A 55,954-nucleotide genomic window follows, 5' to 3' on the forward strand; every position below is an offset into this window, starting at 1 on the left:
AACGACAAGTTCGGCATCCGCCTGACCGACATCGTCACGCCGTCCGAGCGCATGCGTCGGGTGAGCAGGAGTTAACCCCCCGCGTCGCCTTCGGCGCCTCCCCCCTTGAGAAGGGGGGCGACACCAGAGGCCCGGCAGAGCCGGTTCCTCGGTGTCCCTGGATGAAGGCACTTTTCTCCGGGCACGTCACTTCTATCGGTTCTCTTTACTTTTTCTTGATCCATGCTGCAAAACGCGCTCCCTGCTGTGGGTCTGCTGGTCCTGATGGTGCTGCTGGCCTGGGCGCTGCAGCGCTGGAAGAAGCACCTGCCCGGCGCGGCCACCCCCGCCGGCCCGACGCTCAAGGTGCTCAACGCCGTCGTCGTCGGCCCGCAGCAGCGGCTGCTGTCGGTGCAGGTGGGCGAAGGCCCTTACGCGCAGTGCCTGGTGCTGGGCGTCACGCCCGGCAGCATCCAGGCGCTGCACCGCATGCCCATGCCCACCCCTCTGGCCGATGCCGGCACACCCGCCCCCACCGCCGGGGCCAGCGGCTTCGGCGCGCGGCTGGCGCAACAACTCACCGCCCACAAGGGCCAAGGCCCCCATGCGCCGCTCTGAGCTTCTTTCCCGTCCGGCCGTGCGCCTGGCGCTGTTCGCCGGCCTGGCGCTGCTGGCCGGCACCGCCCTGGCCCAGGTGGTCACACCGGCGGCGCCCGCAGCGCTCACGCCCACCGCCGTGACGCCGCCGCCCGGCTCACTGCCCCTGGTCATCGGCCAGGGCGCGGGCGGCAACAGCTATTCGGTGCCCATCCAGACCCTGCTGTTCTTCACCGCGCTGAGCTTCCTGCCCGCGGTGCTGCTGCTCATGACGGGCTTCACCCGCATCGTCATCGTGCTCTCGCTGCTGCGCCAGGCGCTGGGCACGCAGTCCGCCCCGCCCAACCAGGTGGTGGTCGGCCTCTCGCTGTTCCTCACCCTGTTCGTCATGGGCCCGACACTGGACAAGGTCTACAACGACGCCTACGCCCCCTACACCGCCAACCAGATCAGCTTCGAGCAGGCGCTGGACAAAGGCCAGCTGCCCATGCGCGAGTTCATGCTCAAGCAGACGCGCCAGAGCGACTTTGAACTGTTCGCCAAACTGGCCCGGCTGCCGGCCGAGGTCAAGGCACAGGACGCGCCGTTCCGCGTCATCGTGCCGGCCTTCGTCACCAGCGAGCTCAAGACCGCGTTCCAGATCGGCTTCATGATCTTCATCCCCTTCCTGGTGATCGACATGGTCGTCGCCAGCGTGCTCATGTCGCTGGGCATGATGATGCTGTCGCCGGTGCTGGTGGCCCTGCCGTTCAAGCTGATGCTGTTCGTGCTGGCCGATGGCTGGAACCTGTTGCTGGGCTCTCTCGCAGCCAGCTTCGCAACATGACAACCCCCACGCTCCACCGCTGCGCGGGTCGCTGCCCCCCGTGGGGGCTGGGCCGCCTTGGGAGCGGCCCGGCGGCGGCCCGTTTTCTCTCCGACAAGGACTTCTGACACATGGACCCGCAAGCCGCCCTCACCATGGGGCAGAACGCCCTCTACATGCTGCTCATGATCTCGGCGCCGGTGCTGATCACCGTGCTGGTCGTGGGTCTGGTGGTCAGTGTGTTCCAGGCCATCACGCAGATCCACGAAGCCACCCTGTCCTTCGTGCCCAAGCTGGTGGCGGCCATCGCGGTGTTCACCATCGCCGGGCCGTGGATGCTGACCACGCTGGTGGAGTTCATCCGCAGCACGCTGCTGGCGATCCCCAACCAAGCCATCTAGATGCGCCCCCCGCGCCGCAGGAATGGTTCACCCCTGCCGCGCTGCGCGCGTCCCCCTCAAGGGGGCGGCGCTGGCGGCCCGGCAAAGCCGGTTCCGCGGCGCCCTGGACAGACTCCCCTTCGCTTGATCTTCTGTAGTTCTCAACCATGATCACCTTCAGTGAAGCGCAGCTCATGGCCTGGGTCTCGCCGGTGTTCTGGCCGTTCCTGCGCATCCTGGCGGTGTTCGGCAGCGCGCCGATCTTTTCCGCGCGCTCGGTGCCGGTGCGCAGCAAGGTGGCGCTGGCGTTTCTCATCGCGGTCTGCGCCCAGGCCGGCCTGCCCGAACAGGAGGTCATCGCCCTGACCGATGCGCGCGCCTTTGGCATGGTGCTGCAGCAGGTGGTGGTGGGCGCGGCCATCGGCCTGGCGGTGCGCATCGTCTTCGCGTCGGTGGAGCTGGCCGGTGAGGTCGTCGGCCTGCAGATGGGCCTGAACTTCGCTGGCTTCTTCGACCCCAGCACCAACACCCAGACCAGCGCCGTCGGCCGCTTCTTCGGCAACACCACCATGCTGCTGTTCGTGGTCATCAACGGCCACCTCATGCTGCTGCAGGCCGTCATCGCCAGCTTCGAGACCTTCCCGGTCGGCGGCGGCGCGTTCGACGCCATCGCGCAGATGCGCATCCACGAACTGGGCGCCGTGGTGTTCCGCTACGGCCTGTGGATCGCCCTGCCCATGATCGGCATGCTGCTGTTCATCAACATCGTGCTGGGGTTCGTCTCACGCATCGCGCCGCAGATGAACGCCTTTGCCATCGGCTTCCCGATCACCCTGTCGGCCGGCCTGGTCGGCATCGCCGCCACCCTGCCCATGCTGGAAACCCCGGTGGTCGCCCTGCTGAAGATCGCCACCGACCTGTTCACCGGCTGAGGCCGGCCCGCTCTGGCCGGCGGGTCTTAAGGGGTGCCACACAGCATCAGTTCGCGCCGGACCGGCTCGTCCAGCATGCGCCGGTCGTTGAACTGCGCCACGAGCATCAGGCACAGTTTGCAGCCAGAGAACAAAACCAGCGGCACCTTGGACAGGTCCACCAGGAAGCGCTGGTCCTCCACTTCCTGCCGAAACACCCGGACGCCATCCCTGGCGCCCGAGCGCCTGTCGCGATCGCCCGAGAAGGCCAGCGCCATGCTGTTGAGCACGGCCACGGGCGTGGACAGGCGCCAGAGGATCAGCGCTTCCAGCCCCGCATAGCTGATGTTGGCAAGTTCGGTTTCCATGCGGGTCCTGCGCTCATCGTCGTGGATGCGCAGGTAGTTGAAGGTGCGGTCCGGATTGATCCCGATGAAGAAGTGCCGGTAGTCGGTCAGCTGGTCAAAGGCCACCTGATCGTCGGGCCCATAGCCTTGAGGCGTCCACGGGTATTTGAAGCGAACGTCGAAGTAGGTGGGCATCAACACGGGATCTGCAAAAGGGAAAAGTGGGCCGCCGTGCAGCAGGCCTCGGCCCGTGCAGCGCATGCGAAAGGCCGGCAATTATCACATCTTGCGAATATGTTGCTTTTAAGCTTTTTATGTTGTGTTTATTGATTTGAACTGACAAATGCCATTTTTTATGTTTTAAAGTTCCGCCCCGGCCGGTCGATAGACCCCCCACACGCCGCCTCTAAGAAGAACATCCGTCCTCAACACGGGAGCAGCGCACTAACCAGGTGCATCTTGTGAACGTACGCATCCTCCTGATCGAAGACTCGACGGCCCAACGCCTCTACATCCGGTCTTTTTTCGTCAACCGTGACGATCTCACCTTCGAAGTCGTTGAGGCCAAGGACGGCGCGCAGGGCCTGGCACTGGCGTCCAGCACACAGCCCGACGCCATCCTGTGTGACATCAACATGCCGGTCATGGACGGCTTCGAGTTCATCGCCCGCCTGCGCCAGAACCCGGACCTGTCCACCATTCCGGTGATCATGATCACGTCCTTGTCCAACCGCGACGCGATGCGCCGCGCCATGGGCAACGGCGCCGATGACTACCTGACCAAGCCCTTCACCTCCAAGGAACTGGTGGAAGCCCTGCTGGGTCAGCTGCAGAAACGCCAGCGCCAGGCACAGCAAACCAAGGCCAGCCTGGACAGCTTGCGCCAGTCGGTGCTCAGCAGCCTGCCGCACGAGCTGCACACGCCGCTGACGTCCATCGTCAGCGGCTCCGAGCTGCTGCTGCACCGCGGCGAACGCATGACCCCGGAGCGGCGCCAGGAGGTGGTGGAGATGATCCACCGGGGCGGAAAACGGCTGATGCGCACCATCGGCCGCTACCTGGAACTGATCGAAATCCGCTCCCGCTCGCGCGTCCCCAAGATGGACTTCATCTCCATCGAGCAGACCTGGGTGGAGACGGTGCTCAAGGACCCGCTGGGGCACAACATCATCGGCGGCGCCATCACGGGCGAACCGCAGGACTCCGGCGACTACCTGGCCAGCATGGAGATCCACCTGGAGCCGGCCGTGCTCATGATGAACCAGAAGGACCTGATCCGGATCATCTACGAGCTGCTGGCCAACGCGCTGAAGTTCCAGCGCCCGGGCAGCAAAGTCCGCGTGCTCGGCACCGACGACGGCCAGTCTTACTGGCTGCAAATCGAGAACGAGGGCTCTGAAATGCCGGCCAGCTTCTCCAGCCTGCTGGGCGAGTTCATGCAGTTCTCGCGCGACACCCAGGAGCAACAGGGCATCGGTTTTGGCCTGTCCATCGCCGGAGCCTTGCTGGGCCAGAACAACGGCTCCATGAAATGGATCGGTACCGACGGCTACCCCAACGCGGTCAAGCTGCGCCTGCCCAAGACGCAGTCCATGCTCGAACGCTGAACCGACGTCCCAAAGGCACCAAAGATCCCCTATGCGTTTTGTCCTGAACTCGCTGTCCCGCTCGGTGATCAGCCTCGGCTTGATCGGCATTCTGGCGGCCGCGGCGGTCGGCGGATCGGCCCAATGGTCGGCACTCAAGATGCGCGACCGCGCCAACGAGGTCTTCGTGGCGAAGGACGTGGTCGCCGACATCCTGCCGCCGCCGATGTACCTCATCGAAATGCGCCTGCTGCTGTCACAGGCGGTGGAGGGCACGCTGCCGGCGGCCGAGGTCGCGCCGGCTTTTGAAGCGCTCAGCCAGGCGTACCAGGCGCGCGTGGCGCACTGGACGGAACATCCGCCCTACGGACTGGAGGCGCAACTGCTGGGCGAGCAGCACACGCAGGGCTTGGCCTTCATCCAGAAGGCCCGCGAACAGATCATCGATCCGATCGCACAAGGGCAGCCGGAGCGTGCTGCGCAAGCTTTGCCGCAAGTCCACCAGCAGTACCTGCTGCACCGGGCCGGCGTGGACAAGACCGTGGTCGAGGGCAACCGGTTTGCCGAAAATGCGACCGAACGCATGGACGCGGAACAACGCCAGTCCATGGGGTGGGCACTGGGGATCGTGCTGGGCGCCCTGGCCATACTGGCCCTGTGTTCGCGCGTCATTCTGCAGAGCATCTACCGGTCGGTCCTGGCGTGCACCACCATCGCCCATGAGATCGCGACCGGGCACCTCGACGGCCACCCGGCGGCGAACGCAGGTCGCACCGACGTGATCGGCCGCTTGCAAGCCGCACTGGATGACATGCGGGCGCAGCTGCAGGGCCTGATTCTTCAGGTCCGCCAGGGCGCCGAGGGCGTGGTCGCGGCCAGCGGCCAGATCAGCGTCGGCAACCTGGACCTCAGCCAGCGAACCGAGTCTCAGGCATCCTCGCTGGAGGAGACGGCGGCCGCCATGGACCAGTTGACGCAAACCGTGCGGCTGAACCTGCAACGGGCCGAAGGGGCCCGTGAGACCGCGAACGCGGCAGCCCGAGAGGCCCAGTCGGGCGGCTCGGCGGTGGACGAACTGGTCAGCGCCATGGCCCGCGTGGACCAGTCCTCGCGCCAGATCGCCGACATCCTCAAGATCATTGACGCCATTGCGTTCCAGACCAACATCCTGGCCCTGAACGCTGCAGTGGAAGCGGCAAGAGCAGGCGAGTCAGGGCGGGGATTCGCCGTGGTCGCCGCTGAGGTGCGCAACCTGGCGGGCCGCAGCCGGGATGCGGCGCACGAGATCCGGGATCTGATCGAGCACAGCCAGGTGACCGTGCGCGAGAGCAACGAACAGGTGCGCGACGCGCAAGCCAAGATCGGGACCGTGGTCGGCTCGGTGACCCGGCTGCGCGATGACATGGTGCAGATCGAGACTGCGTCCCGGGAGCAAAGCGCCGGGATCGTCCAGGTCGGGACGGCGATCGGCCAGCTCGACCTGGCGACCCAGCAGAACGCTGCGCTGGTCGAGGAAACCGCTTCGGCCTCCAGCAGCCTGTCGGAGCAGGCCCGCGTGCTGCTGGACAGCGTCAGCCGCTTCCACCTGCCGCCGTCCGCATCACGCCCCCGCTCCAACATGGCAACCACGCGCGCGCTCGTTGCCCTGTAAGAACGCCCCCTCCCCGAAGCTCAGCACCACACCCACCGCCACGCCATGCGTCTGAACCAGCCGGTCACCCAACACGAGTTCCTCCTGCCCGACGGCGCCACCCTGGTTTCCACCACCGACCTCAGCAGCCACATCACCTACTGCAATTCCGCTTTCATGGCGGTGAGCGGTTTTGCCCGCGAAGAGCTGATCGGGCAGCCGCACAACATGATCCGGCACCCGGACATGCCGGCCGAAGCGTTCCGGGACATGTGGGACACGCTGCAGAGCGGCGCGCCCTGGTCGGCGGTGGTGAAGAACCGGCGCAAGAACGGCGACCACTACTGGGTGCTGGCCAACGCCACGCCCATCATGGACAAGGGCCAGGCCACCGGATACCTGTCGGTCCGCACCAAACCCAGCCGCCAGCAGGTGGAAGCGGCCGAAGCGCTGTACGCCCAGATGCGCGCCGAGGCGCAAGCCGGCAAACTGACGAACGTGTTGCGCCAGGGGCGCCTGGTGAAGCCGGGCTGGGCAGGCCGCCTGGGGCGCTGGTTGCGCCCCACCATGGGCAAGCAGCTGGGCACCATCACCGTGCTGCTGGCCTGGCTGATCCATGCGATCGGCGCCAACGCACAGGCGCTGCCCGATGCGTGGCGCACCGCGGCCTGGGGCGTCACCACCGTGCTGGCGCTGGTCACCGCGCGCCTCATGTGGGGCCTGCTGACCCGGCCACTGCAATCCACCATCGCCTTTGCCAACCAGATGGCCGCCGGCGACCTCTCGGCCCGCCTGGACGGCCAGGGCTCCGGCGAATTTGGCGCGCTCGCCAACGCCCTGAACCAGCTCAACGTCAACCTCCAGGCGGTGGTCGGCGACGTGCGGCACGAGGTGGAAAGCCTGCGGGTGGCGGCGGGCGAAATCTCCAGCGGCAACCAGGACCTGTCCCATCGCACGGTGGCACAGGCCAGCAGCATCGAAGAGACCGCCGCATCGATGGAGGAAATCACGGCCACGGTGGAACAAAGCAGCCAGTCGGCGGCCGAGGCCCAGCAACTCTCCACCCGGGCCGCCCAGGTGGCGGCGCAAGGCAACACCGCGATGACCACGATCGTCAGCGCCATGGACGACATCCACCGATCCTCCCACCGGATCAGCGAAATCATCCAGGTCATCGAGGGCATCTCGTTCCAGACCAACATCCTGGCGCTCAACGCCGCCGTGGAAGCCGCCCGGGCCGGCGCACAGGGCCGGGGCTTTGCGGTCGTGGCGGCCGAAGTGCGCAGCCTGGCCCAGCACACCTCCAGCGCGGCGAAAGAAATCAAGCAGCTCATTGGCGAGTCGGCCGCCCAAATCGCCGGGGGAACGGAGCGTGTCCACAAGGCCGGGCACACCATGGCGCAGGTCGTTCAGGCGGTCGAGCAGGTCAACGGCCTGATCAGCGACATCACCACCGCCACGAAGGAGCAGTCTGGCGGGCTGGCTCAGATCAACGCGGCCATGAGCGACCTGGAGTCGGCCACGCAGCAGAACTCGACCATGGTGGAGCAGCTCGCCTCGTCGGCCAGCGCCCTGCGCTCACAGGCCGAATCGATGCAGGGGAGCGTGCAGATCTTCCGCACCCGATGAACGGCGTGCGGGCGGCACAGCCGCCCTCAGCGAGACCCCCACCCACCCGCGGGTGAGGGCGCCCCGCTCACACCAGGCTGTTTCGGATCGCGTACACCGTCAGCTCGGCGTTGTTCGCCAGGTGCAGCTTCTGCAGCACCCGCGCCCGGTACACGCTCACGGTCTTGGGGCTGAGCATGAGGTTTTCGGCAATGTCCGAGAGTTTCTTGCCCGAGGCGATGAGCTGCAGGGTCTGCAGTTCGCGTTCGGACAGGCTGGCGTGCAGTTCTTCGCTTTCGGGGGTGGCCAGGTTGTCCACCAGCATCTGGGCAACATCGGCCGTGACGTATTTGCGGCCCTGGTGCACGGTGCGCACGGCGGCGATCATCTCGGCCGGCTCACCGGCCTTGTTGAGGTAGCCGCGCGCACCGGCGCGCAGGCAGCGGATGGCGTACTGGTCTTCCGGGTACATCGAGACCACCAGCGTCTTGACCGGCGAGCCTTCTTCGCGCAGGGCGGCCAGCACTTCCAGGCCGCCGCGGCCGGGCATGTTCAGGTCCAGCACCAGCACGTCGCACGGGGTCTTGCGCAGCTGTTCGCGCAGTTCGGGGTAGCTGCCGGCCTCGCCCACCACCTGGATGTCCACCGCCTCCGCAATGGTGTCGCGGATGCCGCGCCGCACGACCGCATGGTCGTCACACAAAATCACTTTGATCATCGCCGTTTCCCTCCCTGTTGTTGTCTGCCAAGCCTTCGCCAGCAGCCGCATTCAGCGGCACGGACAGGATCACCGAGGTGCCCCGGGGCGACGAGCTCACGTCCATCCAGCCGCCGACCTTGGCCGCACGTTCCTTGAGGCCCAGCAGCCCGAAGGACTTGGCCTTGCGCAGCGCTTCGGGGCCCATGCCGTGGCCGTTGTCGCTCACCTCCAGCGTGAGCACGCCTTCGCGGTCGCTCAAATCGATCTCGACCGTGGTGGCGTGGGCGTGTTTGAGCACGTTGGTGAGCGCCTCCTGCGCGGTGCGGTAGGCCACCAGCTGCACCTCGTGCGGCACCTCGATGGCGTCGCCCGAGCGGCGCACGGTCACGCGCACGCCGGTGCGTTTTTCGAAGCTGGCGCCCATCCATTGCACCGCCGCCACCAGGCCCTGGTCGAGGATGGGCGGGCGCAGGTTCATCATGATGCGCTGGCTGGCGCCCAGGGCGTGCTGCAGCATGTCCAGCGCGGTGTCCACGTGCTGGCGCATCTCGGTGTCCAGCGTCGAACGGCGGGCGATCCACGACAGGTCGAGCTTGACGGCGGCGAGCGAACCGCCGATGTCGTCGTGGATTTCGCGTGCGATGTCGGCACGTTCCTGCTCGATGCTGGTTTGCAGGTGCTCGGCCAGTTCGGCCAGGCGCTGACGCGACTCGGCCAGTTCGGCGTCGGCCTGGGCCTTGGCGCGGCGGGTTTCGGCCACTTCCAGGGCACGTTCGATGACGTGCGCCAGGCGCTGCATGTTGTCTTTGAGCAGGTAGTCGTCCACCCCGCGGTGCATGGCTTCGACCGCCGCCGCTTCGCCGATGGCTCCCGAGAGGATGACAAACGGGATGACGATGCCGCTGTGGCGCACCAGCTCCCACGCATCGAGCCCGTTGAAACCGGGCAGGTGGTAGTCGGCCAGCACGACGTCGTGCGTGCGGGCTTCGAGTTCGCGCTGGAAGTCTTCCAGGGTATCCACCAGGGTCAGCTCGCAGGGCATCTGGCTGCGCTGCAGGGCGAACTTGACCAGGGCGTGATCGACCCGGGAGTCTTCGAGGTGGAGGATGCGGACCGGCGTACGGGGGGTGGTGTCAGACATGCCGATCGGATGCAAGGTGGAAATGTCCGCCAGACGGTGGCCAAGGAAGCGAAATGCCGCTGAATTTGGTCCGTTATCTGCCGATACGGGTTCTTACAAGTCTCGAAAATTGTACTGCCCGAACGCCTCACCAAGGCCCTGAGAAACCCCATGCACAGCCCCAACACCACCTCCCACCTGGACCACGCCCTGGTGGCGTCGCACCAGCCGTCGGTCTCGCTGCCGGTGAATCTTGTGGCCGATGTGCAGGACGCCCTGCTCATGGCGATGACCGACCTCAAGCGGCTCGAAGGCCTGCTGGACCACGCCACCGGCAACCTGCTGGAGCGCTTTTCCACCGCCAACCACGCACTGGCCCACCTGGCCGGCAGCGACAACGAAGACCTGCTGCGCGTGCGCCATGCCCTGCACCAGGCCGTGACCGAACTGCAGTTCCACGACATGGCGACCCAGCTGATCGTGCACACCGGCAAGGTGCTGCAGGGCTGCGCCTGGAAGCTGGCCGACGAGGCCATGGAACCGGAAGAGGACGAGGTCCCGCTGGACATCGACCCCACGCCCGACCGGCCCAGCCCGGTGACACAGAACGAGATGGACGCCGGTTCCATCGACCTGTTCTGACACCGCCCCGCCCCGATTCAAGCACCCGATATTTGTGCCGATAACTGTTCGAACCACGGAGTACTCCATGCAATCGATTCTTGCCGTAGACGACTCGGCCTCCATGCGGAAGATGGTCGCCTTCACCCTGACGGGCGCCGGTTTCCACGTTGTGGAAGCGGTGGATGGTCAGGACGCCTTTGAAAAGGCCCAGACCCACCACATCGACCTGGTGCTGACCGACCAGAACATGCCCCGCCTGGACGGCCTGGGCCTGACCAAGAAGCTGCGCGAGACCGCCAAGTTCAAGACCACGCCCATCCTGATCCTGACCACCGAGTCCAGCGACCAGATGAAGATGGCCGGCCGCGCCGCGGGCGCCACGGGCTGGCTGGTCAAGCCGTTCGATCCGGGTCGTCTGATCGAAGTGATCCAGAAAGTCATCCGCTGAGCTTGCGGCCCATCCGTTCCGCAAGGAGAGATCCATGTCAGAAATGACCCAAGAAAGCGCTGGCAGCGGCAATTTCGACCTCACCCAGTTCTACCAAATCTTCTTTGAAGAGGCGGGTGAGAACCTCGACCAGATGGAACAGATGCTGCTCGCACTGGACCTGGAACAGGCCGACGACGAAGAGCTCAACGCGATCTTCCGCTGCGCGCACTCCATCAAGGGCGGCGCCGCCACCTTCGGTTTTGCCGACGTGGCCGAGTTGACGCACCAGATGGAGTCGCTGCTGGACAAGCTGCGCCGCCACGAACTGACGCCCACGCCGCCCATGGTGGACGTGCTGCTGGAATCGTCGGACGCGCTCAAGCTGCTGCTGGCCCGCCATTCGGGCAAGGACGTGGCACCGCCCGCCACCCACGCGCTGGTGGACCGCATCAGCGCCCTGGCCCACGGCGAAGACGCCGTCGCACCTGCCGCAGCACCTGCCCCCGTGGCCGCGGCCCCGGCACCCGCCGCACCTGCGGCCGCCCCGGCGGCCAGCGCTGCGCCGGCCCCCACCGGCTCGCGCCAGCTGGAAATCCACATCGGTCCGCTGGACAACCTGTCGCAGGCCGACAGCATTGCCGAACTGTTCCGCGACATCAGCGGCCTGGGCAGCATCGAAGCCCTGCCCTGCGACCAGGACCACAAGCGGGTCTACAAGGTGCTCACCACGTCCAGCGACGGCGACCTGCTGGACCTGTTCACTTTCCACGTGAGCAAGGAACACATCCGCATCGTCGACAACACCCCGGTGCCCAAGTCCCTGGCCACCGAGGGCACGGACTTCGGCTTCTTCGACGACGCCCCCGGCCTGCCATCCACTGCGGACACCACGGTGGCGCAGGCCGCCGAACAGGCGGCACCCGCCATCGCCGTCGCGGCCCCCGCCGCCCCGGCCGTGGCACCGGCCGCCCCCAAACCGGCCGCCGCCCCCAAGGCGGCCGCGGGCGGCGCCCAGGCCTCGCTGGAATCGAGCACGCTGCGCGTGTCGGTCAGCAAGGTCGACCAGCTCATCAACCTGGTCGGTGAACTCGTCATCACCCAGGCCATGCTTGCGCAAAAGAGCAGCGCGCTCGACAGCGCCGCCAACCAGCAGCTGCTGGCCGGCCTGGCCGACCTGGACCGCAACACCCGCGACCTGCAGGAAGCGGTGATGTCGATCCGCATGATCCCGATGTCGGTGGTGTTCAACCGCTTCCCGCGCATGCTGCGCGACCTGGCCGGCAAGCTGGGCAAGAAGGTGGAACTGATCACGCACGGCGAAGCCACCGAACTGGACAAGGGCCTGATCGAGAAGATCACGGACCCACTGACGCACCTGATCCGCAACAGCTGCGACCACGGCATTGAAATGCCCGACGAGCGCCGCGCCAAGGGCAAGACCGAGAACGGCAACATCACGCTGTCGGCCTCGCACCAGGGCGGCAGCATCCTCATCGAGGTGCGCGACGACGGCAAGGGCCTCTCGCGCGAGAAGCTGCTCAAGAAGGCGCGCGAGAAGGGCATCGACGCCCCCGATTCGATGACCGACGGCGAGGTCTGGTCGCTGATCTTCGCGCCCGGCTTCTCCACCGCCGAAGAGGTGACCGACGTGTCGGGCCGCGGCGTCGGCATGGACGTGGTCAAGAAGAACATCGCCTCGCTGGGCGGCACGGTCGAGATCGATTCGGCCGAGGGCTACGGCATGAGCGTCAAGGTGCGCCTGCCGCTGACCCTGGCCATCATGGACGGTATGAGCGTGCGCGTCAGCGACGAGGTCTACATCCTGCCGCTGGCCAGCGTGATCGAGTCGTTCCAGATCAACCCGAGCGACATCAACACCGTGGCGCAGGGCGCCCAGCTGGTGAAGGTGCGCGACGAGTACATGCCCGTGATCGAACTCGAGCGCGTGTTCCAGGTGCCTCGCTTCGAATTCAACAGCAGCAGCCCGATCATGGTGGTGGTGGAGGCCGAAGGCTCCCGCGTCGCCCTGATGGTCGACGAGCTGCTGGGCCAGCAACAGGTGGTGATCAAGAACCTGGAGTCCAACTACCGCAAGGTGCCCAACGTATCGGGGGCCACCATCCTGGGCGACGGCAAGGTCGCCCTGATCCTGGACACCTCGGTGCTGGTGCGCCGCTCGCGCCACTGAACCCATCGCGGCCGCTGCTGCAGTGGCCGCGAACCCCCAACCCGCAAGGACCCCAGCATGCTGCAGTCCACCGCCCCGCGCCACACCGCCAAGCCCGTCCCGACCCTGTCCGCCGCCGATGACGGCCCCCTGACCCAGGGCCGCGAGTTCCTCTGGTCCGACGCGGACTTCACCCGCATCAAGGCGCTGATCTACAAGAAGGCCGGCATCAGCCTGCACGACGGCAAACACGCCATGGTGTACAGCCGCGTTTCGCGCCGGCTGCGCGAGACCGGCCACAACAGTTTCAAGACCTACCTGGACTGGCTGGAACAGCACGACGGCGCCGAGTGGCAGGATTTCATCAACGCCCTGACCACCAACCTGACCGCGTTCTTCCGCGAGCAGCACCACTTTGAAGTGCTGCACGAGTTGATGGCCGCCAAGCGCGGCCACAACTGGCGCATCTGGTGTTCGGCCGCGTCCACCGGCGAAGAGCCCTACTCCATCGCCATGACCGCCACCGAGGCCCTGGGCCCCAACGGCAACTTCCACATCGTCAACAGCGACATCGACACCAAGGTGCTGGCCACCGCGGCGCGCGGCATCTACAAGTCCGAGGGCGTCAAGGGCCTGAGCCCCGAGCGGCTGCAGCGCTTTTTCATGCGCGGCAAGGGGGCCAACGCCGGCTTCATGCGCGTCAAGCCCGAGCTGCAGAAGCACATGGAGTTCATGACGGTCAACCTGATCCAGGACCTGCCACTGCGCGAGCCGTTTGACGTGGTGTTCTGCCGCAACGTGATGATCTATTTCGACGGCCCGACGCAGCGCCAGGTGCTCGAACGCATCCACCGCGTGATGAAACCCGGCGGCATGTTGTTCGTCGGCCATGCCGAAAACTTCAGCGACGCGCGCAGCCTGTTCGCGCTGCGCGGAAAGACGGTTTATGAACGCGTTTGACGCCAGCCAGGGCAGCTCGGCCAACGCGCTGCGGCGCCCGCCACCTCCGGCTTTCGGGCCGGCCGGCATCACGCGCGTGACCTCGCACCTGGAATCGCTCAAGGCCCGCGCGCCCAAGCCGGGCGAGGCGTCCTTCTACTACCACGACCACCACTTCAAGCACGACGCGGTGAAGGTGCTGCCCGGCGAGTACTACGTGACCCCCGACGACATGGTGATCATGACGGTGCTGGGTTCGTGCATCGCCGCCTGCATCTGGGACCCCAAGGTCCGCGTGGGGGGCATGAACCACTTCATGCTGCCCGACGGTGGGGGCGACACCTCGGGCCGTTACGGTTCGTACGCCATGGAACTGCTGATCAACGAGATGATGAAGCTCGGCGCCCGGCGCGAGTATATGCAGGCCAAGGTGTTTGGCGGTGGGCAGGTGATGCACACCTTCACCACCATGAACGTGGGCGAAAGAAACACCCAATTCGTGCTGGATTACCTGCAAACCGAGCGCATCGCGGTGATCTCCAAGGACGTGCTGGACATTTACCCCCGAAAAGTCTGCTACTTTCCGGCCACGGGCAAGGCCATGTGCAAGCGCCTGGCGCATTCGCACCCCGAAACGCTGGAAACCCAGGAACGCCGGGGCAGTGCCGCCGTGGTCGCCAAGGCCACCGCGGGCGGATCGGTCGACCTGTTCTGACGAACATGAGCCACACCCCCGTCGCTTGCGCGCTGCGCGCAGCCGCATCCCCCCTCAAGGGGGCAACACCAGCGCCCCGGCCCAGCCGGTTGCGCGGTGTTTCTGGATAAGGCACGCAAGGCCAACAGGAGGATTGAAATGAAAAAAATCAGAGTGGTGGTGGTGGACGATTCGGCGCTGGTGCGCAGCCTGCTGACCGAAATCATCAACCGCCAGAGCGACATGCAGTGCGTGGGCGCCGCCGCCGACCCGCTGGTGGCGCGCGAGATGATCCGCGAGACCAGCCCCGACGTCATCACGCTGGACGTGGAGATGCCCCGCATGGACGGGCTGGAGTTCCTCTCGCGCCTGATGCGCTTGCGCCCCATGCCGGTGGTGATGGTCTCCACCCTGACCGAGCAGGGGGCCGACATCACGCTGCGCGCGCTGGAAATGGGCGCGGTGGACTACGTGGCCAAGCCGCGCATCGGCATCACCAGCGGCCTGAACGAGCTGGCGCACGACATCGTGGACAAGATCCGCATCGCCGCGGGTGCGCACGTCAAGCGCCTGCCCGCCGTGGCTGCGGTGCCGGCCCCCGCCGCCTCGGGTGGCAGCGCCGCCGCCGAGCCGCCGCGCGCGCCCCTGCCGCGTCTGGCCACCACCGAAAAGATCATCTGCATCGGCGCCTCCACCGGCGGCACCGAAGCCATCCGCGAGGTGCTGGTGCCCATGCCGGCCGATGCACCGGCCATCGTCATCACCCAGCACATGCCGCCGGGCTTCACCACCAGTTTTGCCGCACGGCTGAACAGCCTGTGCCGCATCAGCGTGGCCGAGGCGCGCCACGGCGAACGCATCCTGCCGGGGCACGCCTACATCGCACCGGGCGGCAAGCAGTTCCGCATCGACCGCAGTGGCTCGAACTACGTGGCCGTGGTGGAAGACACCGAACCCGTCAACCGCCACAAGCCCTCGGTCGAGGTGCTGTTCAAGTCCGCCGCGCGCGTGCTGGGGCCCAACGCCATCGGCATCATGCTCACCGGCATGGGCGCCGACGGGGCGCTGGCCATGCGCGAGATGAAGGACGCCGGCAGCTACAACTATGTGCAGGACGAAGCCAGCTGCGTGGTGTTCGGCATGCCCCGCATGGCGATACAGTCTGGAGCCGCACACGAGGTGTTGCCACTCAAGCAGATCACCAGCGCCCTGCTCGGCCGCCTGGCCGCCAATCCGGCGCTGGTGCGCCACCGCATCTGACCGTTTGTTCGTTGTTCGTTTTTTTTCACACCTCACCATGGAGTTGATCAACATGACCTCCCGCCGCCTGCTGCTGGGCGCCCTGCTGGGCGCATTGACCGTGGCCGCCCAACCGGCCCTCGCACTGGACGCGCCCAAAGAGCGCCCCATCCTCACCGTGTCCGGCAAGATCGGCGAGAAGAACGCCGGTGACGTGGCCCGCTTCGACATGAAGATGCTCGAAGCGCTGCCGCAGCACAGCTTCACCACCCGCACACCGTGGTTCGACAAGCCGGTCAAGTTCACCGGCCCCCTGCTGGCCGACGTGCTGGCCGCCGTCAAGGCCAGCGGCAGTACCATCAGCGCCATCGCGATCAACGATTACAAAGTCAGCATTCCCGTGAGCGACACCCAGCACAAGCTCATCGTGGCCCGCCTGCTGGACGACAAACCCATGCCGGTGCGCGAGAAGGGCCCGCTGTTTGTGATCTATAACTTCGACAGCAGCGCCGATCTGCGCAGCTCTGTCTACTACGAACGCTCGATCTGGCAACTCAAGGCCCTGGACATTCAGTGATGTTTTCTGCCCCGAACCTGGCCAAGTGGAGTCGCCCGCAATGGGCGGTGGCCATCACGTTGCTGCTGGCCCTGACGCTCACACCGTTGGGCTGGATACAGTGGCGCCAGGTCCGGGTGCTCGACGACATGTCGAGCAACCAGGTCGACGCCATCATGTGGCAGGCCTACCAGCTCGAACGTGAGCTTTCGCGCCTGGACCAGGCGCTGCACAAGGCCCGGATCACCCCGGAGGCCATTGATCCGTGGGCCCTGCTCGAACGCTACGAGATCTTTCTCAGCCGCATCGACCTGCTGACCAAGATCCCGCGGCGCGACCTGTTGCAGAAATCGCCCAACTTCGACACCGCGCAGAAACAGCTGGATCTGTTCGTCCAGACCGCCGACCCGCTGTTCGCACAACCCGAGGCGCTGTTGAAACAGCCGCAGTCGCTGGAGGCCCTGGACAGCCAGATCGAACAGCTGACCCCGCTGCTGGCCGAACTCACACGCGACGCCAACCGGGCCGTGGCCCAGTTCGTGGACGAACGCAACAGCCAGATCCAGGAGCAGAGCCACCTGGTCATCGGCCTGGCCGCTGCCCAGTCCGTGGTGATGCTGCTGTTCGTGGGCCTGCTGGTGCGCCACATCCGCAGGCAGCAGCGCCAGTACCAGCGCCTGGAAAAACTCAGCCAGGAACTGACCGAAGCCCGGGACCAGGCCGAGGCCGCCAACCACGGCAAGAGCGTGTTCCTGGCGAACATGAGCCACGAGATCCGCACCCCGTTCCAGGGCCTGCTGGGCATGCTCAACCTGCTGAGCGAGGCGCAGCTGACCAGCGTGCAGCGCGACTACCTGCAGACCGCGTCGGACTCCGCCCAGCACCTGCTGGGCGTGCTCAACGACATCCTGGACGTCTCGACCATGGAGTCGGGCACGCTCAAGCTGTCGGAAGCGCCGATCCACCTGCGCACCGTGGTGCAGGAGGTGGGCGGTCTGATGCAGGTGACCGCGCGCGACAAGGGTCTGACGCTGGACATCTACCCCGCAGCCGACCTGCCCGAATGGGTGATGGCCGACGCCACCCGGGTGCGCCAGATCCTGTTCAACCTGATCAACAACGCCATCAAGTTCACACCCGCGGGCAGCGTGATGGTGGAAGTGGCCCGCGCCACGGGCGCGCCGTCGGGGCTGACCATCACGGTGCGCGACACCGGCGTCGGCATGGACGCCGAGACCGTGGCCCGCCTGTTCACACGCTTCTACCAGGCCGACAACTCGTTGCGCCGGCGCGTCGGCGGCACCGGACTGGGGCTGGAGATTTCGCGCAACCTCGCGCGCATGATGGGCGGCGACATCCAGGTCAGCAGCGAGTCCGGCGTGGGCACGGTGTTCACCGTGACGCTGCAGCTCAGCGAGACCGAGGCGCCCGATACCAGCGGGGACAGCGTCATCACCGAGGTCGGGCACAGCCGCCGCCTGCGGGTGCTGGTCGCAGAAGACCACCCGATCAACCTCAAGTACATGGCCATCCTGCTGGAGAAGATGGGGCACGACGCCACCTTCTGCGAAAACGGTGTGGAGGCGCTGGAACTGCTGCGGCAGCAGACCTTCGACGTGGTGCTGCTGGACTACCACATGCCGCTGCTGGACGGCCTGGCCACCACCGAAGCGATCCGCCAGCTCGACGGCCCCGCCGCACAGATCAAGATCATCCTGGTCACGGCCGACGTGGTCAACGACACACGCAAACGCGCGCAGGAAGTGGGCGTCAACGAATTCACCAGCAAGCCGCTGCAGGCCATCGATCTGCAGCGCGCCCTGGGTCGCTGTGGTCTGCTGGAAGACCCGGACCACCCCATGCCCGGTGTCAGCGTGCACCAGCTGTCGAGTCCGTTCCCGATGTCGTCGTACGAAATGCCGGTGCGCCTGCCCCAGCCGCAGGAAGCGCCGTCGGCCGTGATCGACACCGAGTCCTACGCGGAGATCATGTCCATGATGCCCGAGGACTCGCTGGGCGAACTGCTCAAAACCGTCTTCGAACCACCCGAGGGCACGGCCCATGTGCTGCTGGAAGCCCTGCGCAAAGGCGACCGTGAAGCGGTGCATTACAACGCCCACAAGCTCAAGGGCACATCCATGCTGATGGGCTTTCGCGCCATCGTGCGCAGCTCGGCCGAGCTCGAATCGTTGTCGCAGGACCCGCAACAGCCGATACACATCAGCCTGGGTCTCCAGCTTCAGCGCGACCTGGAACTGACCCAGAAAGCCCTGGCCCAGCTGGAGCCCCACACCACGCCGTGAGGTCCGCGCATCGCCGGACCGGGGCTTGACCCACGCGCGCTACGGCGGGCGCCCCCCGCCCCACTCGTCCATCCATGAAAAACGCCGGGCATGCCCGGCGTTTTTCATGGTGTGGTGAGCCCCGTTGGGCGGCGGATGGGCGCCTGGAAGGTGTGCAGGACTTCTGCGGACCCGAGCGCAAAGCCGGGACGCGTTCACGCCGTCTCAGACCCGGCGACTGATCAGCGTGCCCGCTTCCAGTGGCGCCAGGCTGCTGTGCCCGGCGGCGTCGTAGGCCACCACTTCCTGGCTGGCGCGCAGTTCGGCGAGTTCGGCCACCGCGTCGTTGGCGGCTTCCTGTACCGGAGCGCCCGGCACCGGGCCGGTCAACGCCCCAGGGACCGCGTCCGTGGTGGCGCTGACCGCCGCGACCTCGTCCGAGCTGGCGTTCTTGCTGCTGAGGGCAACGTCCACCACCGCGGCACTGGCCTTCCACACGTTGGAAATCACGTCCTGCAGCTTCTGCTGGAACGCTTTGTCCTCGGCCTGGCGGACCTGCAGCTCGCGCTCGGCGTCGGCCCTGGCCTGAGCCTTGTCGGGCGATTCGGGCTGGTCCGGCGCATCGGGCGACTCGCGTGGCAACAAGGGAGCGGCGTCCGCCGAAGCGCCCTTTTCGCTGCGTTCGGTGTCGCGCTCACGCTGGGGAGTCCCCGGGCGCCCGGTCCGGGCGGTGCTGGACGTGTCGCGACCCGATGGCCCCATGCCGGTCTGGGCGTCGCGCGAAGTGGCCTGCACCGGCTGTACCGCCCCTGCAGCCGACACCGCAGCGACCGCAGGGCCAGGCGGCGGCGACCAGACCGCCGGTTGACTGGATGTGATGCTCAACATGGCAAACCCCTGAAGAAAGGGACACCAGCGATAGATATTTCTGGTGTTCCCCCAGCTTTTCGGCGGGTCATCGCCGAACTTGAGCCTCTTTTCCCACCCTGTTCCGATGAATGGCGGCGCCAGAAATGCGATAGGGCGCCAACGACCGCCACAAGCGGCCGCCCCGCCGGGCGCTCGTGGCCAAAACACTGGCGGGGGGCTCCGACACACGTGCCCCACCAGCAGACATCGCGGAACTGGCTCTGCCAGACCGCAGCTGCCGCCCCCTGGAGGGGGTCGCGCGCAGCGCGGCGGGGGTGGTCTCTTACTCCGCGAAGGCTTTTTCGTGCATCCAGGCGGCGTGCTTGGGTGCGCGGCGCGTCTGGGCCCATTCGTTGATCATGTCCCACTTCACCTCGTCGAGCTTTTTCAGCATCTCGGGCGTGGCGGTGTTGGCGGCCAGTTCCAGGCGGTGGCCGTTGGGGTCGAAGAAGTAGATGGACTTGAACAGGGTGTGGTCGGTCAGCCCCACCACCGGGATGCCGGCGGCCTCCAGCCGGGCCTTGGTCGCCTTCAGCTCGGCCACGCTGTCCACCTCCAGCGCGATGTGCTGCACCCAGTCGGGGGTGTTCGGGTCCTTGCCCATCTCGGGCGAGTTGGGCAGTTCGAAGAAGGCCAGCACGTTGCCCGCGCCGGCGTCCAGGAAGATGTGCATGTACGGGTCCGGCGCCTTGGTGGACGGCACGGCGTCTTCGGCGATGGCGAGCACGAAGCCCATGCCCAGGTGTTTCCCGTACCACTCGACGGTTTGTTTGGCGTCCTTGCAGCGGTAGGCCACGTGGTGGATCTTGCGGATGTTCATGGAAGTCTCCTTCAGGAAAGTGGGGTTGGTCAGACGCCTTCGCGCGCAATGGCGAGGGCCTGTTTGAGCACCGAGATGTCGCCGACCTGGTTGGCCAGCAGCAGGATCAGCTTGGCGTTGAGCAGCTGGCTCTGTTCGTCGCTGAGGTCGCGGTGGGTCTCGATCAGCGCTTCGTAGAAATCGTCGCCGGGCGTGAAGTCGCGGAAGTAGCGCTGGCCGGGCTCGGCGAGGTTGGGCTGGAGTTGCAGGGTCATGACCGACCTCCGCAGAGCCGCCTCAAGGCCGGAGAGCCCCCTCGGGGGACAGAGAGCGTAGCGAACGTGGGGGTCATCATGTTGTCTCCTCGGAGGGGGTCAGGCGGCCACGGCCAGGGCGGCAGGTTCGGCGGCGGTCTGCGCGGTCGCGCGGGCCATCGCGGCGCGCACGGCGGCCTCATCGAAACGGTGCCAGCGCGCGGCCACGTGCTGGTCGGGGCGCACCAGGTAACAGCTGCCGGGACACGCGCCCAGGCGCTGGGCCACCTGGCCGTCGCGGTCGTGCAGCACGCTCAGGCCGGGCACGTCACCACCGTGCGCGGTGACCAGCAGCACCTGCACCGGGATGGCGGCCCCGGCCAGTGCCTGGGCCTGTGCGCGCAGCAGCGGGTCGATCTGTTCCGCGCGGTCGGCAAAGGCCAGCAGCACGAAGCGGTTGCCCAGCTGGTCGAGCAGCCAACCATCCTGCCCGGCCACGCGCACCGGCGCGTCGTCCAGCGGCGCGCCGGGGACCATGTTGCCTTCAAACGCGTCCACGTCGGGCGTGTTCAGGGCCGAGCGCACCAGGATGGCCGGCACCGACAGGCGCCCGGAGTTGACCAGCTTGCGGGCGAAGGGCTGGGTGCGCGCCAGCTCCAGCGCCGCGTTGCGGAACAGCTTGCTGACCGCGCTCTTGGGCGTGATGAAGTCGGTCGAGCGGGTGGAGTTGCGGATGTTCTCGTCGGCCGCATAGGTGCGGTCGGCGTCGTAGGTGTCGAGCAGGGCCTGGGGCGCCAGGCCCTTGATCACCAGCGCCAGCTTCCACACCAAGTCGTCGGTGTCCTGGAAGCCCGAGTTGGCGCCGCGCGCGCCGAACGGCGAAACCTGGTGCGCCGCGTCGCCCACGAACAGCAGGCGGCCGTGGCGGAAGTGCGTCATGCGCCGGCACTGGAAGGTGTAGATGCTGGCCCATTCGAGCGTGAACTCGCGGGTGTCGCCCAGCATGGCCTTGACGCGCGGGATGATCTTCTCGGGCTTCTTCTCTTCTTCCGGGTCGGAGTCCCAGCCGAGCTGGAAGTCGATGCGCCAGACGTTGTCGCTCTGCTTGTGCAGCAGCACGCTCTGGTTGGGGTGGAACGGCGGGTCGAACCAGAACCAGCGTTCGGCCGGGAAGTCGGCCTTCATGACCACGTCGGCGATCAGGAAGCGGTCCTTGAACACGTGGCCCTCGATGTCCAGCCCGAGCTGGCGCCGCACGTTGGAGCGCGCGCCGTCGGCCACGATCAGCCAGTCGGCATCGATGTCGAAGGCGCCATCGGGCGTCTCGATGCTCAAGCGGGCGCCGTCTGTGAGCGGCGCCACGCCCACCACCTTGTGGTTCCAGCGCAGGTCCACGCCCAGCGCCTCGGCACGGCGCACCAGGGCTTCTTCCAGGTGGTACTGCTGCAGGTTGATCATGCCCGGGCGCTTGTGGCCGGCGTCGGGCACGAGGTTGAAGCGGTAGACCTCTTCCTCGCGCAGGAAGGTGCGGCCCACGTTCCAGCTCACGCCCTGGTCGACGATGGTGTCGCCCACGCCCAGGCGGTCCAGGATTTCCAGCGCGCGCTTGGCGTAACAGACGGCGCGCGAGCCGAAGGAGACGCTGTCCTCTTCGTCGAACAGCAGCACCTCCAGCCCCTGAAGGCGCGCGTCGATGGCGGCGGCCAGCCCCACCGGGCCGGCCCCGATGACCACCAGCGGCCGGCGCTGCGGTGCACCCGCCATCAGGTCGGTGGGCGCCCGGTAGGTGAACTTGGGGTAGGTGTAAGTGGACATGGAACGCTGTCTCCGCGGGTGGCCTGTTGTGCGTGTACTGTAGCGCAAGATTTCGCATACGTAAACAGATTCACCTAAACGTAATCGTAATCCATCCCCCGGCCAGGCGCCGGGGCGGCTTCCGGGTGTCGGGACGTGCGCCCGCCCCCTGCCCGCTCCGCCCCTCAGAAAGCGCAACGGCGGCCCCCGCCTGCGCGGGTCCGCCGTTGGCTGTCGGCCCCGTGGGCGCGTCGGTCGAGGAGGCTCAGTCGCTGTCGCGCTCGGCCGGCCGCACCACCGTCACCGGCACCGGCGCGATCTGCACCATCTCGTGCGCCACCGCCCCCAGCTGGGTGCGAAAACCGCTGGCGCCGTGCGCGCTCAGGATGACGGCGTCACAGCCGTGCCGTTCCAGGATCTCGACCAGGGTGTGGGCCGGGTCGCCCGTGGCCACGTCCTGCTCGACCTGCAGGCCCGCGGCCTGCAGCAGCTCAAGGGCCGGGCGCATCAGGTCGCGGCCCGCGGCCTCGCTCACCTGCTGCAGCACCTGCGGGTTGTGGGCCACCACCAGTTCGTAGAGGTTGGCGGGCGACTGCACGTTGGCCACCACGAACCGCGCCCGCAGACCGCGCCCGGTGAGTGCCAGCGCGTGGTGCACCGCGTCCAGCGACCGTTCCGAACCATCAACCGGGATCAGGATCTTGAGCATCGACATGGTGTCTCCAGGGTGTGTCCGTTGTGGCTCAGAAGGGGCGCTCATTGAGCACGCACCAGTACAACTCGATCTGCTCGGCCACGTCCATGAACTTGTTGAAGCTGACCGGCTTTTCGATGTACGAATTGACGCCCAAATCGTAGGCGGTCTTGAGGTCTTTGTCTTCCCGGGACGAGGTCAGCACGACCACCGGGATGCGCCGGAACCGCTCGTGCGCCTTGAGCTGGCGCAACACTTCCAATCCGCTGATCTTGGGCAGGTTGATGTCCAGCAGGATCACCGCCGGCAGCGTCTCGCCCGCTTCCCAGCGCGGGATGAAGGCCAGCGCCTCCTCGCCGTCGCGCGCGACGTGCACCTGGTTGGTGAATTTTTTCTTGTTGAACGCGCGCAGCGTCAGGTCCAGGTCCATCGGGTTGTCCTCCACCAGCAAGATGGGGGGCAGGTTCACGGAAGTGCTCATTCGGGAAACTCCAGAAAAAATGTGGCACCGGCACCCAGGGTGCTTTCAGCCCAGACGCGTCCGCCCATGCGCTGAACGGCCTTGGACACCAGGGCCAGGCCCACCCCGGTGCCCGGGAACTCCTCGGCACGGTGCAGGCGCTGGAAGATGCCGAACATGCGGTCGTGGTATTTCATGTCGAAGCCGACGCCGTTGTCGCGCACCCAGAGAATACGCCGCCCGGCTTCGCTGCGACTACCGATTTCCACCCGGGGGGGCTGGCGGTCGCGGCTGAACTTCAGCGCGTTGCCGATCAGGTTGCGCAGCACCACGGCCATGCCTTCGCGGTCCAGCGCCAGCGTGAACGGCTCCATGGCCAGCTGCACCTGCGCGCCCTGGCGGTGGATGTCGGCCTCGTAACCGTCCAGCACCTGCTGCACCAGCGGCAGCAGCGGGACCGGGTCGGCCGCCATGTCGCGCCGTTCCATGCGCGAATACTCCAGCAGGTCGCTGATCAGCTCGCCCATGAGCTGCACACCGTGGCGGATGCGCCGGACGAACTGGCGGCCGTCCTCGTCCAGGCGTTCGCCGTACTCCTCCACCAGCAGCTGGCTGTAGCCGTCGATGCCGCGCAGCGGTGCCTTGAGGTCGTGCGAGACGGTGTACGAGAACGCTTCGAGTTCCTGGTTGGCCTGGCGCAGCTGCGCGGTGCGCTCGGCCACGCGCCGCTCCAGTTCCTGGTTGACCTGGCGCAGCTGTTCTTCGGCCTGCACCGCGTCGGTGATGTCCTGCAGGGTGCCGATGTAGCGCGGCTTGAGGCCCTGATCGTCGCGGGTGATGCGGTGCACCGTGCGGCGCATCACCCGCACCGGTCCACGGGCCGGGTGGGTGCGGAAGACCAGGGGGCTCACCTCCGCACCGCGGCGTATCCGATCCATGTCCTGCGCCACCATGGTCTGGTCGTCCGGGTGCACACACGAGAGATACACCTCGTTGGACGGCGGCCGGTCGGCCGGCGCCAGCCCCAGGTTGCGGAACAGCTGGGTCGACACGGCCACGCGCTGGGTCTGTGCGTCGGCGGTCCAGCTGCCCAGCAAGGCCACCGACTCGGCCTGCTCCAGCATGTCGCGCAGTTCGTTCGCCACCCGGTCGGCCAGCACACGCTCGGTCACGTCCATGGTGGTGCCGAAGATGCGCACCACACGGCCGTCGGCGTCGCGTTCCAGGCTCGCACGCTCCTCGACATGGCGCACCCCCTGCGGCGTGACGAGGCGGTGTTCGATCTTGTCCACGCCTGTGCTGTCGCGCCCGGTCACCGGATCCACCGGAGCGCGCGCGCGCGCCATGACATGGGCGCGCACGCGTGCCTGGTCGTCCGGGTGCACCACCGCCAGGTAGGCCTTCACACTGGGCGCGACCTGCGCGGGGTCCAGTCCCAGCATCGCATAGTGCTGCGCCGACCAGCGCACCACGCCCTCGGGCAGTTGCACGCTCCAGCTGCCGATGCGTGCCACCGCCTGCGCCTCGGCCAGTCGCGAGCGCTCTTCCTCCAGCGCCGCCTCGGCGGCCTTGCTCTCGGAGACGTCGCGCAGGATCGACCAGAGGTACTCGACCTGCCCGTCGGCGCCGCGGTGCGCCATGATCAGCTGCGACATCGGCACCTCGCGCCCCTGCGCATCGAACACCGCCGTCTCGCCCAGCCAGCGGCCCCGCTCGATCGCGGTCGGGATGCCTTCGTCGTGCACCAGCCGGGCGGCCCAGGCCGGGTGCACCTGGCGGATCGCCTCGTCCAGGGGCTCGCCCGGCCGAAGGCCCAGCATGTCGTAACCCGCCCGGTTGAAATAGAACACGTGGCCCTGCGCGTCGGCCATGCTGACGATGTCGGTGGTGGTCTCCATCACCGAGACCAGGCGGTCGCGCGCGAGCTGGGCTTCGACCAGCTCGGTCTCGTCCTGCACCAGGCCCAGCAGATTGACGACCTGCCCCTCTTCCCGCAGGGCGTCGCTGCGGATGCGCAGGTGCTTGACCGGTCCGTCCGGCCTCAGCCAGCGGTAGCTCACATTCATCGGCTCCCCATGCTGGATGGCCGCCTGATAGGCCACGTCCAGAGCGGATCGGTCCTGCGGGTGCACGTGCGCCAGGTAATCGGCGTAAAGCCCGGGGCCCCACCCGTGCAACCGGACCATCTCATCCGTCCAGTCCGACAGCCCGGTGGCCACGTCATAGTTCCAGCTGCCCATGCGGCCGATGCGTTGCGCTTCGAGCAGCAGCGTCTGGCTGCGCCGCAGGGCCATGTCGGCCACCACGCGCTCGGTCACGTCCTGGATCGTGGCAAACAGCTGCTGGACGCGGCCGGTCTCGTCGCGCACCGCGCGCACGTCGATCTCGGTGTGCACGATGCGCCCGTCCTTGCGCCGAAAACGCTTGGCCATGCGGTAGCCGTTGTGCACACCGGCGATGAGTTCATCGAACAGCGCCACGTTGCGTTCCAGGTCGCCCAGCGGCGTCATCTCGGCCCAGCTCATGCGCAGCAGCTCTTCGCGCGCATAGCCCAGGATCTCGCACAGCCGGTCGTTCACCTGCAGCCAGCGCTTGTCGGTCGGCGACGAGATCGCCATGCCCAGGAAGGGCAGCTCGTAGAACATGCGCAGCAGCTCGGCCTGCTGGCGCTGGGTGTGCTCGGCCTCCACCTGCGCGCTCACGTCCAGCAGCACACCGCTGATGTTCACCACCCCACCGGCGGCGTCGCGCCCGAGCGTGGTGCGGTCATCCACCCAGGCCCAGCGGCCGTCGGCACAGCGGATGCGGTAGGACTGGCGGTACTCGTCCGGCCCGTGCGCGAAGTAATGCGCCACCTCGTCGTGGATGCGCTGGTTGTCGTCGGGGTGGATCAGGTCGCTGTACTGCAAGCTTCCCTGCAACAGCTGCTCGGGCTCGTAGCCCCACTGCCGCACCGAGGCACTGACCTGCACCACCGGCCAGCCCGGCTGGTTGAGCCACTCGATCACCACCGCCGGCGAGCGGTTGATCAGGTCGCTCATGTGGCGCAGGCGTTCCTGCTCCTGGCGCAGCTGCTCGGCCATGCGGTCGGCCGCGGCGCCGATGTCGGCCAGTTCGTCGCGCCCCTGCAGGCCGGCCCGCGTGGCCAGGTCGCCCGCGCCCATGGCCCCCAGCGCACGCGACAGGCGCTGCGCACGGCGGAACCACAACAGGTGCAGCAGCAGCGCCAGCCCCGCCACGGCCACCAGCACCGCCCCGGCTTCGCGCACCAGCTCGTCCTGCACCGCGGCGCGGCGCACCGCGACGGCACGGGTGTTGTCCACCCACACCAGCAGCCGGTGTTCGCCCTGCAACGGCATGTCGCCGCTCAGGGCCCGGCCATCGGCCTGCGCGCTCACCACGATGGCGTGCGGCGCAGGCGCCGTCTGCAAGCCCGTCAGCGACTCGGGCACGCCCGCGCGCGCCAGCACGTCGGTGACGGGATGGCCCAGGTCCAGACGCGACAGCGAGGCCCGCACCCGGCCCAGCGGGTCGATCAGGTAGGCACGCTCCAGGCCCTGGTGCAGGGCCAGCGCCCCCACCACGCGGCGCAGCACCAGCGTGTCGTCCGCGCCCATGCGCTGTTCCAGCTGGCTCTGGTCGATGCTCAGGCGCTCGCGCAAGCGTTCGGATTCCTGCTGCACCACCTCGTCGGTGATGCTGCTCATCTGCTGCTGGTAGCGCAGCGCAATGGTCAGCAACGCGAACACACACAGCAGCAGGGGAAACAGGTGCCGCCCCCCCAGGCGCAACAACCAGGGTGGCGAACTCATGCGCCCGCTCCTTGCGCCTGCATCAGGCGCTTGGCCGGTTCGGGCGCCAGCAAACGGCCCCAGTCGGGCGATTCGTGGATCAGCCCCATCGTCTGCAAGGTGATGGCCAGCCTCTCGGACGCCTGCCCCAGGGCTTTGGGCTCGCCCGACAACAAGGCCAGGGACTGCCGGGCGTCGTAGAAATCCAGCCCCCGGAACGAGGCCAGGTATTGCGCAGGCGTCAGGTCGGCGCCGGGGGCCAGCAGGGCCGCGCTGGCGTCGGGTTCCTGCTCGACCGCGGCCAGCCCGCGCTGCCAGCCCGCGACCAGCGCCTGCACCTGAGCCGCCCGCGCCCCCAGCACATCGGCGTGCACCAGCAGCACGTCCACGATGTCGCCCGGCATCTGCCGGCTGTCAAAAATGGGCACGCAACCCACCTCGCGCAGGGCGCTCGCCAGTGGCTCGTACGACACCGCCACCTCGGCGCGGCCGTCGCGCAGCAGCGCCACGTGCTGCGTCGCCTCCACGTTCATCACCCGCACGTCAGCGGGCCGCAGGCGCGCGGCCTGCAGCAGGCGCTGCAGCATCAAGGCCCCCACGGTGGTGGCTTCCACCGCCACGGTGCGCCCGCGCAGCCCGTCGAGGTTGCGCACCCCGGGCACCGCCATCACCACATCGGCCCCGGCCGAGGCGCTGAGCACCGCCACCACCCGCGGATCGAACCCCTCGTCGGCCAGGCGCAAGGCCTCGTCTAGCGTCAGCGCGGCGGCGTCGAGCAGGCGGTTGCGGAAATGGCGCAGGGTCTCGGAACTCGACGACAGTTCGATCACCTTCACCGCCTGGGTGTCGATGAAGCCACGTTCGCGCGCCAGCACCAGGGGGTCGTAGCCGACCCAGGCGTTCAGGCCCAGCTTCAGCGGCGCGGCGGGCACGGGCTGGCAGGCCGCCAGCAGCGGCGCCACCGCGCCGCCCAGCAGGCACAGGCCCCCGGCGTGCAGCCAATGGCGGCGCGTGTGCGGCGTGGCAAGACATTCAGCCGGGCCCGCCCCCTGCCCCGCGCGCCCCTGCCCGGTGTGGTTTCGCATTCAGATGCCCCTGTCGGCGATGGTGTTGTTGTTTCATTCTGTCACCAACCGCGCCCCGACCCACCGAACGCCCCCGCGTTTTTGCCGCGCCCGAGCGCGGCGGGGCCGGCGGCCGCGCCGGCCCGCCCCCCGTTGCGCCGCACCCGCTCGTCCACCGCGAAGCCGACCAGGGCCACCCCGCCGTGGCTGCGGGCATCGAAGGGGCGCACGACGTGGTGCCAGCGGGTGCCCGGGCCGGACGCTTCACTGTCGGTGCGGCCGGCCCATACACACGTCGGGGGGTGCCTATGACCGTTGCACGCCGTGGTGGATGACGTGTCGGCAGGGGTTGCGACCGAACCAGTAGGCCAGCTCGTTGGGGTGCTGCAGGTCCCAGGCGACGAAGTCGGCACGCTGCCCGGCGATGAGCTGCCCCCGGTCCCGAAGGCCCAGCGCCTGCGCGGCGTGCACGGTGATGCCCTGCACCGCTTCGAGCGGGGTGAGCCGGAACAGGGTGCACGCCATGCTGGCCATGAGCAGCAGGGACAGGCCGGGCGAGGTGCCCGGGTTGTGATCGGTCGAGACGGCCATGGGCACACCGGCCTGGCGCAGCGCCTCGATGGGGGGCAGGCGCGTCTCCCGCAGGAAGTAGTAGGCGCCCGGCAGCAGCACCGCGACGCTGCCCGCGGCCCGCATGGCGGCGATGCCGTCCGCGCTCAGGTGCTCCAGGTGGTCGCAGGACAGGGCGTTGAACGAGGCCGCGAGGGCCGCGCCCCCCTGGTCCGACAGCTGTTCCGCGTGCAGCTTGACGGGCAGTTGCCAGCGCCGCGCCGCCTCGAAAACCCGTTGTGTCTGCGCGGGCGAAAAGCCGATGTTTTCGCAGAAGGCGTCGACCGCGTCGATCAGCCCCTGGCGGTGCAGCTCGGCCATCCAGTCGCAGACGGCGTCGATGTAGTCATCGGGCCGGCCTTCAAACTCGGGCGGCAGCGCGTGCGCGCCCAGGAAGGTGGTGCGCACATCCACCGGCAGCGTCTGCCCCAGGCGGCGGGCCACGCGCAGGCAACGCGCTTCGGCGTCCAGCGACAGGCCGTAACCCGACTTGATTTCCAGCGTGGTCACGCCTTCGGCCATCAAGGCCGCGGCGCGCTGCGCGGCACTGTCCCACAGCGCCTCTTCGCTCGCCGCGCGCGTGGCGGCCACCGTGGAACGGATGCCGCCACCGGCGCGGGCGATCGCCTCGTAGCTCACCCCGTTCAGGCGCTGCTCGAACTCGGCGGCACGGTGTCCGCCGTAGACCAGGTGGGTGTGGCAGTCGACCAGCCCCGGCGTGACCAGCGCGCCGCCCAGGTCGACGGTGCGCGCGGGCGGTTCGCCGGCCGGGCGTTCGTCCTCGCGCCCGACCCAGACGATGTGCGGGCCGTCGGTCAGCAAGGCGCCGTGTTCGATCAGGCCCCAGCCGTCGGCATCGACGGCCGGGTCGAGGGTGGCCAGGCGCGCGTTGCGCCAGAGGGTTCTGGTGTTCATGTGGAGGGTCCGACGGGCAGGTGGTGCAGCCACCAGCCGACGGGCGCGGCGGCGGCGGGGTGCATGGCAAAGGGCTCGAAGCGCCAGGGTCCGGCCGGGGGTTCCTCGAACCACAGCAGGCTCTGGGCGGCGAGCGTGCGGGTGTCGCCGGCGCCGCTCCAGCGCCCCGCCACCCGGGCGAACAGGCCCGCGTGCGCGCCGCGCGGGGCGGACCAGGGGACGTCGTCGGCCATCGCGGTCATTCCCCCTGATCCCCCGCGGACCATGAGGTTGAGATCGCGCACCGGCCCGCCCAGCAGCCGGCCAACGGGCGGCGCGCCGCCGTCGAACGCCAGCGGCGCGTCGCCCGGTCGCAGCGTCTGCGGCCGACCGGCAAAGTCCAGCGCCAGGCCCTCACCGCTGAGCAGGGTGATCCAGCGCTGAACGCCCTCGAAGACCGAAAACGGGCCGTCGGTGGCGATGTCGGCCACGCTGATGCGCAGCCGCCAGTCGTCGCCGCCGCCCGGCCAGCGCAGCAGTTCGCGCGTGACGCCGCCGCTATTGCGCCAGAGGGCGCCCGGCACCGCATCGACGCGCAGACCCGATGGCTGGTGGGACATGGCAGTGGGCGGCGTCCCGCTCAATGCGCCCAGAGGGCGGTCAGCAGGTCTTGCTGATCCCGGCTGGCCGCGCCCTGGAGCACCAGCTGCAGGGCCGCCTCGATGTCGGGGGCGAACAGCCGGTCCTGCGCGTAGAACGGCACGCGCTGGCGCAGCGTGGCGTGCGTCTGCGCCAGCCGCTGCGAGGTGCGCAGCGGGCGGTGGAAATCCACCCCCTGCGCCGCAGACAGCCATTCAATGGCCAGGATGGTGGCGGTGTTGCGCGCCATCTCGTCCAGGCGGCGGCCGGCGAAGGTGGCCATGCTGACGTGGTCTTCCTGGTTGGCCGAGGTCGGCAGGCTGTCGACGCTGGCCGGGTGGGCGTGGGACTTGTTCTCCGACGCCAGGGCCGCCGCGGTCACGTGCGCGATCATGAAGCCGCTGTTGAGCCCCGGCTGGTCGACCAGGAAGGGCGGCAGGCCCGAGAGCGAGCTGTCGATCAGCAGCGCGATGCGGCGCTCGGAGATCGCGCCGATCTCGCTGATGGCCAGCGCCAGCGTGTCGGCGGCAAACGCCACCGGTTCGGCGTGGAAATTGCCGCCCGAGAGCACCTCGCCGGAATCGACGAACACCAGCGGGTTGTCGGTCACGGCGTTGGCCTCGGTCAGCAGGGTGCGCGCGGCGTTGGCGATCAGGTCGCGGCAGGCGCCCATGACCTGCGGCTGGCAGCGCAGGCTGTAGGGGTCCTGCACGCGTTCGTCGCCTTCCATGTGCGAGAGGCGGATCTGGCTGCCCGCCAGCAGCGCGCGGGTGGCCGCGGCCACCGCGATCTGCCCCGGCTGGCCGCGCACCGCGTGGATGCGCGGGTCGAAGGGCGCGTCGCTGCCCTTGGCGGCGTCGACACAGAGCGCACCGATCACCGTGCCGGCGTCGAGCAGGCGCTCGGCCATGAACAGGCCGTGCAGCGCCAGCGCGGTCGACACCTGGGTGCCGTTGATCAGCGCCAGGCCTTCTTTGGCGGCCAGGGTCAGCGGCGCGATGCCGGCGGCCTGGAGCGCCTCGGCGGCCGGGCGCATCTCGCCGTTCACGCGCACCGGGCCTTCGCCCATCAGCGCCAGCGTCATGTGCGACAGCGGCGCCAGGTCGCCGGATGCGCCGACCGAGCCCTTGACCGGGATCACCGGCATCACGCCGGCGTTCAGCAGCGCCAGCAGGGTGTCGATGACCACCGGGCGCACGCCCGAGTAGCCGCGCGCCAGGCTGGCCGCCTTCATCAGCATCACGAGACGCACGGTGGCGTCGCTCATGGGTTCGCCGGTGCCGACCGAGTGCGAGAGGATCAGGTTGCGCTGCAGCAGCTCCAGCTGCTCGTCGGGGATGCGCGTCTTGGCCAGCTTGCCGAAGCCGGTGTTGATGCCGTAGGCGGCATCGCCTTTGGCGACGATGGCGTGGATGGCCGCGGCCGCTGCGTCGATGGCGGCGCGCTGCGACGCCGGCAGCGTGATCGGCCGGGGCGCCGCCCAGATGGAGCGCAGGTCGTCCAGGCTCATCTGGCCGGGCGTCAGGACCAGGGGGGTGGGGGTGGCGGTGGTGGTGTCGGACATGGGTGGCAATCGGTGAAAGGTTCGGGTTCGGATGTCGTGACGGATGATCCAGCGCTCAGGCGCTTTGCGCAAACCGCAGCGCGGCGTCGAGCAGAGCGCGCAGCGTGGGTTGCAGCTGCGAAGCCTGGTCGGGCAGGTAGCGCATGGGCATGTCTTCTTCCATGTAGCTGCACTGGGTCATCTCCAGCTGCACCGCGTGGATGCCCGCCGACGGCTGCCCGTGCTGGCGGGTGATGTGCCCGCCCTTAAAGCGGCCGTTGAGCACCGCGCTGTATCCCGGCGCGCTCTGGGCGATGCTCAGCAGCGTCTGCGCCAGCGCCGGATCGCAGCTGGCGCCGTCGGCGGTGCCCAGGTTGAGGTCGGGCAGCCGGCCGTCGAAGAAGCGCGGCACGACGGAGCGGATGGAATGCGCGTCCCAGAGCACAACCCGCGCATGAAGGGACTTCAGGCGGGCCAGTTCGGCGGCGAGCTGGCGGTGGTAAGGCGCCCAGACCGCGTCGCGGCGGGCCGCGATCTCGGCCTCGTCGGGTTCCTGACCGGGCTGATAGAGCGCCAGCCCCTCGAAGGTGTCGACAGGGCACAGGCCGGTGACGCTCTGGCCGGGGTAGAGGCTGGTGCCGTCGGGTGGTCGGTTGAGGTCGATCACGTAGCGCGAATGGGTGGCCATCAGGATCGAGGCGCCCATGTCCTGGGCAAAGCCGTAGAGCCGGTCCAGGTGCCAGTCGGTGTCGCGCACCGTGCGGCCTTCTTCGGTCAGGCGCTCGGCGATGGCCGGGGGCACGTGGGTGCCGACGTGCGGGATCGAGATCAGCAGCGGGCGTGTGCCCGGGTGGAACACGAACGGGGGTTCGGTGGTGACGGTGGTCATGGCTCAGGTGCTGGAAATGATGGATTGGCGTGCGGCCACGAAGGCCTGCGCCGCAGACGCCCGCAGCGGGTGTTGACCGACGTCGGTGCGCGGGTGGCCCTGGGTCCAGACGCTGTGCAGCGCCTGCGCGCGGTGGCTGGCGAACACATGGCTGGACAGCATGTCGGGCGCACCGAGGCCGGCCAGGGCCACATGCTGCGCATCCAGCACCACGAAGTCCGCGCCCTGGCCCACGGCCAATCCCGCCGCCCCACCCTGGCCGAGGCGGCCTGCGGCCTGCGCGCCGCCCGCGACCGCCTGCAGCAGCTGCGCGGTGGCGACCTGGGGCTGCTCGGGGGTCGCCAGCACATTGCGCTCGCGCCGCCACAGCCGCTGGCCGTATTCGAGCAGGCGCAGTTCCTCGGCCGCGTCGACGCTGGCGTGGCTGTCCGAGCCCAGGCCCCAGGCGCCACCGTGCTGCCGCCAGCGGGGCAGGTCGAACAGCCCGTCGCCGAGGTTGGCCTCGGTGGTCGGGCACAGCCCGGCGACGGCGCCGCTGCGGGCCGCGTCGCGGTATTCGGTCTCGCTCATGTGGGTGGCGTGCACCAGGCACCAGCGGGCGTCGACCGGCGCGTGCTCCAGCAGCCACTGCACCGGCCGCTGGCCGCTCCAGGCCAGGCAGGCGTCGACCTCGGCGGTCTGTTCTGCGATGTGGATGTGCACCGGTGCGGTCGGGTCCAGGGCCTCCAGGCCGGTCAGCACCGCCTGCAGGCTGTCCGGCGTCACGGCGCGCAGCGAGTGCGGGGCGAGGCCGAGCCGGGCGCCCTGCGCCGCGCAGGCCGGCCGCAGCCGCGCCAGCAGGTCCAGCATGTTGTCGGTGCTGCGGATGAAGCGGCGCTGTCCCTCGGTCGGCGGGGTGCCGCCGAAGCCGCTGTTCTGGTAGAGCACGGGCAGCAGCGTGAGGCCGATGCCCACCGCCTGGGCCGCGCGCAGCAGGCTGTGCGCCATGGTGGCGTCGTCGGCGTAGGGCCGGCCCGCCGGGTCGTGGTGCACGTAATGGAATTCGCACACCTGGGTGTAGCCGGCCTCCAGCATCTCGATGTAGAGCCAGGTGGCGATGGCTTCGAGCTGTTCGGGCGTGATGCGCTGGGCAAAGCGGTACATCAGGCTGCGCCAGCTCCAGAAGCTGTCCTGCGCCTCGCCGCGGTACTCGGTCAGGCCGGCGAAGGCGCGCTGGAAGGCGTGCGAATGCAGGTTGGGCAGACCGGGGATCAGCGGCCCGGCGGCCGCCGGAATGCCGTCGGGTCGGGCGGTGTTCGGCGCCACCTGGGTCAGCCGCCCCGCGCCGTCCCATTGCAGCAGGACGTCGCGGGCCCAGCCCCCGGGGAGCAAGGCGTGTTCAGCGTGAAGGCTCTGGTTCATCGTGTCGTTTCCGTCATCTGCAGCCACACCAGGGCCGGCTGGTCGCCCGACAGCGGCCGGACCTGGCCACCCAGCGGGGTCTCATCCCACCACACCCCGCTGCCCGGCGCCAGTGCCTGATCGCCCGAGATCCAGGTGCCCCGGACCGACAGCAGCAGTCCGCGGCGGGTCGCCGGCAGTGCGGTTGCCGTGTGCAGCACCGTCAGCTGCGCCTGCAGCGCGTCGCGCCGGACCATCACATTGAAGTCGGTGCTGGTGCCGCCGAGCAGCGTGCAGTCCACCGACGCTTCTCCGCGGAATGGAAACGGCGCCAGGGCCTGGTCGAGGGTGTGGTCGGCGCCACCGGCCATCCGCAACCGGATGCCCTGGCCATCCAGCAGCATGATGATCCGGTCGACGCCGGGAAAGGTCGAGAACGGACCATCGAGACCGATGGTGGCGATGCTGACGCGCCAGTCGAAATGATCCAGGTCCGCGCCGGCCGGCCGGCGCACGATTTCGCAGGTGCTGCCGCCGCCGTTTTTCCAGGGTGTTGTGACCAGGCTGGCGGTGTCGAAGCTGTGGATCATGGCAGCAGGCCTTGCAAGGCGGCGGGGTCGCGCAACAGCTCGGCGGTCTGGGCAATATCGGGCGCCAGAAAACGGTCGACGTGGTAGGCCGGAACGTGCTCGCGCAACAGGCGCCAGGCACGCCCGGTGCCCCGGCCGAAGCTTTGTGTCTTCAGGAACTCGAAGGCCTGCGCCGCCAGCAGGAATTCAATCGCCAGAATCTGGTTCAGGTTCAGCAGCGACTGGTGCAGGTCCAGCGCCGCCGTGGTGCCCAGGCTCACATGGTCTTCCTGGTTGCCCGAGGTGACGAAGTTGTCCACCACCACCGGCTGGGCCAGGCGGCGGTTTTCACCGGCCAGCGAGGCGGCGGTGTACTGGGTGATCATGAGGCCCGAATTCACGCCCGGCTCCGACACCAGAAACGCCGGCAGGCCGCTGACCAGCGGGTTCACCAGCCGGTCGATGCGCCGTTCGGCCACACCGCCGAGCTCGGCCACCGCGATGCGCAGCAGGTCGGCCGCCATGGCCACCGATTCGCCGTGTGGATTGGCCTGCGACATGACGCGGTAGGCCTGCGGGCTGCCCAGCAGCAGCGGGTTGTCGGTGACGGAATTGAGCTCGATGTCGATCTGGCGTGCGGCGTGCGCGATCTGGTCGCGACAGGCGCCGTGGATCTGCGGCAGGGAGCGGATGCTCAGGGCGTCCTGGGTCCGCAGCCCGCGGCTGCTGGCAACCACTTCGCTGCCGTCCAGCAGGCTGCGCAAATGCCGGCCCACCTGCTGCATGCCGGGATGCGGCTTGAGGGCCAGGATGTCGGCGTCGAACGCGTCGATCTGACCGCGCAAGGCCTCGAAGCTCATGGCGCTGATGACATCGGCCCAGTCGGCCAGCCGTTCCACGTCGGCCAGCGCGAGGGCGGCCAGGCCGGTCATGCAGGGTGTGCCGTTGACCAGGCACAGGCCGTCCTTGGCACCCAGCACCAGTGGCTGCAGTCCATTGGCGGCCAGGGCCTCGGCGGCGGGCAGGGTGCGGCCTTGCCACTGCACATCGCCCACGCCCAGCAGCGTCACCCCGATGTGCGCCATGTGGCTGAGGTAACCCACCGAACCCTGCGACGGCACGCAGGGGGTGATCTCCAAATTGAGCAGCGCCAGCAGGCCGTCGACCACCTTGGGCTGCAGGCCGGAGTAGCCCTGGGCGAAGTTGGCCAGCGCCGCGAAGAGGATGGCGCGGGTCTGCGGCACCGACAACAAGGGCCCGACACCGACCGCGTGGCTGAGCAAGGTGTTCTTGGACAGCTGCGCCAGCTGATCACCGTGCAGGAGCACGTTGCTCAGGGCGCCGAGTCCGGTGCTGACACCATAGGCGCGCTCGTCGCGCGCGACGATGCAGTCAACGATGGCGCGGGCGTTGGCCATGCGGGCCCAGGCCGCGGGCGAGAGTACCAGCCGAGCGCCGTCGCGGGCCACGGCGACCAGGTCGCGCCAGCCCAGGGGAGCGTCACCCAAGGTGATCGTGCGGTCCAGGTTCATGCGCCGGCCCGTTCCTGGTGGCTGGAGGTGAACTGCCGGAAACGCTCCGAGGCCTGGCGGCCAAACACCTCCGCGGGCGCACCTTCGATGTCGATCACTCCCTGGTGCATGAAGACCACGCGGTTGGACACGTTGCGCGCAAAGCCCATCTCGTGCGTCACCACCAGCATGGTGCGACCCTCTTCGGCCAGCGAGCGCATCACCTTCAGCACCTCGCCGACCAGCTCGGGATCCAGCGCCGAGGTGGGCTCGTCGAACAGCATCACCAGGGGCTGCATGGCCAGGGCGCGGGCGATCGCCACGCGCTGCTGCTGGCCGCCGGACAGGTGCGCCGGGTAGTAGTCGCGCCGGTCGTACAGGCCCACCCGCTGCAGCAGGGCTTCGGCTTCCTCCACGCATTCGGCACGCGAGCGCTTTTGAACCCGGGTCGGTCCCTCGATGAGGTTCTGCAACACCGTCATGTGCGACCAGAGGTTGAAGCCCTGGAACACCATGGCCAGCTGCGAGCGCATGCGTTCGACCTGCTTGCGGTGCACCGGCTCCATGTGGCCGTCCTTGCGCTGGCGCATTTCCAGGGTTTCGCCGTTCAGGCAGACACTGCCCTGATCGGGCGTTTCCAGCAGGTTGATGCAGCGCAGAAAGGTGCTCTTGCCCGAACCGCTGGCCCCCAGGATGGAGATCACGTCGCCCTTGCGGGCGTTCAACGAAATGCCTTTGAGCACGTGGTGGTCGCCAAAGGACTTGTGAATGCCGGTGACGGCCAGGGTGGCGTGGGTGGTATTCATGATCGGCTCAGAGGGGTTGGGCTTGGGCGTTGACCGCGGTGCCGGGTCGCTTGCGAAGGTGCGGCGACAGCCGGTGTTCAAGCAGCGCCACGGCGCGCACCAGCAGGAAGTTCAGCACCAGGTAGATGGCGGCGGCGCAGAGGAACACCTCCATGGTGCGGTAGCTGCGCTGGATGATCTGCTGGGCCACGCCGGTCACGTCCCACACCGTCACCAGGCTGGCCAGCGCGGTGGACTTCACCAGCAGAATCAGCTCGGTGGAATAGGCGGGCAGGCACTGGCGCAGCGCGATCGGCGCGATCACCCGCTGCAGCAGGGTCCAGCGCGACATGCCGGTGGCCAGGCCGGCTTCGATCTGGCCGTGCGGCACGGCCAGCAGGCCACCACGCAAAATTTCCGCGGTGTAGCCGGCGGTGCACAGGGCCAGCGCCAGCACCGCGCAGGCATAGGGTTCCCGCAGCACCACCCAGGCGACGCTGTCGCGCACGGCCTCGAACTGGCCCAGGCCGTAATAGATCAAGAACAGCTGGATCAGCAGCGGCGAGCCGCGGAACACCAGCACATAGCCGCGCGCAAACCAGCTAAGCGCCGGGTAGGGGCTGACCCGCATGGCCACGATCACCAGCGACAGCAGGCCACCGAACAGCATAGACAGGGAGAACAGGCCCAGCGTGGTGGGCACGGCGGCCAGCAGCTTGCCCATGGTGTTGAACAAAAACTCGAAGTCCATCTCAGTGGCCTCCCGCCAGGTTGCGCCGCTGGGACTTGCCCATGTGCTTTTCAGCCCGGCTGAACACCTGGTTCGACATACCGGTGAGCACCAGATACAGCAGGCCGCCGACGATGTAGAACACGAAATACTGGCGGGTCGATCCGGCGGCGATTTGCGTGGTGCGCATCAGCTCGGCCAGACCGGTGACCGAGATCAGCGCCGAGTCCTTCAGGCTCATCTGCCAGACGTTGCCCAGACCGGGCAGCGACAGCCGGAAGATTTGCGGCATCAGGATGCGCCGTGCCAGCATCAGCGTGGGCATGCCGATGGAGCGTGCGGCCTCCAGTTCACCTTGCGCCACGGCCAGGTAGGCGCCGCGGTAGACCTCGGCCTGGTAGGAGCCGGAGATCATGCCCACCGCCAGCGCGCCGACCAGGAACGGCGGCGTGGCGATGAAGCCCTCGGCGCCGAACCATTGGCCGACGGCGGTGATCAGGGTCGAGCCGCCGAAGTAGAACAGGTAGATCACCAGCAGCTCCGGGATGCCCCGGAACACGGTGGAATACAGCTCACCGACGCTGCGCAGGCTGCGCCGCGGCGAGAGCTTGGCGGCAGCGATCAGCGCGCCGAAAACCGAGCCGACCAGCAGCCCGCACAGGGTCAGTGCCACCGTCAACAGCGTGGCCAGCAGCAGGGCCGATCCCCAGCCCTGCTCGCTGAAGCCCAACATTTCGAACAGATCCATGGGGACGCTCCGGTCTGATTGACGGTGGCCTGGGCTGGACTCAGGGGTTGGCGGGGGTCAGGTCGGTCTTGAACCACTTGAGCGACAGCTTCTTCATCGTGCCGTCGGCCAGCGCGGCCTTGATGGCGGCGTCGAACATCGCTTTCAGATCGGCATCGGCCTTGCGGAAGCCCAGGGCTTCGCCTTCGCCGAACACCAAGCCGCCGATCTTCGGACCGCTGTAGGCCAGGCCCTTGTTTTCCGGTTTCGCCAGAATGGAATTGATCAGGGTCACGTCGTCGAACGCGGCGTCGATGCGACCGGCCTTCAGGTCGAGCATGGTGTCGGCCGAGGCGCTGTATTCGCGCACGGTGGCGATGTCCTTGAAATGCTCGTCGATGAACTTGGTGTAGACCGTGCCCGAGGCGATGCCGATGGTCTTGCCCTTGAGGGCGGCGCGCAGCGGCTCGACGGCGGCGCGCACGGTCTTGGCGTCGGTGCCCAGCTTCATCGTCTCGCCCTTGGATTCGGGCAGCAGCTTGCCGCTGGCGCCGATAAAGCTGGCCGAGGTGGACGCGTAGGGGACGGAGAAGGCGACCTCCTTCTTGCGTTCCTCGGTGATGACGATGGAGTCCATCATCACGTCGTATTTGCCGGCTTTGAGGCCCGCGATCATGCCGTCCCAGTTCTGCACCACCAGCTTGCAGGTGATCTTCATGCGCGGGCACAGGTTCTCGATCATGTCGATCTCGAAGCCGCCGAGCTTGCCGCCAGGCAGGGTCAGGTTCCAGGGTTCGTAGGCCCCTTCCGTGGCGATGGTGACGGACTTCCAGTCTTTGGCCTGGGCCGGTGCGGCGCAGGCCAGAATGCCCAGAGCCAGGAGGCCTGCGGGGAGGACGTTTTGGATTTTCATGCTTGGCTTTCAGAGGGGTTGGAGGAACGGACGGGGGAGATTCGTACAGCGGGTGCCCGGTGGGTCATGGCTCAGGACGTCTTCATCATGGGCAGCTTCAGGCCCTGCTTCTTCGCGGTCGCGATGGCGATGTCGTAGCCCGCGTCGGCGTGGCGCATCACGCCCGAGCCGCAGTCGTTGACCAGCACGCGCGCCAGGCGTTCGGCGGCGGCGTCGCTGCCGTCGGCCACGATCACCATGCCCGAGTGCTGCGAGTAGCCCATGCCGACGCCGCCGCCGTGGTGCAGGCTGACCCAGCTGGCGCCGCCGGCGGTGTTGAGCAGGGCGTTGAGCAGCGGCCAGTCGCTCACGGCGTCGGTGCCGTCCTTCATGGCCTCGGTCTCGCGGTTGGGGCTGGCGACCGAGCCGGTGTCCAGATGGTCGCGGCCGATCACGATCGGCGCCTTGAGTTCACCCTTGCGCACCATCTCGTTGAAGGCCAGGCCCGCCAGGTGGCGCTCGCCCAGGCCCAGCCAGCAGATGCGCGCCGGCAGGCCCTGGAAGGCGATGCGCTCGCGCGCCATGTCCAGCCAGCGGTGGGTGTGGTGGTTGTCGGGGAACAGTTCCTTGATCTTGGCGTCGGTCTTGTAGATGTCTTCCGGGTCGCCCGAGAGCGCGACCCAGCGGAACGGGCCCTTGCCCTCGCAGAACATGGGGCGGATGTAGGCGGGCACGAAGCCGGGGAAATCGAACGCGTTCTTCACGCCCTGGTCGAACGCGACCTGGCGGATGTTGTTGCCGTAGTCCACGGTGGGGATGCCCATGGCCTGGAAGTCCAGCATGGCCTGCACGTGCACGGCGCAGCCTTGGGCGGCCTCGGCGGTCAGGCGCTGGTGTTGCGCCGGATCGCGCTGCGCGGCTTTCCATTGTTCGACCGTCCAGCCGGCCGGCAGGTAGCCGTTGATCAGGTCGTGGGCCGAGGTCTGGTCGGTCACCAGGTCGGGCTTGATGCCACCGGCCTTCGCGCGCCGCACCAGCTCGGGCAGCACCTCGGCCGCGTTGCCCAGCAGGGCGATGGACACGGCTTCTTTTTTGGCGGTGTGTTCTTTGATGAGTTCAAGCGCATGGTCGATGTCGCGCGCCTGTTTGTCCACATAGCGGGTGCGCAGGCGGAAGTCGATGCTGCTCTGCTGGCACTCGATGTTGAGCGAGCAGGCGCCGGCCAGCGTGGCGGCCAGGGGCTGCGCACCGCCCATGCCGCCCAGGCCGGCGGTCAGGATCCAGCGGCCCGACAGATCGTTGCCGTAGTGCTGCTTGCCGGCTTCCACAAAGGTTTCAAACGTGCCCTGCACGATGCCCTGGCTGCCGATGTAGATCCAGCTGCCAGCGGTCATCTGGCCGTACATGAACAGGCCCTTGCGGTCGAGTTCATTGAAGTGTTCCCAGTTCGCCCACTGGGGCACCAGGTTGCTGTTGGCGATCAGCACGCGCGGCGCATTGGCGTGGGTCTTGAACACGCCGACCGGCTTGCCCGACTGCACCAGCAGGGTCTCGTCCTCGTTCAGGTCTTTCAGCGAGGCGAGGATCTGGTCGAAGCAGGCCCAGTCGCGCGCGGCGCGGCCGATGCCGCCGTAGACCACGAGGTGCTGCGGGTTCTCGGCGACCTCGGGGTCGAGGTTGTTCTGGATCATGCGGTAGGCGGCTTCGGCGATCCAGTTCTTGCAGCTGAGCTGGCTGCCGCGCGGGGCGCGGATCACGCGGGTCGGATCGAAGCGGGGGTCGGTTGAGGTGGTCATGGGGGTTCTCCAGAAGAAAGGCGGCGGGATCAGGCGATCCAGCCTTGGGCGAGGGCGACGTGGCCGACGGCGGCGGCCATCAGCAGGCTGAGCACGGTGCGCACGAACCAGACGGCAACCATCTGGCGCAGCGACAGCGGGATGCGCGTGGCGAGCACGCAGGGGATGGAACCCGAGAAGAACAGCACCGAGCTGACCGAGACCACGGCGGCGACGTAGCGCACCACCGGGTCGGCGCCCTTGAGCTGGATGGCGGGCAGGAACATCTCGGCCAGGCCCGAGGCCAGGGCCTTGGCGGTGGCCATGGGTTCGGCCAGGCCGGCGATCCACACGAAGGGCACGAGCAGCAGGCCCAGCAGGTCGAACACCGGCGTGTAGCGCGCCAGCAGCAGGCCGATCAGGCCCACGGCGAGGATGGTGGGCACCACGGCGCTGGCCATGGCGATGCCGTCGCGCAGGTTGACCTGCAGCACGCGCCACAGGGCGGGCGCGCCCTGTGCCTGGCTCAAACCCGCGTCCCAGGCGGCTTGCCAGCGGTTGCGGCCGGTGGGCAGGGCGTCGCTCACGCCACCGCTGTTGTCCATGCGCGAGATCGGCGGCATCCAGGCCGTGATGGCGGTGACCGCGAAGGCGATCACGAAGGTCGACCAGAAGTAGAAGTTCCAGGCCGGCATCAGGTTCAGCGTCTTGGCCACGATGATCATGAACGCGGCCGAGACGGTGGAGAAGCCGGTGGCGATGATGGCCGCCTCGCGCGCCGTGTACTTGCCTTCGAGGTAGACGCGGTTGGTGATCAGCAGGCCCACCGAGTAGCTGCCCACGAAGGACGCCACGGCGTCGATGGCCGAGTGGCCGGGCGTGCGCCAGATGGGGCGCATGACGGGCTGCATCAGCACCCCCACCAGCTCCAGCAGGCCGAAGCCGACCAGAAAGGCCAGCGCCACCGCGCCCAGCGGCACGATCAGGCCGACGGTGAGCGCCAGCTTGTCGAACAGGAAGGGCAGCATGTCCTTCTGGAACAGCACGGCCGGGCCGGTGCCGGTCAGGTACATCAGCGCCAGCACCAGGCCCAGGACCTTGAGCGCGCTGAACACGGCCGCGGTGGTGCTGGCGCGCCAGCTGCCGTTGACAAAAGGCGAGACCGCGCCCCAGACCATGAGCGCCAGCACGAAGGCAATCGCCAGCGGCCGCTGTTGCGTGGCCAGCCAGGTGGCGGCGTGGTCGAACAGGATGGTGGTCTTGCCGCCGATCTCGATCGGCAGGAAAAACATCACCAGCCCCAGGCAGCTGTAGACCGTCAGGCGCAGCAGCGCCGAGGCGCGACTGCTGGTCTGGGTGGGAATGACATGGGCGGTCATGGCAGGGTCTCCTCGGTTGAATGGCTATACAGGTGATTGATTTTTCATATGTAATGTATATACAACTTTATGGGCCACAATGCCCGGTGTCAAGGCAGCCCAGGGCCCGAAACGTCAGTAAAAACCCTATGTCCAACCCACAACCCGCCTACCTCACCATCAAGCAGTACGTGCTCGCGCGCATCCAGGACGGGACCTGGAAGCAGGGAGACGCCATTCCCGGTGAAGAGGCGCTGGCGCGCGAATTCGGCGTCTCGCGCATGACCGTCAACCGCGCGATCCGGGCGCTCAGCGACGAACAGATCGTCGAGCGGATTCAGGGCTCGGGCACCTTCGTCGCGCAGCAGAAGTACCAGGGCACGCTGGTCGAAATCCGCAACATCGCCGACGAAATCGCCGCCCGCGGGCACCGCCACCGCAGCGAACTGCAGCTGCTCGAACGCGCGCGGGCGGGGGAAGCCCTGGCGCGCCGCTTCGGCCTCAAGCCGGGTGCGACCCTGTTCCACTCGGTGGTGGTGCACTTTGAGAACGATCAGCCGATCCAGGTGGAAGACCGCCACGTCCACCCGCTGGCCGCACCGGACTACCTGGCGCAAGACTTCGCCACGCAGACGCCCAACGCCTATCTCATGCGGGTCGCACCGCTGCAGGGCGTGAGCTTCGAGATCGAGGCCTGCGAGGCGCCGCGGCCCATCGCCGAGCTGCTGCAGATGCGCGCCAGCGAACCCTGTCTGGTGCTGCACCGCCAGACGCACTCGCAGGGCGTGGTGGCGTCGGTGGCGTCCATGTGGCACCCGGCGTCCCGGTACCGCTTCACCGGCAGCTTCTGAGGTCCGGCGTCCACCGACGTGGCCCCCGACGGCATGGGCACCGGCCGGTGCTCAGAAGGCCCTGCCCGACCCGTGCCCCATGCGCCTGGCAGCGCACACCCGGGCCACCCGCCACGCGGCCGGTCCCGGGGGTGCTTGCAGGCGTTCAGACGAAGGTGATCTGCCGGGAGAACGGCATCTCGCGCAGCCGCACACCCGTGGCCGCAAAGATGGCGTTGGCCAGCGCCGGGGCGGCCGGCGGCACGGGCGGCTCGCCAGCGCCGCGCAGCTTGGCGCCGTGCGCCAGGCCCCGCACTTCGATGACCGGGCATTGGTTCAGCCGCATGCCGGGGTAGGCATGGAAGTTCGTCTGCTGAGCCATGCCGTCGGCATAGGTCACCTCGCAGTTCATCGCGTGGCCGAGTCCCCAGACCACAGCGCCCTTGACCTGGTTGTCGAAGTTGATCGGGTCGATGACCTGGCCAACGTCCAGCGCCACCCAGACCTTGTCGATGCGCACGCCCTGCGCCGTCTGCGTCACCTCGACCACCTGGGCACAAGGCACGCCGAAGGATTCGACCAAGGCCACACCTCGGCCTCGCCCGGGCGCCAGCTTCGCGCCCTGCCAGTTCGACATCGCAGCCACCGCTTCGAGCACCTGTCGGGCCACGGGGTCGCGCACCAGGCGCAGACGCTCCTGCATCGGGTCGGCGCCGGCCGCGTGGATCAGTTCGTCGAGGAAGCCGTCGGCAAAGAAGCCGGCCGACGACGCGCCTACCGAACGCCAGGAACTGGTGGGCGCCAGTTCGGGCACCCGGTAGGCCCGCACCCGGCAGTGCGGCAAGGCGTAGGGCAGGTTCCAGGCGCCGGCCGGAATCTGGCCGTCCGGGCCGGGCACCGACAGCCCGATCCGCTTCATTTGTGAGGCGCTGGACGAGACCGAGGCGATGTCCAGCGCGTACGCCTCGACTTGGCCGTTCTGGGTGCTGCCGCGTGCCCGGCCCATGGTGATCTGGCGCGGGAAGTCGTGCGCGAAGTCTTCCTCGCGGCTGAAGGTCAGCTTGATCGGCACGCCGGGCATCTGGCGGGCGATCTCGGCCACCAGGGTGATGTTCTCGAACTCCAGGCGATGGCCGAAGCTGCCGCCGCAGTACTGGTTGTGCAGATGGACCGCCTCGACGGCGACGCCGCAGACCTGGGCGACCTTCTCCTGCGCGAACCGCGGCACCTGGCTGCTGACCCAGACGTCGACACGCTCCGGCGTGACTTGGGCCACCGCCGACAGCGGCTCCATCGGGGCATGGGCCAGATAAGGCGCCCGGTACTCGGCGCTGATTGCCTTGGCGTCGAGGGTCGATTCCACATCGCCGTCGTTGCGCCACACCTTGTCCAGCCGCTCGGGGACAAACGACTCGGCCACGGCGCGCCAGTGCTCGGCCTGTTCCGGCGGATACGGCGCGGGCCCCCACTCGGCGTGGATGGCATTGACGGCCTGGAACGCACGCCAGGTGTTGTCGGCGATCACCGCGACGCCGTTCGTCACCGGCACGACCTTCTTCACGCCGCGCATGCCCGTCGCCGCCTGGGCATCGAAGCGGAGCATCGGCCCCCCTTGGCGCGGGTTCACCTTGACGGCGGCGTGCAGCATGCCTTCGAGGCGAAGGTCGATGCCAAAGGTCAGTGTCCCGGTGGATTTGGGGACGATGTCCAGCCGCGGCATGGGCTTGCCGATCAGCCGCCACTGCGAGGGGTCGCGCAGCGGGACATCCCGCGGGGGTTCGATGGCAGCCGCGTCCCGCGCCAGCGCCGTGTAGGGCAGGCGTCGCCCATCGGGCAGAACGACGTGGCCCTGCTCGGTCTTCAGCTGATCGACGGGCACACCGCTTTGCTTCGAGGCCGCCAGCTTGAGCGTTTCGCGCGCCACCGCGCCGGCCAGGCGCAGCTTGACGAAGCTGTCGGGCACGGTGCTGGAGCCGCCCGTGATTTGCAGCCCCAGGACCTTGACCACGGCACCCAGGGTCGAACGCATCGCCTCAGCGGTGGCGCTGGTGTCGGTCGACAGGAACGGCACCATCTCGTCGGCCGACGCGGTGTTGTAGTAGGCCGCACTCGGCGGGCCGGGCTCGACGCTGAACTGGCCCCAGGCCAGGTCGAGTTCCTCGGCGATCAGGGCCGCCTGCACCGAGCGCACGCCCTGGCCCAGGTCGGTGTGCGGCGCGATGAGCGTGACGCCCTTGGCGTCGATCCTGACCCAGGGGTTGAAAACGGTTTCGCCGTCCTGGCGTTCGGCCAGCAGCGGGTTCGCAGGCGTGCGGCGGACCAGATAGGTGCCGAAGGCGACGCCGCCAGCGATGGCGGCCGATCCGACGAGGAAGCTGCGGCGGGCAATGGTTCCCGGCCGGCTCATTGTGCGGCTCCGGCCAGCGCCTTGGCGGCGGCCCGCACCGCCTCGCGGATGCGCGGATAGGTCCCGCAGCGGCACAGGTTGCCCGACATCGCGGCATCGATCTCCGCATCGCTCGGCGCCGGTTGGGTGGCGAGGAAGGCCGCCGCCGTCATGATCTGGCCCGACTGGCAGTAGCCACACTGGGCGACCTGGTGCTCGATCCAGGCTTTCTGGACGATGTGCAGCGCGTTGGGCTGGCCCAGCCCCTCGACCGTGGTGACTTTGCCCTGCACCTGGCCGACCGGCAGGATGCACGAGCGCGTCGCCACACCGTCGAGGTGCACGGTGCATGCGCCGCAAACGCCCAGGCCGCAGCCGTATTTGGGGCCGGTGATGCCCAGCTCGTCCCGCAGCACCCACAGCAGTGGCATGTCGGGTTCGACATCGGGTTCGCGCATCTGGCCATTGACATTCAGGCGCATGGGCTTTCCTGGTTGGGATGAGAACGATGGGGGTGGTGGCGCGACAGCGGGTTCTAGGCGGCCGGCATCTGCTGCTGGATCAGGCGCAGACCTTCACTGTAGGGGGTCACCACAAAATCCGGGAAGCGCCGCTTGAACTTGCTGGAGTCGAACAGGTTGTCCTGGTGGTAGCGGGGCAGCAGCTCCCGGATCTCCCGGACCTCCTTCTTGAAGAGTCCGGCCAGCGTCATCGCAAAACGGCTGATGACCGTGTACGCCGGCGGTCGGCCAAACACCTCGGCGGCCTGGGCCACCAACGCCTGGTAGGTCGGCCGGTCGTCGTCGCAGGGCAGGTGCCAGGTCTGGCCGAAGGCGTCCGGGGCGTTGCCCAGGGCGGCCAAGGCACGGCTGGCATCCGGCGTCCAGATCAGGGTGCGGCGCGTGTCATCGCGCACCGGCACGCGGGGCTTCTGGCCCTGCTTGAGCGGGTCGATGACCAGCGCGTTCGTGAAGCTCTGCGTCTTGCCCGGGCCGTAAAACTCGGGCGCCCGGCCGATCAGCACCGGGATGTCGCCGCGCGCCATTTCCTCCAGCACCATGTTGGCCATCTCGGCGCGCACCCTCCCCTTGCGCCCGTTCGGCTCGAAGGGGGCGTCCTCCGTCAGCACGCGGTCGTCCTGCGGGTACATGTAGGTGTTGTCGAAATAGACGAACTTGGCGCCGGCCGCGCGGCTGGCGTCGAGCGCGTTGCGCAGCATGGTCGGGAACTGGGCTTCCCACAGCGCCGTGTCCGGTGGCAGACCGGCCGTGAAGTACACGACATCGCTGCCCTGGACCGCCGCGGCCGTTTGTTGGGCGTCGAGCAGATTGGCCGACACCAGCTCATCGGTGTCGTTGACCTTGCGCGGATTGCGGCTCACCAGCCGCAGGTCGCTGGTGTGGTGGCGCCGCAGTTCGCGGGCCAGTTCGACCGCGATCTGGCCGGTCGCGCCCAGAATGGTTTGCATGCTTGTCTCTCCGATCTCGAATGGTGGGGTGACAGAGTGGCTCACAAGGCCTTGGGGGCGTAGAGCGCGCCTTGAAAGTCCGGCACGTACTCGTACTTCACCAGCTTGCCCAGTTTCAACGCCTTGATGTAGGTCGACAGGCTCCCCTCGGTCAGCGTCAGCTTCACCGACTCGGCCTTGGTGCTGCTGGCATGGCTGAGCTGGCGCGACACCGAGTAGCCCGATGTCAGCTGTCCCTTCTGATCGACGTTGGTGAAGCTGTTCTTCACGAAGCTTTCCTTGCTGGACAGATCGCCGAGCTTTTGCGTCTCAAGCGTGAGGTCCGGTGTCCGGGTCTGGGCGTCCAGGACCTCGACCACCACCGACTGCGCCGTCTCGCGGTACGTGATCCCGGTCAGCCACTTGGGCAGGTTGTAGCCCACCACACCCCGCACCCGCGCCAGCTCGGTGTCCACCGGCAGCTTGAGCACATAGCCCCAGAAGTCGTCCGACATGGACTGGCCCAGCAGCGTGAACGGCCCGAAGCTGGTCGAACCCGGCCGGTTGGTGATGACGGACAGGCCGATTTCGTTGTAGCTGTCGTTGTCGCAGTAGCGGTAGGTGTAGGCGGTCAGCGCCACCAGACCGCGGCCCGGCCAGACCTGCAGCGGCTGGACCGCCGCCAGCACCTGGGCCGGCATCAGCGCCTTGAGCTGGTCCAGGTCGGCGGTGAAGATGGCCGTCACGCGGCTGTTCTGGTAATAGAAATTGGGCGACCAGGACTCGAAGCCGATGTCGACCTTTTCCTTCTTGAGTTGCTTGAACCAGCTCAGGTCCACCTCGGGCGCCTCGGCGGCGATGACCGACAGCGGGGGGTTGGATCGGAACCGGTCGTACAGCCCGCCCTTGACGACCGAGACCGGCTGGCCGGCCAGGTGGATGGTCGTCCATTCCGGTGGGGCGGGCTCGGCCGGTGCGGCCGCCCAGGTGGTGTGGGAGGCCAGGCCCAAAGCCAGGCCAATAGCCAGGCCGAAGGCGGCCAACGACGTGCTGTGGTTCATGGTGCAGTGCTCCAGGTGAGGTGGGGTTGGACGGGCGCCGCGCCCGCCCGGTGTGCAAACAGGGGGTGTGACGGGGTGGCTTATTGCGGGTCGGCCGCCAGCTGCGGACGCAGCAGCGCCAGCACCTGCTCGGCCACCACCTGGCCGGATTGCGGGTTCTGTCCCGTGACCAGCCGCCCGTCCGTGACGGCGAAGGCGGTGAAGGGCAACCAGGCGGTTTCGTACCGGGCGCCCGCCGCCGCCAGCGCGTCCTGCAGGAAAAATGGCACCTGGCTCCTCATGCCGGACAGGCGCTCTTCAACGTTGGAGAAGCCCGTCACACGGCGCCCGGCGATCAGCGGGCGGCCATCGGCGTCTTGCAATTGCATGAGGGCGGCATTGCCGTGGCAGACGGCCGAGACCACGCCGCCCTGGCGGTGAATGGACTCCGCCAGGCTCTTGAGGTCGGGCGCGTCACGGAAGTCCCACATCGTGCCGTGGCCGCCGGTGAAGTAGATCGCCGCGTACGCCGATGGGTCCACGTCGGCCGCGCGGCGGGTGTTCGCCAAGCGCGCCATGAACGCGGGATCGCGCAGGTGCGCCCGCGCCGAGGCGTCGAGGTAGAGCGAGCCCAGGCTGCGCTCGTCCAGCGGGCTCTGGCCGCCCGCAGGGCTGGCGATGTCCATGGCGATCCCGGCCGCCTGCATCACGTCCCAGAAATGCGTCAGTTCGGTCAGCCAGAGGCCGGTCTTGTCGTCGCGGCTCGGATAGTCCGCGTGATTGGTCACGATGATGAGCACGCGCGGCGCCGCGGCCGGCCCGGGCTGTTGAGCCTGCGCCTGGGACTGGGCCTGCGCCTGTCCCGTCAAGGCCAGTCCGGCCGTCGCGGCCAGCACCAGGGCGCCCTGGCGGATCTGCGCCACAACCGCCGAGCCCAGACGGCTCAGCGGGCCCGACCGGTTGGGGATGGCATGCGTTGCAACTGTTTTCATCGCGGTGTCCTCGGTTGACGATGACGCAACTCTAAGGTTAAAGTTAACTTCAGAGTCAAGCGAAATTTGAGGACCCCATGAAAATCGGCGAACTGGCCAAACACAGCGGTCTGGCACCGTCGCGCATCCGCTTCTATGAAAGCAGCGGGCTGATCCGCGGCGTCGAGCGCAAGGACAACGGCTACCGCGAGTACGGGCCCGAAGCGCTGTGGACGCTGGACATCATCACCAGCGCCCAGCGCGCCGGTTTCTCGCTCGATGAGATCCGCAACCTGCTGCCCAATGACCAGGCGCGGTGGCAACACGAGGCTTTGCTGGCCAGCCTGGAGCGCAAAGTGACCGAGATCGAATTGCTGCAGCAACGGCTGGCGCAAAACAAGGCGCAATTGCTGGTCGCCATCGACAGCGTGAAAAACCGTCCCGACGCCCTGGCCTGTACCGACCGTGCGCAGTGGGTGCTGGAAAAACTCAGAGAAAGCACCGGGGCCGCACCGAGCGAGCCGCCGAACGATGGCAGCAGCGCCTGAGCCGTCTCAGCAAGCCGCGCTGTTCACCACGCTGTGCGCGAGCGGGGCAAGGGTTCTGTCCGAGGCAGGCGTTTTGAAAAAGAGTGTCAACCGTCGGACTGGGGCGGCAATGTCACAGGCTTCCACTGACCGGCCCCCACGAGCCGGCCGAGAGGCCCCACAGAACGACTTGCAGGATCAAACAGACGGCGCACACTGAGGACGAACTGGTGCTCTCCAACTGGCACCCTGACTGTCGGCAATCGCGTTTCACACGTCCTCAACACTGGGGATGCACCCCGGTGCCCGCTTCACCGCACAAACTTGAAAAGTGGGACAACTTGCCTCCCCTCAAAACTTTGGAGGTGTCCAAATGTTTTACAAGTTGTTTGTTCCGCTCGCAGCGGGCGTCTTGTCCACGGGCTGCGCTTCGACCGCAGCGACATTCTTCAACCGGCCCGTCGTCGAAGACTCGGTCAAGGGCGTGATTTCCACGGTCTCGCTGGCGGCCGATCGCCGAACGGTCGTCGTGGTGACCGAAGGGCCCAACCGATCCCGATTCTGTGCCGAGCCTCCGCCTGACACGGCCACCGGCTTGTCGACCGAGCTCGAAGCCAAACTCGAAGCCAAGGCCCAATCGGAAAAGGTCCAGGCCGAGCTCGAAGGCAAAGGCGAATTCAATGAAAAGACGGCGACGTCCGTTACCGTGATAGCGGAGCGCACCGCTGCCCTGGACGCGTTTCGCACCGGCATCTACGCGCTGTGCCAACTGCACCTGAACGGAGCCATCAACCAGTCGGACGTCAAGCCGCTCTTCGAGAGTTTGCTCAGCACTTTCCGAGTCATCGAGCACGCGCGCTCTGTCAAGCCCTGAGTTGCCCGCGACGGCCGCTTGGCCGCCCAAGGACAGGCGGGGTTTGTCTACCGGAGCGGGGGCGATCCAGAGGTCGAAGCCCACCTGTGTCCTCTCTTGGCGCCCCTGAACGGAGCCCAAGATTTTTGGACACTTCTTGCTTTTTTGACACGTATTATTTTTACGGTCACCGCGGAATCACCCGCCATCGAAATCACTCCACGGTGAACGATGCCGGCAAGCTACGTAGCTTGTGCGCTACTCCAAAAATCATTTCCTATCCAACACCTCTGAGCATGTCTATCAATCCGCGACTGGATATTTGTTGCTGACGATCAGGTGGTAACTCAGCGCAATGACACGGCTCAGGAAATGCCTGTTCAACAGATACAGCGCCCAAGCCAGAACAGCACTCGTCACAAACACCGCGAATCCAAAAGCAAACTCACCACGATTGACCGCATACATCGTCACCAACAATCCAACGGCAACCGCAAGGTGTTTGACAGACCTGGCAATTGCGTGCATTTTTTTGGCGATGTCATGCAGACCGATCGCTTGCGACAGAACATTCGAATTCATGGGTATCGGGGGCACTTACCCCCTTCAATGGGTACGCGAAGACAAATCAGCACGGTTTCATACTGATTTTTTATTTTTAACATATTTGATTTTTTGTTGTGCATTTTTGCGATTTCGACATCATCGTTTTGACTATGTTGCATTTTTGATGCATTCTTTTTTCTGATAGCAATATCCGTCACACACTTGGATGCGACATAAATTATTAAGGGCGACAGTCGTCAATCCTGGGCGCATCAAGCGAAGCAAACGAACACCAGCTCTACCAGAACCGCAACCTGAGAAAGATGCGCGTCGCACGCCCACTGATTCCCAAACGCGTCGGCATTGAGTCCCCGCGGAACACACGCCCATGAAAAAGCCCCTCTGTCGCATGCGACGGAGGGGCTTTTCGTTCAGACCCGAAACACGAGCACAGGAGCGGGCGTGGTCCGGAAACGCCAGCCCCTTCAAACGGCGGGCACATTACCCACTAGCAAAACTACTCCACGGTGACGCTCTTGGCCAGGTTGCGGGGCTTGTCCACATCCGTTCCCTTGGCCAGGGCCGTGTGGTATGCCAGCAGCTGCAGCGGCACCACGTGCAGGATGGGTGAGAGCGCGCCGTAGTGCTCGGGCATGCGGATGACGTGGATGCCGTCGCTGCTGCTGATGCGGGTGTCGGCGTCGGCCAGCACATAGAGCACGCCGCCGCGCGCGCGCACTTCCTGCATGTTGCTCTTGAGCTTTTCCAGCAGCGCGTCGTTGGGTGCCACGGTGACCACGGGCATGGCGCTGGTCACCAGGGCCAGCGGGCCGTGTTTGAGTTCGCCGGCCGGGTAGGCCTCGGCGTGGATGTAGCTGATTTCCTTGAGCTTGAGCGCGCCTTCGAGCGCGATCGGGTAGTGCAGACCGCGCCCCAGGAACAGCGCGTTGTCCATGCGCGCGAAGTCTTCGGCCCAGCTGATGACCTGCGGTTCGAGCGCCAGCACGGCCTGCAGCGCCACGGGCAGGTGGCGCATGGCTTTGAGGTGTTCGGCTTCCTGCTCGTCGCTGAGCTTGCCGCGCACCTGGGCCAGCGCCAGCGTGAGCAGGAACAGGCCGGCCAGCTGGGTGGTGAAGGCCTTGGTGGAGGCCACGCCGATCTCGACCCCCGCGCGCGTGATGTAGGCGAGCTTGCACTCGCGCACCATGGCGCTGGTGGCCACGTTGCAGATGGTCAGCGTGTGCGGCATGCCCAGGCTCTGCGCATGGCGCAGCGCGGCCAGCGTGTCGGCGGTTTCACCGCTTTGCGTGATGGTGACGATCAGCGTGCGCGGATCGGGCACGCTGGTGCGGTAGCGGTATTCGCTGGCCACTTCCACCTGGGTGGGGATCTGCGCGATCTCTTCGAGCCAGTACTTGGCCGCGCAGCCGCTGTAGTAGCTGGTGCCGCAGGCCAGGATGAGCACGCGGTCGATCTGTTTGAAGATGCCGTAGGCGCCGTCACCGAACAGTTCGGGCGTGATGCCGCCCACGCCTTCGAGCGTGTCGCCAATGGCGCGCGGCTGCTCGAAGATTTCTTTCTGCATGTAGTGGCGGTACGGCCCCAGCTCGGCGGCGCCGCTGTGGGCGTGCACGGTCTTGACCGGGCGCTGCGCCGCGTCGTAGGCGCGGCCCTGGCCATCGGCCACCCAGTAGCGGCCCAGTTGCAGGTCCACCAGGTCGCCCTCTTCCAGGTACACGATCTGGTCGGTCACGCCGGCCAGGGCCATGGCATCGCTGGCCAGGAAATGTTCCTGACCGCCCTCACCCACGCCCAGCACCAGCGGCGAGCCGGCGCGTGCGCCGACCACGCGGTGCGGCTCGTCTTTGTGGAACACCGCCAGCGCGTAGGCGCCGTGCAGCTGCGCCACCGCGGCCTGCAGGGCGGCAAAAATGTCGCCTTCGTACAACGAATCGACCAGATGGGCGATGACCTCGGTGTCGGTCTGGCTCTCGAACACATAGCCCTTGGCCTGCAGGGCGGCGCGCAGTTCGTCGTGGTTTTCAATGATGCCGTTGTGCACCAGCGCCACCCGCCCGGCGGTGCCGTTGGTGGAGCTGTTGCCCGGGCCGTGGCTGAAGTGCGGGTGCGCGTTGTGCACCGCCGGCGCGCCGTGCGTGGCCCAGCGGGTGTGGGCAATGCCGGTGCCGCTGCCGATCTGTTCCGTCTTCACCTGCTCGGCCAGCTCGGCCACCCGGGCCGTGCTGCGCGCGCGCTTGAGGCCGCCCTGGTGCACCGCGACGCCACACGAGTCGTAGCCGCGGTATTCCAGCCGCAACAAGCCCTGAACCAACACCGGCACGATGTCGCGCCCCGAAACCCCTGCCACGATGCCGCACATATCTGCTCACTCCACTGGTTGGAAAAGCCGTGATGCTACCCAGCCCATCATGCAATGAATGTTCAAAATTCACGCCATCTTGATCAAATCATTCATCAGTTCATTTAGTTGAATTAATATTTCACAATGATAGAAAAAACGGAATCCATCGCCCTGGACGAAGCCGACCTGCGTTTGCTGGCGCTGCTGCAGGACGACGCCTCGCAGAGCAACCAGCGCCTGGCCGAGCGCGCCCATGTGTCGCCCCCCACCAGCCTGCGGCGCGTCAAGCGCCTGCGCGAAACGGGCCTGATCGAACGCGAGGTGGCGCTGCTCAACCCCGACCGGCTGGCGCAGCTGACGGGCCACGGCCTCACGGCGCTGCTGGAAATCACGCTGGAGCGGCAGGCCGCCGAACACCTGGACGCCTTCGAGGCCCGCGCCGTGGCCGAGCCGGCCGTGCAGCAGTGCTACCGCGTCAGCCCGGGGCCCGATTTCATGCTGGTGGCGCACACGCCCGACATGCCCGCCTACCGCGACCTGGCCCAGCGACTGTTCACCGCCGACGCCAACGTGCGCAACGTCAAGGCCTTCTTCAGCGTCAAACGTGCCAAGTTCGATCCCCGCCTGCCCCTGCCATCGGTCACAATAGAAAGTAGTAACAAAGGGTTATAGCTTTTCAGAAGAGGTGACATCTTCCTAGAATCGCAAAAACCCGAAATGAGCGAAAACCGGAGCACAAGATGTTGCCTTTGTGGATCACCCTGAGCCTGGCGCTCGCCATGGCCGGCCTGGGCTTCTGGGCCTACCGGCGCTATGGCGGCAAGGCGTCGGGGCGAGACGATCGCTACACGCCCGAGCGCATCCTCACGCCCGAGCAGGTGCACATGCTCGACTACCTGCGCGACACCTTCCCCGATCAGGTCGTGCTGCCCAACATGCTGCTCAAGGACATCCTGTCGGTGCGCCGCTCGTCCGACCACCGGCGCGCCCAGGAGCGGCTGCGCAACCACCGCGTGGATTTCGTGGTCTGTGGCGAGGACGGCCGTCCGGTGTTCGCCTTTGACATCGAGCAGTACCACCTGAGCAACGCCAAGCTCAAGGCGCACCAGAGCAAGCTGAAGAACCGCATCCTCAAGACGGCCGGCGTGCGGTTTCTGTTCCTCAAGGACGGCATCCACCGCATGCCCTCACCGGCGGACTTTCGCCAGCAGCTGAACCTGGCCGCACTGCCACAGCCCAAGCCCAAACAGGAACAGACCGAGAGCGTGCGCCAGCAGCTCGAATCCAAGTTCTCCGAATTCGACCAGCTCTACCCGGCCACGGGTTTTCGCGACTCCGACGTCATGGGCATGAGCAGCCTGATGAACCTGGAAGACGAAGAGACCGAGCGCGCCGCACGCCAGCGGCCCCCGTCGGCGCGCGCCCATGCATTGAAAAGGGCATAGAGCCCCCACGCTCCGCCGCTGCGCGGGTCGCTGCCCCAAAACCGGGAAGGGACCCGGTCCTCGCCGGGTCCGGGGGCTGGGCCTGCCTTGGGGGCGGCCCGGCGGCTGGCCCGTCGCCCCCACGCTCCGCCACTGCGCGCGTCAGCCCTTCTTCTTCACCGGTCGTTGCCAGTTGGCAATGCTGACCTGTTTGCCACGCGCCACGCTCAGGGCGCCCGGCTCGGTGCTCTTGGTGATGGTGGAACCGCCGCCGATGGTGCCGCCGGCGCCGATGGTGACCGGCGCCACCAGCACGCAGTTGCTGCCCACGTGCACGTCGGCCTCGATCACGGTGCGGTGCTTGTTGGCGCCGTCGTAGTTGGCGGTGATGCTGCCGGCGCCGTAGTTCACCCGCTCGCCCACGGTGGCATCGCCCAGGTAGGCCAGGTGGTTGGCCTTGGCACCGGCGGCCAGGGTCGAATTTTTCACTTCCACGAAGTTGCCGATGTGCACCTCGGCCCCCAGCTGCGCGCCGGGGCGCAGGCGGGCGAACGGGCCGATCAGCGCACCCGCGCCCACGCCCACGCCCAGCTTTTCGCCGTCGATGTGGGTGAAGGGGTGGATCACCGCACCGTCGTCGATGCGGGCGTTGGCGATCACGCAGTTCGCGCCGATGCGCACGCCGTTGCCCAGGCTCACCGAACCTTCGAACACGCAGTTGACGTCGATCTCCACGTCCTGGCCGCAGGCCAGTTCACCGCGCAGGTCGAAGCGGGCCGGGTCGGCCAGGCGCACGCCCTGCTCCATGAAGGCGTCGGCCAGGCGGCGCTGGTGGGCACGCTCCAGCTCGGCCAGCTGCACCGGGCTGTTGACGCCGGCCACCTGCACCGCGTCGCTGATGCGGTGGG

52 protein-coding genes and 1 pseudogene (1 of these 53 cut by a window edge) are annotated in these 55,954 nt (G+C 67.6%); 21 read left to right on the forward strand and 32 right to left on the reverse strand.

Annotated features, from left to right (window positions below; translation table 11 throughout):
- The 5 genes and pseudogenes from RMP09_RS14950 to fliR all read left to right on the forward strand — a co-directional run.
- Window positions 1-75: pseudogene (locus tag RMP09_RS14950) on the forward strand (flagellar motor switch protein FliN); the annotation flags it as partial.
- A 147-nt stretch (window positions 76-222) separates the two neighbouring features.
- Window positions 223-597, forward strand: coding sequence for a flagellar biosynthetic protein FliO (locus tag RMP09_RS14955; protein WP_310566778.1), 375 nt, complete (start codon window positions 223-225; stop codon window positions 595-597).
- Window positions 584-1,402: a flagellar type III secretion system pore protein FliP gene (gene fliP, locus RMP09_RS14960; RefSeq protein ID WP_310566779.1), complete on the forward strand. Its 819-nt coding sequence runs from the start codon at window positions 584-586 to the stop codon at window positions 1,400-1,402. Before RMP09_RS14955 ends, fliP begins: the two co-directional genes overlap by 14 nt.
- Window positions 1,403-1,512: 110 nt before the next feature.
- Entirely contained in the window at window positions 1,513-1,782 is a 270-nt protein-coding gene (gene fliQ, locus RMP09_RS14965) for a flagellar biosynthesis protein FliQ (RefSeq protein ID WP_310566780.1), read from the forward strand.
- A 146-nt stretch (window positions 1,783-1,928) separates the two neighbouring features.
- On the forward strand, window positions 1,929-2,693 hold the full coding sequence (gene fliR, locus RMP09_RS14970) for a flagellar biosynthetic protein FliR (RefSeq protein WP_310566781.1): 765 nt from the start codon (window positions 1,929-1,931) through the stop codon (window positions 2,691-2,693).
- Between the two features lie 26 nt (window positions 2,694-2,719).
- On the opposite strand, the gene RMP09_RS14975 is transcribed toward fliR, so the two are convergent.
- Window positions 2,720-3,220, reverse strand: coding sequence for a hypothetical protein (locus RMP09_RS14975; RefSeq protein ID WP_310566782.1), 501 nt, complete (start codon window positions 3,218-3,220; stop codon window positions 2,720-2,722).
- A gap of 260 nt (window positions 3,221-3,480) precedes the next feature.
- Between RMP09_RS14975 and RMP09_RS14980 the strand changes: the two genes are divergently transcribed.
- From RMP09_RS14980 to RMP09_RS14990, 3 genes are read left to right on the forward strand one after another with little or no spacing between them, the layout of a single operon-like run.
- Complete coding sequence (locus tag RMP09_RS14980) at window positions 3,481-4,626, forward strand: response regulator (protein WP_310566783.1); 1,146 nt, start codon at window positions 3,481-3,483, stop codon at window positions 4,624-4,626.
- A gap of 31 nt (window positions 4,627-4,657) precedes the next feature.
- Complete coding sequence (locus RMP09_RS14985; protein ID WP_310566784.1) at window positions 4,658-6,256, forward strand: methyl-accepting chemotaxis protein; 1,599 nt, start codon at window positions 4,658-4,660, stop codon at window positions 6,254-6,256.
- Window positions 6,257-6,301: 45 nt separating this feature from the next.
- The gene (locus RMP09_RS14990; protein WP_310566785.1) at window positions 6,302-7,864 is read left to right on the forward strand and encodes a methyl-accepting chemotaxis protein; all 1,563 of its coding nucleotides are present in this window, start codon (window positions 6,302-6,304) and stop codon (window positions 7,862-7,864) included.
- A gap of 67 nt (window positions 7,865-7,931) precedes the next feature.
- Here the strand turns inward: RMP09_RS14990 and RMP09_RS14995 are convergent, their stop codons facing one another.
- Together RMP09_RS14995 and RMP09_RS15000 are read right to left on the reverse strand one after the other, a co-directional pair.
- The gene (locus RMP09_RS14995; protein WP_310566786.1) at window positions 7,932-8,561 is read right to left on the reverse strand and encodes a response regulator transcription factor; all 630 of its coding nucleotides are present in this window, start codon (window positions 8,559-8,561) and stop codon (window positions 7,932-7,934) included.
- Complete coding sequence (locus RMP09_RS15000) at window positions 8,539-9,684, reverse strand: sensor histidine kinase (RefSeq protein WP_310566787.1); 1,146 nt, start codon at window positions 9,682-9,684, stop codon at window positions 8,539-8,541. Before RMP09_RS15000 ends, RMP09_RS14995 begins: the two co-directional genes overlap by 23 nt.
- Before the next feature lie 150 nt (window positions 9,685-9,834).
- Between RMP09_RS15000 and RMP09_RS15005 the strand changes: the two genes are divergently transcribed.
- From RMP09_RS15005 to RMP09_RS15040, 8 genes are all read left to right on the forward strand, one after another.
- A complete protein-coding gene (locus RMP09_RS15005; RefSeq protein ID WP_310566788.1) occupies window positions 9,835-10,305 on the forward strand; it encodes a hypothetical protein in 471 nt (156 codons plus the stop codon).
- Window positions 10,306-10,372: 67 nt separating this feature from the next.
- Window positions 10,373-10,735: a response regulator gene (locus RMP09_RS15010; RefSeq protein ID WP_310566789.1), complete on the forward strand. Its 363-nt coding sequence runs from the start codon at window positions 10,373-10,375 to the stop codon at window positions 10,733-10,735.
- A 34-nt stretch (window positions 10,736-10,769) separates the two neighbouring features.
- Window positions 10,770-12,905, forward strand: coding sequence for a chemotaxis protein CheW (locus RMP09_RS15015; protein ID WP_310566790.1), 2,136 nt, complete (start codon window positions 10,770-10,772; stop codon window positions 12,903-12,905).
- Window positions 12,906-12,962: 57 nt separating this feature from the next.
- Window positions 12,963-13,844 (forward strand): CheR family methyltransferase, encoded by an 882-nt coding sequence (locus RMP09_RS15020; protein WP_310566791.1) that lies wholly within the window; start codon window positions 12,963-12,965, stop codon window positions 13,842-13,844.
- Window positions 13,831-14,538 carry a chemoreceptor glutamine deamidase CheD gene (gene cheD / locus RMP09_RS15025; RefSeq protein WP_310566792.1) on the forward strand — a complete coding sequence of 236 codons (708 nt, stop codon included), beginning with the start codon at window positions 13,831-13,833 and terminating at the stop codon, window positions 14,536-14,538. The genes RMP09_RS15020 and cheD overlap by 14 nt, the downstream gene beginning before the upstream one ends.
- 138 nt (window positions 14,539-14,676) lie before the next feature.
- Complete coding sequence (locus RMP09_RS15030) at window positions 14,677-15,777, forward strand: chemotaxis response regulator protein-glutamate methylesterase (RefSeq protein WP_310566793.1); 1,101 nt, start codon at window positions 14,677-14,679, stop codon at window positions 15,775-15,777.
- Between the two features lie 52 nt (window positions 15,778-15,829).
- A complete protein-coding gene (locus RMP09_RS15035; RefSeq protein WP_310566794.1) occupies window positions 15,830-16,333 on the forward strand; it encodes a hypothetical protein in 504 nt (167 codons plus the stop codon).
- Entirely contained in the window at window positions 16,333-18,615 is a 2,283-nt protein-coding gene (locus RMP09_RS15040) for an ATP-binding protein (RefSeq protein ID WP_310566795.1), read from the forward strand. The genes RMP09_RS15035 and RMP09_RS15040 overlap by 1 nt, the downstream gene beginning before the upstream one ends.
- A gap of 204 nt (window positions 18,616-18,819) precedes the next feature.
- On the opposite strand, the gene RMP09_RS15045 is transcribed toward RMP09_RS15040, so the two are convergent.
- The 21 genes from RMP09_RS15045 to RMP09_RS15145 all read right to left on the reverse strand — a co-directional run bounded on the left by RMP09_RS15045 (window position 18,820) and on the right by RMP09_RS15145 (window position 42,681).
- Entirely contained in the window at window positions 18,820-19,482 is a 663-nt protein-coding gene (locus tag RMP09_RS15045; protein WP_310566796.1) for a hypothetical protein, read from the reverse strand.
- A gap of 304 nt (window positions 19,483-19,786) precedes the next feature.
- Window positions 19,787-20,323, reverse strand: coding sequence for a VOC family protein (locus RMP09_RS15050; protein WP_310566797.1), 537 nt, complete (start codon window positions 20,321-20,323; stop codon window positions 19,787-19,789).
- 29 nt (window positions 20,324-20,352) lie between these two features.
- Window positions 20,353-20,577 (reverse strand): DUF2783 domain-containing protein, encoded by a 225-nt coding sequence (locus RMP09_RS15055; protein WP_310566798.1) that lies wholly within the window; start codon window positions 20,575-20,577, stop codon window positions 20,353-20,355.
- A gap of 99 nt (window positions 20,578-20,676) precedes the next feature.
- Window positions 20,677-22,371 (reverse strand): FAD-dependent oxidoreductase, encoded by a 1,695-nt coding sequence (locus RMP09_RS15060; protein ID WP_310566799.1) that lies wholly within the window; start codon window positions 22,369-22,371, stop codon window positions 20,677-20,679.
- A 244-nt stretch (window positions 22,372-22,615) separates the two neighbouring features.
- Complete coding sequence (locus tag RMP09_RS15065; protein ID WP_310566800.1) at window positions 22,616-23,065, reverse strand: universal stress protein; 450 nt, start codon at window positions 23,063-23,065, stop codon at window positions 22,616-22,618.
- Between the two features lie 28 nt (window positions 23,066-23,093).
- Entirely contained in the window at window positions 23,094-23,525 is a 432-nt protein-coding gene (locus RMP09_RS15070; RefSeq protein ID WP_310566801.1) for a response regulator, read from the reverse strand.
- Window positions 23,522-27,316, reverse strand: coding sequence for a PAS domain-containing protein (locus tag RMP09_RS15075; RefSeq protein WP_310566802.1), 3,795 nt, complete (start codon window positions 27,314-27,316; stop codon window positions 23,522-23,524). Before RMP09_RS15075 ends, RMP09_RS15070 begins: the two co-directional genes overlap by 4 nt.
- Entirely contained in the window at window positions 27,313-28,380 is a 1,068-nt protein-coding gene (locus RMP09_RS15080) for an ABC transporter substrate-binding protein (RefSeq protein ID WP_310566803.1), read from the reverse strand. The genes RMP09_RS15075 and RMP09_RS15080 overlap by 4 nt, the downstream gene beginning before the upstream one ends.
- A gap of 285 nt (window positions 28,381-28,665) precedes the next feature.
- Window positions 28,666-29,883 carry an imidazolonepropionase gene (hutI, locus tag RMP09_RS15085; RefSeq protein WP_310566804.1) on the reverse strand — a complete coding sequence of 406 codons (1,218 nt, stop codon included), beginning with the start codon at window positions 29,881-29,883 and terminating at the stop codon, window positions 28,666-28,668.
- Window positions 29,880-30,482 carry a HutD family protein gene (locus RMP09_RS15090; protein ID WP_310566805.1) on the reverse strand — a complete coding sequence of 201 codons (603 nt, stop codon included), beginning with the start codon at window positions 30,480-30,482 and terminating at the stop codon, window positions 29,880-29,882. Before RMP09_RS15090 ends, hutI begins: the two co-directional genes overlap by 4 nt.
- A gap of 20 nt (window positions 30,483-30,502) precedes the next feature.
- Window positions 30,503-32,065 carry a histidine ammonia-lyase gene (gene hutH / locus RMP09_RS15095; protein ID WP_310566806.1) on the reverse strand — a complete coding sequence of 521 codons (1,563 nt, stop codon included), beginning with the start codon at window positions 32,063-32,065 and terminating at the stop codon, window positions 30,503-30,505.
- A gap of 55 nt (window positions 32,066-32,120) precedes the next feature.
- Window positions 32,121-32,933: an N-formylglutamate deformylase gene (gene hutG, locus RMP09_RS15100; protein ID WP_310566807.1), complete on the reverse strand. Its 813-nt coding sequence runs from the start codon at window positions 32,931-32,933 to the stop codon at window positions 32,121-32,123.
- 3 nt (window positions 32,934-32,936) lie between these two features.
- On the reverse strand, window positions 32,937-34,334 hold the full coding sequence (locus tag RMP09_RS15105; protein ID WP_310566808.1) for a formimidoylglutamate deiminase: 1,398 nt from the start codon (window positions 34,332-34,334) through the stop codon (window positions 32,937-32,939).
- A complete protein-coding gene (locus tag RMP09_RS15110) occupies window positions 34,331-34,903 on the reverse strand; it encodes a HutD family protein (protein WP_310566809.1) in 573 nt (190 codons plus the stop codon). Before RMP09_RS15110 ends, RMP09_RS15105 begins: the two co-directional genes overlap by 4 nt.
- The gene (gene hutH / locus RMP09_RS15115) at window positions 34,900-36,414 is read right to left on the reverse strand and encodes a histidine ammonia-lyase (RefSeq protein ID WP_310566810.1); all 1,515 of its coding nucleotides are present in this window, start codon (window positions 36,412-36,414) and stop codon (window positions 34,900-34,902) included. Before hutH (RMP09_RS15115) ends, RMP09_RS15110 begins: the two co-directional genes overlap by 4 nt.
- Window positions 36,411-37,199, reverse strand: a complete 789-nt coding sequence (locus RMP09_RS15120; RefSeq protein WP_310566811.1) for an ABC transporter ATP-binding protein — start codon at window positions 37,197-37,199, stop codon at window positions 36,411-36,413. Before RMP09_RS15120 ends, hutH (RMP09_RS15115) begins: the two co-directional genes overlap by 4 nt.
- Window positions 37,200-37,206: 7 nt before the next feature.
- Window positions 37,207-37,929 (reverse strand): ABC transporter permease, encoded by a 723-nt coding sequence (locus tag RMP09_RS15125; protein ID WP_310566812.1) that lies wholly within the window; start codon window positions 37,927-37,929, stop codon window positions 37,207-37,209.
- A 1-nt stretch (window position 37,930) separates the two neighbouring features.
- Complete coding sequence (locus tag RMP09_RS15130) at window positions 37,931-38,656, reverse strand: ABC transporter permease subunit (protein ID WP_310566813.1); 726 nt, start codon at window positions 38,654-38,656, stop codon at window positions 37,931-37,933.
- 40 nt (window positions 38,657-38,696) lie between these two features.
- Entirely contained in the window at window positions 38,697-39,548 is an 852-nt protein-coding gene (locus RMP09_RS15135; RefSeq protein ID WP_310566814.1) for a transporter substrate-binding domain-containing protein, read from the reverse strand.
- 71 nt (window positions 39,549-39,619) lie between these two features.
- A complete protein-coding gene (gene hutU, locus RMP09_RS15140; protein ID WP_310566815.1) occupies window positions 39,620-41,323 on the reverse strand; it encodes a urocanate hydratase in 1,704 nt (567 codons plus the stop codon).
- Between the two features lie 29 nt (window positions 41,324-41,352).
- Window positions 41,353-42,681 carry a YjiH family protein gene (locus RMP09_RS15145; protein ID WP_310566816.1) on the reverse strand — a complete coding sequence of 443 codons (1,329 nt, stop codon included), beginning with the start codon at window positions 42,679-42,681 and terminating at the stop codon, window positions 41,353-41,355.
- Between the two features lie 128 nt (window positions 42,682-42,809).
- On the opposite strand from RMP09_RS15145, the gene hutC reads away from it, so the two are divergent.
- Window positions 42,810-43,511, forward strand: a complete 702-nt coding sequence (gene hutC, locus RMP09_RS15150) for a histidine utilization repressor (protein WP_310566817.1) — start codon at window positions 42,810-42,812, stop codon at window positions 43,509-43,511.
- A 145-nt stretch (window positions 43,512-43,656) separates the two neighbouring features.
- On the opposite strand, the gene RMP09_RS15155 is transcribed toward hutC, so the two are convergent.
- The 5 genes from RMP09_RS15155 to RMP09_RS15175 form a co-directional block, all read right to left on the reverse strand.
- Window positions 43,657-45,897, reverse strand: coding sequence for a xanthine dehydrogenase family protein molybdopterin-binding subunit (locus tag RMP09_RS15155; RefSeq protein WP_310566818.1), 2,241 nt, complete (start codon window positions 45,895-45,897; stop codon window positions 43,657-43,659).
- A complete protein-coding gene (locus RMP09_RS15160; RefSeq protein ID WP_310566819.1) occupies window positions 45,894-46,358 on the reverse strand; it encodes a 2Fe-2S iron-sulfur cluster-binding protein in 465 nt (154 codons plus the stop codon). The genes RMP09_RS15155 and RMP09_RS15160 overlap by 4 nt, the downstream gene beginning before the upstream one ends.
- Window positions 46,359-46,411: 53 nt before the next feature.
- Window positions 46,412-47,344, reverse strand: a complete 933-nt coding sequence (locus RMP09_RS15165) for an SDR family oxidoreductase (protein WP_310566820.1) — start codon at window positions 47,342-47,344, stop codon at window positions 46,412-46,414.
- Between the two features lie 41 nt (window positions 47,345-47,385).
- Window positions 47,386-48,384 carry an acetoacetate decarboxylase (ADC) gene (locus RMP09_RS15170; RefSeq protein WP_310566821.1) on the reverse strand — a complete coding sequence of 333 codons (999 nt, stop codon included), beginning with the start codon at window positions 48,382-48,384 and terminating at the stop codon, window positions 47,386-47,388.
- Between the two features lie 80 nt (window positions 48,385-48,464).
- On the reverse strand, window positions 48,465-49,355 hold the full coding sequence (locus RMP09_RS15175) for a type 1 glutamine amidotransferase domain-containing protein (protein WP_310566822.1): 891 nt from the start codon (window positions 49,353-49,355) through the stop codon (window positions 48,465-48,467).
- Window positions 49,356-49,432: 77 nt separating this feature from the next.
- Between RMP09_RS15175 and RMP09_RS15180 the strand changes: the two genes are divergently transcribed.
- Window positions 49,433-49,882 carry a MerR family transcriptional regulator gene (locus tag RMP09_RS15180; protein ID WP_310566823.1) on the forward strand — a complete coding sequence of 150 codons (450 nt, stop codon included), beginning with the start codon at window positions 49,433-49,435 and terminating at the stop codon, window positions 49,880-49,882.
- A 352-nt stretch (window positions 49,883-50,234) separates the two neighbouring features.
- Window positions 50,235-50,735, forward strand: coding sequence for a hypothetical protein (locus RMP09_RS15185; protein WP_310566824.1), 501 nt, complete (start codon window positions 50,235-50,237; stop codon window positions 50,733-50,735).
- Window positions 50,736-51,017: 282 nt separating this feature from the next.
- On the opposite strand, the gene RMP09_RS15190 is transcribed toward RMP09_RS15185, so the two are convergent.
- Both RMP09_RS15190 and glmS read right to left on the reverse strand, forming a co-directional pair.
- The gene (locus RMP09_RS15190; RefSeq protein WP_310566825.1) at window positions 51,018-51,296 is read right to left on the reverse strand and encodes a hypothetical protein; all 279 of its coding nucleotides are present in this window, start codon (window positions 51,294-51,296) and stop codon (window positions 51,018-51,020) included.
- A 481-nt stretch (window positions 51,297-51,777) separates the two neighbouring features.
- Complete coding sequence (gene glmS, locus RMP09_RS15195; protein WP_310566826.1) at window positions 51,778-53,640, reverse strand: glutamine--fructose-6-phosphate transaminase (isomerizing); 1,863 nt, start codon at window positions 53,638-53,640, stop codon at window positions 51,778-51,780.
- 126 nt (window positions 53,641-53,766) lie between these two features.
- Between glmS and RMP09_RS15200 the strand changes: the two genes are divergently transcribed.
- Together RMP09_RS15200 and RMP09_RS15205 are read left to right on the forward strand one after the other, a co-directional pair.
- The gene (locus RMP09_RS15200; RefSeq protein WP_310566827.1) at window positions 53,767-54,294 is read left to right on the forward strand and encodes an Lrp/AsnC family transcriptional regulator; all 528 of its coding nucleotides are present in this window, start codon (window positions 53,767-53,769) and stop codon (window positions 54,292-54,294) included.
- Between the two features lie 68 nt (window positions 54,295-54,362).
- Entirely contained in the window at window positions 54,363-55,067 is a 705-nt protein-coding gene (locus RMP09_RS15205) for a DUF2726 domain-containing protein (protein ID WP_310566828.1), read from the forward strand.
- Window positions 55,068-55,208: 141 nt separating this feature from the next.
- Here the strand turns inward: RMP09_RS15205 and glmU are convergent, their stop codons facing one another.
- A protein-coding gene (gene glmU, locus RMP09_RS15210; protein WP_310566829.1) for a bifunctional UDP-N-acetylglucosamine diphosphorylase/glucosamine-1-phosphate N-acetyltransferase GlmU crosses the window boundary here: on the reverse strand, window positions 55,209-55,954 show its 3' portion. 655 nt of this gene lie beyond the right edge of the window; only the last 746 of its 1,401 coding nucleotides appear in the window; the start codon falls outside the window, past its right edge; it ends in the stop codon at window positions 55,209-55,211.

The organism is Hydrogenophaga sp. (assembly GCF_031426985.1).
Taxonomy (GTDB): domain Bacteria; phylum Pseudomonadota; class Gammaproteobacteria; order Burkholderiales; family Burkholderiaceae_C; genus Hydrogenophaga.

Excerpts from the sequence above, each read along its gene's own strand:
- RMP09_RS14955 (WP_310566778.1), top strand. The coding sequence starts at position 223 with ATGCTGCAAAACGCGCTCCCTGCTGTGGGTCTGCTGGTCCTGATGGTG.
- fliP (WP_310566779.1), top strand. The coding sequence starts at position 584 with ATGCGCCGCTCTGAGCTTCTTTCCCGTCCGGCCGTGCGCCTGGCGCTG.
- fliQ (WP_310566780.1), top strand. The coding sequence starts at position 1,513 with ATGGACCCGCAAGCCGCCCTCACCATGGGGCAGAACGCCCTCTACATG.
- fliR (WP_310566781.1), top strand. The coding sequence starts at position 1,929 with ATGATCACCTTCAGTGAAGCGCAGCTCATGGCCTGGGTCTCGCCGGTG.
- RMP09_RS14985 (WP_310566784.1), top strand. The coding sequence starts at position 4,658 with ATGCGTTTTGTCCTGAACTCGCTGTCCCGCTCGGTGATCAGCCTCGGC.
- RMP09_RS14990 (WP_310566785.1), top strand. The coding sequence starts at position 6,302 with ATGCGTCTGAACCAGCCGGTCACCCAACACGAGTTCCTCCTGCCCGAC.
- RMP09_RS14995 (WP_310566786.1), bottom strand. The coding sequence starts at position 8,561 with ATGATCAAAGTGATTTTGTGTGACGACCATGCGGTCGTGCGGCGCGGC.
- RMP09_RS15000 (WP_310566787.1), bottom strand. The coding sequence starts at position 9,684 with ATGTCTGACACCACCCCCCGTACGCCGGTCCGCATCCTCCACCTCGAA.
- RMP09_RS15005 (WP_310566788.1), top strand. The coding sequence starts at position 9,835 with ATGCACAGCCCCAACACCACCTCCCACCTGGACCACGCCCTGGTGGCG.
- RMP09_RS15010 (WP_310566789.1), top strand. The coding sequence starts at position 10,373 with ATGCAATCGATTCTTGCCGTAGACGACTCGGCCTCCATGCGGAAGATG.
- RMP09_RS15015 (WP_310566790.1), top strand. The coding sequence starts at position 10,770 with ATGTCAGAAATGACCCAAGAAAGCGCTGGCAGCGGCAATTTCGACCTC.
- RMP09_RS15020 (WP_310566791.1), top strand. The coding sequence starts at position 12,963 with ATGCTGCAGTCCACCGCCCCGCGCCACACCGCCAAGCCCGTCCCGACC.
- cheD (WP_310566792.1), top strand. The coding sequence starts at position 13,831 with ATGAACGCGTTTGACGCCAGCCAGGGCAGCTCGGCCAACGCGCTGCGG.
- RMP09_RS15030 (WP_310566793.1), top strand. The coding sequence starts at position 14,677 with ATGAAAAAAATCAGAGTGGTGGTGGTGGACGATTCGGCGCTGGTGCGC.
- RMP09_RS15035 (WP_310566794.1), top strand. The coding sequence starts at position 15,830 with ATGACCTCCCGCCGCCTGCTGCTGGGCGCCCTGCTGGGCGCATTGACC.
- RMP09_RS15040 (WP_310566795.1), top strand. The coding sequence starts at position 16,333 with ATGTTTTCTGCCCCGAACCTGGCCAAGTGGAGTCGCCCGCAATGGGCG.
- RMP09_RS15045 (WP_310566796.1), bottom strand. The coding sequence starts at position 19,482 with ATGTTGAGCATCACATCCAGTCAACCGGCGGTCTGGTCGCCGCCGCCT.
- RMP09_RS15050 (WP_310566797.1), bottom strand. The coding sequence starts at position 20,323 with ATGAACATCCGCAAGATCCACCACGTGGCCTACCGCTGCAAGGACGCC.
- RMP09_RS15055 (WP_310566798.1), bottom strand. The coding sequence starts at position 20,577 with ATGACCCTGCAACTCCAGCCCAACCTCGCCGAGCCCGGCCAGCGCTAC.
- RMP09_RS15060 (WP_310566799.1), bottom strand. The coding sequence starts at position 22,371 with ATGTCCACTTACACCTACCCCAAGTTCACCTACCGGGCGCCCACCGAC.
- RMP09_RS15065 (WP_310566800.1), bottom strand. The coding sequence starts at position 23,065 with ATGTCGATGCTCAAGATCCTGATCCCGGTTGATGGTTCGGAACGGTCG.
- RMP09_RS15070 (WP_310566801.1), bottom strand. The coding sequence starts at position 23,525 with ATGAGCACTTCCGTGAACCTGCCCCCCATCTTGCTGGTGGAGGACAAC.
- RMP09_RS15075 (WP_310566802.1), bottom strand. The coding sequence starts at position 27,316 with ATGAGTTCGCCACCCTGGTTGTTGCGCCTGGGGGGGCGGCACCTGTTT.
- RMP09_RS15080 (WP_310566803.1), bottom strand. The coding sequence starts at position 28,380 with ATGCGAAACCACACCGGGCAGGGGCGCGCGGGGCAGGGGGCGGGCCCG.
- hutI (WP_310566804.1), bottom strand. The coding sequence starts at position 29,883 with ATGAACACCAGAACCCTCTGGCGCAACGCGCGCCTGGCCACCCTCGAC.
- RMP09_RS15090 (WP_310566805.1), bottom strand. The coding sequence starts at position 30,482 with ATGTCCCACCAGCCATCGGGTCTGCGCGTCGATGCGGTGCCGGGCGCC.
- hutH (WP_310566806.1), bottom strand. The coding sequence starts at position 32,065 with ATGTCCGACACCACCACCGCCACCCCCACCCCCCTGGTCCTGACGCCC.
- hutG (WP_310566807.1), bottom strand. The coding sequence starts at position 32,933 with ATGACCACCGTCACCACCGAACCCCCGTTCGTGTTCCACCCGGGCACA.
- RMP09_RS15105 (WP_310566808.1), bottom strand. The coding sequence starts at position 34,334 with ATGAACCAGAGCCTTCACGCTGAACACGCCTTGCTCCCCGGGGGCTGG.
- RMP09_RS15110 (WP_310566809.1), bottom strand. The coding sequence starts at position 34,903 with ATGATCCACAGCTTCGACACCGCCAGCCTGGTCACAACACCCTGGAAA.
- hutH (WP_310566810.1), bottom strand. The coding sequence starts at position 36,414 with ATGAACCTGGACCGCACGATCACCTTGGGTGACGCTCCCCTGGGCTGG.
- RMP09_RS15120 (WP_310566811.1), bottom strand. The coding sequence starts at position 37,199 with ATGAATACCACCCACGCCACCCTGGCCGTCACCGGCATTCACAAGTCC.
- RMP09_RS15125 (WP_310566812.1), bottom strand. The coding sequence starts at position 37,929 with ATGGACTTCGAGTTTTTGTTCAACACCATGGGCAAGCTGCTGGCCGCC.
- RMP09_RS15130 (WP_310566813.1), bottom strand. The coding sequence starts at position 38,656 with ATGGATCTGTTCGAAATGTTGGGCTTCAGCGAGCAGGGCTGGGGATCG.
- RMP09_RS15135 (WP_310566814.1), bottom strand. The coding sequence starts at position 39,548 with ATGAAAATCCAAAACGTCCTCCCCGCAGGCCTCCTGGCTCTGGGCATT.
- hutU (WP_310566815.1), bottom strand. The coding sequence starts at position 41,323 with ATGACCACCTCAACCGACCCCCGCTTCGATCCGACCCGCGTGATCCGC.
- RMP09_RS15145 (WP_310566816.1), bottom strand. The coding sequence starts at position 42,681 with ATGACCGCCCATGTCATTCCCACCCAGACCAGCAGTCGCGCCTCGGCG.
- hutC (WP_310566817.1), top strand. The coding sequence starts at position 42,810 with ATGTCCAACCCACAACCCGCCTACCTCACCATCAAGCAGTACGTGCTC.
- RMP09_RS15155 (WP_310566818.1), bottom strand. The coding sequence starts at position 45,897 with ATGAGCCGGCCGGGAACCATTGCCCGCCGCAGCTTCCTCGTCGGATCG.
- RMP09_RS15160 (WP_310566819.1), bottom strand. The coding sequence starts at position 46,358 with ATGCGCCTGAATGTCAATGGCCAGATGCGCGAACCCGATGTCGAACCC.
- RMP09_RS15165 (WP_310566820.1), bottom strand. The coding sequence starts at position 47,344 with ATGCAAACCATTCTGGGCGCGACCGGCCAGATCGCGGTCGAACTGGCC.
- RMP09_RS15170 (WP_310566821.1), bottom strand. The coding sequence starts at position 48,384 with ATGAACCACAGCACGTCGTTGGCCGCCTTCGGCCTGGCTATTGGCCTG.
- RMP09_RS15175 (WP_310566822.1), bottom strand. The coding sequence starts at position 49,355 with ATGAAAACAGTTGCAACGCATGCCATCCCCAACCGGTCGGGCCCGCTG.
- RMP09_RS15180 (WP_310566823.1), top strand. The coding sequence starts at position 49,433 with ATGAAAATCGGCGAACTGGCCAAACACAGCGGTCTGGCACCGTCGCGC.
- RMP09_RS15185 (WP_310566824.1), top strand. The coding sequence starts at position 50,235 with ATGTTTTACAAGTTGTTTGTTCCGCTCGCAGCGGGCGTCTTGTCCACG.
- RMP09_RS15190 (WP_310566825.1), bottom strand. The coding sequence starts at position 51,296 with ATGAATTCGAATGTTCTGTCGCAAGCGATCGGTCTGCATGACATCGCC.
- glmS (WP_310566826.1), bottom strand. The coding sequence starts at position 53,640 with ATGTGCGGCATCGTGGCAGGGGTTTCGGGGCGCGACATCGTGCCGGTG.
- RMP09_RS15200 (WP_310566827.1), top strand. The coding sequence starts at position 53,767 with ATGATAGAAAAAACGGAATCCATCGCCCTGGACGAAGCCGACCTGCGT.
- RMP09_RS15205 (WP_310566828.1), top strand. The coding sequence starts at position 54,363 with ATGTTGCCTTTGTGGATCACCCTGAGCCTGGCGCTCGCCATGGCCGGC.